Raw genomic sequence first — 57671 nt, 5'->3', positions numbered from 1 at the left:
TATCATCAGATGCATCTCATCCATCCGCGCCAGATTTTAAACAAGAAGCTTCTAGTAAAGGGGCCTCTACAAGTGCAAATCTGGATCAAAAAATATGGTTGATGTCGGGTATAGTCGCCTTAGGAATCGTGGTATGGATCATTTGGAGAAGAAAGGGGAGTCGCAGATGAAGAAAAGAAAGAAAAAGCTATATAGTAGTGGTTTATCATTTTTAACCGCATCCACGATGTTGATACAGACAGTGGGGGTGCAGGCACAGGAAACGGAATCGTCTTCTGCCAACGAAGCTAATACTTCTTCTCTTCCATCGGAAGATTCATCGAAAGTCGAAACCAATCCGGATTTGAATACAGAGAAAAAACCAGAAGAGCAGACTTTGCCGGCTGCAGAAGATGTACAACCGGTTGAAGAGTCACCGGCTACAGAGGCGGTTGGAAGTGCGAATGCTATTGATATGACACCTACGACAAACACCATTGATCATGAGATTTCTTATACATTGGATCCTGCGGGATTGAATTGGCCAAGTGCTGATAATAAGGCGGCACAATTTCAGGTTTCATTGATGGTCAAAGGATATGAGTCTTTTACGGTTTATCTGCCGGCAGGTCTATCGGAGGTGAATCATGATACACCGGATGGTTATAAGGTTGTAAAGTCGATGGATCAAAACAATGGTACCCTCTTGACATATACAAACAGTTCTCCCAATGATGCTTTGATTACTTTTAATGTGTCTTATAAGTTTGGATTGTATCCATATGGTTCTAACGGCAATTATAACAACTATCAATTTGCCCCGGGAAACACGGATTTAAAAGTGATTGTAGAGGCACCGAGTGCACATTTAGAAGGAACCATTTATGTCAACAACCCGGAAACCATGGATTTTGTGGCAGATGTAAAAAACAATGCCCGACCGGATAATACATTTACAGCCGATGGCAAATCCATTTACACTTTTACTATGGATATCGTACATGATCCTGCACGCAATGATCCTATCATGGGATTTGGTGTAGCCAACAACCCAACGATGAATGGTGTGATTCACGTACCAAAGGGATTTGTATTAAAAGGGGCCTCGATGCATAATTGGTGGGGCAATTCCAACAATATTGACTCGGATGAAAAAAAGGTACCGGGGATTCCAACAGGGGTATCTCAACCGGACGGACCTGGCGGAGATATTGTGATTACTAATATACAAGGTGCAGGTTACAGCAACTATCCCGTATCTCACCATTATTTTTATGGTTATTTTGAAAAAGGTACTCCGAAAGGTACCTATCAATTTACACCGGAACTAACCTTGTCCCCTAAATTTTTAGGTGGAGGTGAAATGACAGTACCGGTTCAAAATCGAAATCTATCGACGGTGATTCTTGGTCAGGCCAACCCTGGTGTTATGACGGGTAAATATGGTTTTGTTCTGGAAGGCTATAGTAAAAATGATGTGGATCTCGAACATGAAGGATTTTATGCGAAATCCATCAGCGATGAATATAAAGTGACAGGTTTCTTGACTGGGAAGAGTGATAAACCCGGTGTGAATGAGAAAATGCCGTATATTGGTGTGGATTTTGAAGATGAAAAAACGAACCAAACCAATACTTTGCGTACATACAAAATCACACTTCCGAAAAATTGGTGTGGAAATATTACGGATGTGATTATCAGCACGGGAGTAAGAGGAAGTGTTTCTCAATCGAACAATGAAGGAGACAATGGACCTTTTCAAATTACTTTGGATACAGGTGAAGTCATTGAAGTGAATTCTATTAAATCAAGCAATGCCCAGATTGATGCTGCTCTTTCCAATGGAGTCCACATTGTCAGCATTGAAGGAGAAGCCAACATTTTACCAGGCAACAATATTTCTGTACGATTAAAAAATGCGGTTATTGAAGATGGAACGTACCAAAGTGGTCAGCAGGTTCCCATTCAAATACATGTTCATAGTGTAACATCGGATACAGATATTGATGTCGTAGGGCATTTAAAATATTTTGATGACTATACGATTGCGGGCACGGCTTATAGTATTGCGAATAGTATGAATTATGATATGAGTGGAACCTATACCCAGGGCCAACTGATTTCAGGTAAATATGGTTGGTCTGGCTTGGGGATGGAAACAGCTGTACCAGAGGATACTGAAAATAAAATCATATTGCCTGAATCGGCCATTGACCGTCCTCATTATGTGCGCTTACCTGTCGTTCAAGTACGAAGCATTGCCCATCAAGCCATTGATGTAGATTATTCTAAATTGGGGGATTATGGATGGACACATCCGGAAAGTAAGAAAAAATACTATCCAGTGATTACTGATTTAGGCATCGATGAAAGTGGAGAACATGTGACGCAATTTGATTTTTCAATGTATGAGGTCAACGTGCCTAAAAATGCTAATATGGGTTCGTTTTTCTATCCAAATCAGATTCCATTTAAAGTCAGTGACATGGCTGTATCGGCTCAAGGAACAACGGACTGGGTCACTCGTGTGATTGATCAAAATGATCCTGCCACGCATCCTAAATATGGCGGAAAAGTATACGATGGAGGCAAAGGGAAAGCATGGAAAATTACGATTCCAACCATTGTAGGCTTTAAAAATGGGGTGTCTGGTGAAAAAACAAGTCTTACAGCCTATTATGGACAAGGAGCAGGAGCAGCCGGCTTTGATCGAGGTGTTAAAAGTGATACTAGCGATGATAAATCAAAAGGAATTCTTCGTTTAGCAATCACAAATAGTACAAACTATGACTATATCAATGGACAGGCGATTGCGATACTGCCTAGAAATGATTCGTATTCTTTGATGTTGACAGGACCAGGAAGAGTAGAAACTGTTGGCACATTGTACTATTCTACAAAATCGCTTGACCTGCCAAAGGCAAATTCCAATGTGAGGATCGAATTAAATTCTGAGGATTGGATGACAGAGGATCAAGTGAAAGATTGGTCCAGTATTCGAAGTGTGGCATTAAGCTCTTCTGCCATTCAAACCAAAGTACAGATGGTTGCCTATTTGCCAATTCAAGTTGAAAATATCAATGATCAGAGTATCGGACAAACAGCTATTATACCAACTTATAGTTATGCCCATAACGATGATCAGGGATTGGGCACTTTAAGCAATCGAACAGATTTAGAAACGAAGATTTATGGTACGCCGCAAATCCATGCTTACTACAAAGAAACCAAAGATGGGACCACTCCTACAGATGTGGATGTTGCGGATCCGAAAGTGATTACGGGCCGAAATACAGATGGTACAGGAGCCTCTTATGATTCTTTTACAACATCACCTGTTGACGTGGATGATTATACCTATATAGGATTGGCGCAAGGAAAAGAAAAAGGTACCCTAGATGATCAGGCACAGGATGTTGTTTATCTTTATAAACAAAAAGAATACAAGGTGACGGTACACTATATTGACATAACGGGGGCAAGTCCTAAGGACACATGGACACCAAGTGATGGTACTGAAGTAGATAGCTTGAAACGGGAACTTAACGGTGTCAAAAATGAAACGTACCAAAATGACGTGCAGGCACCAGCAGGGTATCAAATTGTCCAACAAGATGATGCGGCTGCACAGGGAACCTTTACAGGGGAAATGGATGCGTATGTCTATATCAAAGCGGATACCCAAAAAGTGGTTTATACGATTATCGATGACAGTACCAAGAAGACTTTAGAAGATAAAGTTGCATTCGACAGTGGTGCTTCAGAAACCAACTTACATAAAACACAAAAGGATTTCGATGTGATAATCAAAACCTATACGGACAAAAGCTATGAAGTGGTTTCACAAGATGAACTACCAGGTACCTTTGATAGCGATACTTCAAAAGATCAAGAGATTGTCGTTCATCTAAAGCATGCGACTGTTACGGTGACTCCAGACAATCCACAAACCCCTGGAGATCCAATTGATGGTAGTGAGTCAAATTGGCCGGATGGAGTGGATCAAGTTTCTCTTCAAAAATCAATCACACGAACGATTAATTATGTAGATGGTCTAACCAAGGAAAAAGTGGCCGATTCGGTTGAACAAACTGTTACATTCACTCGTCATGTGGTTGTGGATAAAGTGACTGGTGAAGTACTAGGCTATGATACCAATGGGGATGGCACGGTGGATACTACAAGTGCAGATAAAGCCTGGATGACAAACTCCAATACCTGGGCTAAAGTAACCTCACCGGATTTATCTTCGAAAGGATATGAAGCACCTGATGTTTCTAAAGTCGATGAAAAGGTTGTGACATCCAATACAAGTGATGAAACCGTTACAGTTACCTATAATCGTTCCACACAAAAGGTGGTTTATACGATTATCGATGATACGGCTAAGAAAACACTGGAAGACAATGTTCTTTTAGATACCGGACCTTCCGGAGCATCTTTGAACAAGACTCAGGAGGATTTGCAGAAGATTGCAGATGGCTATGGTACAAAAGGGTATGCGATCGTGAGAGTGGATACACTGCCGGAACACTTTGACATAGATCCATCCACTGATCAGGTTGTAATCATTCATCTGGAACATACGTATGAAACAATCACTCCTGACAATGCGAAAACACCGGGAGATCCTATCGATGGCAGTGAAAGTGTCTGGTCTAAAGAAGCAGGCAAAGAAAATCTTCAAAAATCCACTACACGAACGATTGAATATATCGATGGAATGACAAAAGAAAATGTAGCGGATTCTGTGGAGCAGACAGTTGAATTTGAACGACATGTGATCATTGATAAAGTGACAGGTGAAGTGTTAGGCTATGATACCAATGATGATAATCAAGTAGATACCGAAGACCCAGATCAGGCTTGGATGCATACAGATGGAGAATGGAGCGAGGTTGTCTCTCCAGACTTGAGTTCACAGGGATATGAAAAACCTTCCATGGAGAAAGTGGAAGCAGAAAATGTCGATCCCTCTACGGAAACCAAGACGATCCAGATCGTCTATGAAATTTCTAATCGAATCATTCTTCCTTCTACGGGAGGAATAGGTTCTCTATTCTATACGATATCAGGTCTTATATTGACAGGAATCGGTTGGAAGGGATTCCGAAAGAATAAAAAGAAATAAGACAGGCAAAATAGCCTGTCTTTTTAGAAAAGAATATGAAATTTAAAAAATATATTTATATAACATTGATTGTTTTGGGTGTTCTTTTAGTACTTTATCCAATAGTACATCATTTTGAACATGAGCAAAGTAGTATGCAAAGTACTAATGATTTTCAAGAATATGTTCAATCCATACAAGATAAAGATCGAGAACAGCTGGCAAAGGAAATAGAAAAATATAACCAATCGACTTTAAATCAAAGTGTGAGTGACCCATATTCTTCCGGTCAGGAGGTATACAAGATCAATGATCGGCTGGCCGCTCATGATGTAATTGGAGAAATCATAATACCAAAAATTCAAGTTAAAGAACCTATTTACGAAGGAACATCGGATACCACCTTACAAAAGGGGATTGGCCATTTGAGTGGTACATCGTTTCCATCTGGTGGTATAGGTACACACACTATGTTGGCAGGCCATAGAGGACTACCAGGTGCTGCATTGTTTTCTAGATTGAACGAGTTGGAAATTGGAGATACATTTTCTATTTATACAGTCAAAGGACTTCATACATATAAAGTGATTTCTATAGATACCATTTTGCCGGATGCGTTTCAAATGGAACCTTTGGACGCGAACCAGGATTTAGCCACCCTTGTGACGTGTACCCCTTATATGATCAATTCACACCGATTATTAGTGACTGGTACAAGAGTAGAAGAGAATGCAAATGTAGATATACAGAGGCCCTTGTCTATACATTGGATAGTATTGGCAAGTATTGGAGCTTTATTGGTGGCAGGTTGGATATTGTGTCGGAAAATAGGATGTCGAAGAAAGTGAAACCATGTATAATAGGGACAAAGGAGATTGCCTATGAAATTGTTTGCTTCGGATTTAGACGGAACTTTACTGAATAGAAATCATCAATCGGATCATCGAATCAATGAAGGTATTGAAAAAATATTTGAAGCGGGACATATTTTTACTGTGTGTACCGGTAGAAACTTATCGTTAACCCGTTCTGCGGGTTTGGTAGATACCTTTTTGATTGGTATGAACGGCGCTTGTATTTTAGATAAAGCGGGACATATCATTTCTTCACATCCAATGGATAAAGAAACTATCCGGCTTCTCTTATTTGAAACGCCGTATAAATTTGAATACCAGACATTCGATGAAATTTATACGACAGGGGATGAGGAAACTTTCACGAAGATATATATGCAAAATCAAAGAATGAGAAATCGGGAAGTTCAAAAAAATATGGCAAAAAACTTGAGAAAATATCATTTTCAATGTGATCCTTTTGATATTTTATCGAAAGACATTTATAAAGTGAATCTGCATTGTACGCATGAAGACATGTATCAAGAAATTGAAGAATTATCAAAACACTATGCGGATAAAATTGTCAATGCTCCGAGTGTGACTAGTTTAGCTGAAATAACAGGTTTTGGTGTGACAAAAGGAAATGCGGTCAAAGAACTTGCAGATTTTCTTCATATTCGTGATGAAGATGTGTATGTGTATGGAGATGGGTTAAATGATCTATCGATGTTAAAGCGTTTTGAACATTCCTATTGTCCATCTACAGGTACTGTGCAGGCTAAAGAAGCAGCAAGCTATCAAATTGGTCCATATGATGAATACTCTGTAATATCACATATGTTGGAGAACTTGTAAAATGTACATTCGTTCTTATAAGGAAGAAGATGCGCCAATTTTACGCGACTTATTTTGGAATACAGTGCATACGGTGAATGCAGTCGATTATACCAGGATACAATTGGATGCGTGGGCACCTGTAGAATACGATCGTAATGCGTGGAATCAGCGTTTTTTAGATCACACTACGTTTGTTGTTGAAAACGATGGTCAGATCGTTGGCTTTGGGGATATAGATGCACAAGGGTATCTGGATCGATTGTTCGTACATAAAGATCATCAAAATGAAGGAATTGGCACTATGTTATGTGATGTCTTGGAAGCTTTGGCAACGAAAAGAGTTATCACACAAGCTTCTATAACGGCAAAGCCTTTTTTTGCGCATAGAGGCTATCGATGTATACAAAAACAAATAGTGTATGTACGAGGTGTGGCGATGGAAAATTATTGGATGGAAAAAATCATTTTATAAGCAGGTTTTATGTGAGAATTTGCATAGATACCTTAAAATCTCTTATTTGCATAGTGTTTCAATGTTATAATGACAAGGTGCATATGGGAGGTTGTTATGGGGAAAAATAAGAATTGGTGGAAAGATTTAATTTTTGTAGTATTAGGCAACTTGATCATTGCTTGCGAAGTTGCGTTCATTGTATTGCCGAATCATTTACTAGATGGAGGAATTGCCGGTTTATCTGTGGCTTTACAACCATTAGTTCCAGTAGGTCCAGTTTGGATGATCAATATTTTGACTGTGGGACTCTTTATTTTAGGATTTATTTTTTTAGGAAAAGAATTTGCTTTGAAGACAGTGGTATCAGCTATTGCCTATCCAGTGCTAGTTACGCTTTTATCGGCAGTGGTAGAACAATTCCCTGCAGATACATTTGTTATGCCTGATTATTTGGCGGCAATTTATGCCGGTGTGTTGGCAGGGTTTGGCCTGGGATTGGCGTTTCGAGCCGGTGCCAGTACAGGAGGAATGGATATTCCGGCCTTGATTATACATAAGTATGCCCGGTTATCCTCTGGAAATTCTGTCATGATCGTGGATATTTTAACGATTTTATTTGGTGTGATAACCTATGGTCTTCAAAAGGCACTGGTTGGAATCATTACTGTGTTTATTTCTGGTCAGGTTATTAATAAAACAGTTCTGTTAGGTTCACAGAGTGCCAAGAACGTTATGATCATTTCATCAAAGTGGGATGAAGTTCGTGATTATTTAATGAATACGATGAGCCGTGGAGTAACGATTCTCTCTGGAAAAGGTGGTTATACACAACAGGAACGTCCTGTTGTAATGTGTGTGATTTCTCGAAAAGAATATCCTTTGGTGGAACAAGAAATCAACCGGATTGATCCAGCTGCTTTTATGGTTGTCAGTGATGTCAATGAAATTCATGGTTCTGGTTTTACTTTTGAGGATGGAACAATCAATCGTAATGTATGGTAAAAAAGTAAATGGTTTATATTTTCATATTAAGATAGAGATATTTATACGTTTTTGTGTAAATATCTCTTTTTTTTGTTGAGCGGGGAAACTGGTAAAAAAAAGAATGAAAACGATTGCATATTTATCTGTTATATGTATAATAGGTTATGTAAAGATATATAATGATATATAATCATTAAGAAAGGGAGAAAATTATGAGACAAGAACATGCAGAACAAATTAAAAATGTAATGCAGGCTTTGAAAGCCAAAGGAGAAGTGAATGAAGTTTACTTTGTAGCTTGTGGTGGTTCTCAAGCAGTTTTAATGGCAGGTCAATACATATTTGACCGCGAATCTAATGTACCTAGTCATGTATATACGGCAAATGAATTTGTATATGACACACCGAAAAATCTTTGTGCAGATTCACTGGTGATTTCCTGTTCACATTCTGGAAATACTCCGGAAACTATTGCCGCGACTAAATTGGCAAGAGAAAAAGGGGCTATGACAGTTGCCCTTTCCAATTTAGTTGGATCGGAGCTTTGGGAAGCTGCTGAATATCCTGTTCATTATGATTGGGGAAAAGATGTGAGTGATTCCGATAAGAACAAAGGTATTCTTTATGGTTTGATTTTCAATTTGTTAAAAGTATTAGCACCAAATGAGAAATGGGATGTATGTTTACAAGAATTGGAAAAATTAACAGAATTGAGTGAAGAAGCCAAAGCACAGTATGCCGAACAGGCTAAAGATTGGGCAAAGGCACAGAAACGTGATCCAATTATTTATACAATCGGAAGTGGTATCAACTACGGTGAAGCTTATTCTACAGCTATGTGCTGGTTTATGGAAATGCAATGGATCAATTCTGGATGCATTCATTCTGGAGAGTATTTCCACGGACCATTCGAAATTACCGATTATGATGTACCATTCATGTTGGTAAAGAGTATTGGAAATACGCGTCATTTGGATCAGCGTGTCGAAGATTTCGCAACAAAGTTCACAGATAAGCTGTTAGTTTTAGATCAGAAAGATTTGCATTTGGATACAGTAGCTCCAGAAGCTAAACAATATATTGCCGCCATTCTTTCGGGAGTAGTGATTCGTTTGTTTATCGAAGCAATTGCGTTTGAACGTGGACATTCTTTGGATGTTCGTCGCTATATGTGGCAGATGGAATACTAAAACGGAGACTTGTACATGCCACTGGAATTAGTTATTTTCGATGTAGATGGCCTTATATTGGATACAGAGAGAGTTTGGCAGGAAGTTTGGAGTGATGTTGCCAAGGCATATTCACTAGATGACATAGGAAATTCTTTATTCATGAAGGTTGTTGGACATAGTGGAGATACTGTGAAAGAAATTCTTGAACGAGATTTACAGGGACATTGTACACCGGATGAATTTTTAGAAACAGCTCGAGCAGAGGGATTAAAGCGATTAAAAACGCAACTGAGGGTGCAACCGGGTGTTTATGAAGTCATATCGTATTTAACAAAAAAGAAGATTCCTATGGCAGTTGCAACCTCTACTTCCCGCTGTTTGACGGAAGAAAGATTAAAAAGAGTCAATTTGTACCACAAATTCGATTACATATGTTGTGGAGATGAAGTTTCGAATAAGAAACCTTCTCCCGACATATATTTGAAAGTTTTAAGAAAGATGGATGTAAATAGTCATGATGCTCTGGTATTTGAAGATTCAAAAGTAGGGGTTACTGCTGCGTATCGTGCGCATATTCCTTGCATTATGGTTCCAGATTTGGAAGTTCCTGAACCTGATCAAGTGGAAATGACACAACAGATATTGCCAAACTTAAAACAAGCAATACATGTACTGGAAAAGATGATTGAAGCATAGAAAAGGGTGACGATTATGGGTGATGCTTTTGAAGTGTTGGTGGTGACACATGCTGCATTGTCAAAAGGATATTTTAGTGCTTTGCAGCTCATATTAGATATTGATCAAAATGATATGGATGTGTTGTCTTTTGAGACTGGAGAAGCATTGGATACTTTTTCGAATAAAATCTCAGATGTTGTAGAAAATAAATATAAAGATAAAAATATGGTCATCTTATTGGATTTACCAGGAGGAACACCGGCGAATATGGCACTCCCATTTTTATCGGATTCCAGAAAGTTGATAGCCGGTATCAATCTTCCGTTAGTTTTGGAATTGATGATTGCCAAAAAGAATGGAGTTTCTTGGGAAGAACTTGATTTAGAGACTATAATTGAGAACGCGAGAACAAGTATAATATTCTATAATAAATTGTTAAAAACGGAGGATAAAAAATGATTAAACTAGTACGAGTAGATCATCGTTTATTACATGGTCAGGTTATTTTTTCTTGGACGAAACAAATGTCTGTTAATTATATCATCATAGTAGATGATAAAGTTCCTAATGACCCTATCAGTGTAATGGCTTTAAGTATAGCTAAACCTACGGATTGTGAATTAAGCATTATTCCATTTTCACAATTAAAAAGCTTAGTAGAAGAAAAGAAAAACAAAAATATCATGATTCTTGTAAAAGGCCCTGAAGAAGCCTTAAAACTGGTAGAACAATTACCAGAAGTAACTGAGATCAACTTTGGAGGAGTTGCCAAAAAGTCAGATTCCAAACAATACGGAAAAGCTGTCTTCCTGAATTCTCAGGAATTAAAGGCTACCCAGGATTTGATTGCTTTAGGTAAAAAGGTTTATATCCAAATGGTGCCAACTTCTCAAGTAGAAAGTGCAGATTTCAGTAAATAAAATATCTCAGGAAAGTAGAAAGGGAGGGGTATTATGTTAATGAAGGCCATACTTCTAGGTCTGGTCGGTGTCGTTGGTGTTATTGACTCTCGATTAATAGGACGCCAAAATATCGGAAGACCTTTGATTTTAAGTACGTTGGCCGGCTTTGTATTAGGTGATATAACACAAGGTATCACCCTAGGTGCATCTTTAGAATTGATATCTATGGGATTTGTTTCGATTGGTGCAGCTGGTCCGCCAAATATGCAGTTTGGTAGTATTATCGCAACTGCATTTGCGATTCTTTCTGGAGCTTCGACCGAAGAAGCATTGACCATTGCGATTCCAGTTGCGGTTGCAGGTGAATTCTTAAGTATCATTATGCGAATGGTTATTGCACAATTTTCTCATGTGGCAGATCGTGCTATTGAGAATGGTAAATATAAAAAAGCAATTCATATTCATTTATGGTGGTCATTTATATTTAATGCCTTTGTATATTTCATACCAATCTTTTTAACCATTTATTATGGTGCTGATTTGGTTGCTGAACTTGTGCAGGCTATTCCGGATGTGATTACTAATGGTTTAACAGTAGCCGGAAACTTATTATCTGCACTGGGATTTGCCATGTTGTTGAGTACAATGCTGTCTAAAAAGATGTTTCCATATTTCTTACTTGGTTTTTTAACAGTAGCATATTCCGGACTGGATTTAATTGGATTAACAATGTATGCAGGTATTTTGGCATTTGTGCTTGATAGAGTATTGTATGCTAAGAAGGAGGCTTAGTCTGATGGAAGAAAAACAAAATAGTGTGATCACAAAACGAGATTTACGCCGTGTGTTTCTGAATTCTTTGACGATTATGTGTTCTTGGAACTATGAGCGACAGATGCATATGGGATTCATGTTTGGGATGGCTCCTATTATTGATAAATTATATAAAAATGATGAAAAAAGAAAAAAAGAAGCGTATCAGCGACATATGGAGTTCTTTAACTGTACACCACAAATGACCTCTTTTATCATGGGACTTGCAGCTTCTATGGAAGAACAAAACGCAAAATCCAAGGAAGGAGAATTCCAACCTGAATCAATTTCCATGATCAAGACCAGTTTGATGGGACCATTTGCAGGTATTGGAGACAGTTTCTTCCAGGGAACTCTGCGTATCATTACTTTCGGTATTGGTTTGTCTTTTGCACAACAAGGAAGTATTTTAGGGCCAATTCTCGCCGTTGTTTTATTCGCAATTCCTTCTTTACTTGCAGCATATCATGGAACTTTCTTAGGGTATCGTTCAGGGAATAAATATCTCGCAAAACTATATCAGGAAGGCTTGATGGATCGTGTCATGCATTTTGCTTCCGTTGTCGGTCTAGCAGTCATTGGTGGAATGGTCGCCAGCATGGTTGCGATTACAACACCTTTGCAATTTAATACCGGTGGAACAGAACTTGTCCTTCAAGATATGATCGATCAGATTTTCCCTAAATTATTACCTCTAGTATTTACATTAGGTATATATTGGTTGATTCAAAAGAAAGTAAATACAAATGTTCTCTTGTTGGGAATTATTGTATTTGGACTAGTATTTAGTGCTATTGGTATCCTTTAAATAGCCCCCAAGTAAACAGGCCTCGCAAAAGCGGGGCCTTGTTTTTATCTTATGATCTTTTCATCCATGACGGTCGAATTATCCGTTGAAACAACATAGCTGACTCTATCACAGCGAACGATGGAGATAGAATAATGGATGGGACAATCATTTTTTTCATAACCGATTTTTTCAATGTGGAATAAAGGATCACCAATATTACACTGAAGAAGCTCGGCATATTCTTTTGTCGCAATTACACCATTGATTTCCAGAATAGATTTATTTAAAACTATACCATAGTTATCTTGTAGAATCTGATAGAAAGATTTATCTTCAGCTATATTTTTCATAAAATTTGGGAAGTTTTCTTCAGGAAGATAAATTCTGTCTATAGCGATAGGTGCCGCATCTTCCCAAATGAGTCGTTCAAGAAAAAATATGGTAGTATCTGGAGCTATATTTAATTTTTGTGAAATATCAGAATCCGCCTTTATAATCGATACATTTAGTATTTTATGTTTGGAAGAATGTCCAAAATTGCTTAGAGAATCTTGGAAACCTCTGGCTTTATTCAATAATAATTTGTCCTTTTTATAACTGATAAAAGTTCCTTTACCCTGTACTTTTTGAATCATTCCCTCTTTTGCCAGATTGGACATAGCTTTGCGAATTGTTATTTTACTGACATTGTATTGTTGGCTAAGTTCATTTTCAGTAGGTAGCTTTTGACCGGAACGAAATTTCTTTTGAAGAATCGAATTACGAATATCAGCTTCTACTTGTAAGTATAATGGTTTGTTACTTTCTAAATTCATAAATATCACCTAATATATAATCTATCATGTATATTATTATAATCAAACATATAATCTTTTTCTATAAGATTATAAAATAAATGGCAATAATTTACTTACGACAATTCAAACATACCGGTATAAAGCTGATAATACATACCGTGCTGCTCAATCAGCTGTTCGTGATTTCCTCGTTCAATGATTTGACCATGATCTAATACAATAATGACATCCGCATTACGGACTGTGGATAAACGATGGGCAATCACAAAAACAGTTCGTCCTTCCATTAGTTGATCCATTCCTTTTTCAATCAACTGTTCTGTTCGTGTATCGATGGAAGAAGTAGCTTCATCTAAAATCAATACCGGAGGATCGGCCACGGCAGCACGGGCAATGGCTAATAACTGTCTTTGTCCGGTGGAAAGATTGCTGCCATCGTTATGAATCATAGTTTGATAGCCTTGCGGTAATCGGCGAATAAAGGAATCCGCATTGGCTAATTTGGCTGCGCGAACGCATTCATCGTCTGTGGCTTCCAGATTCCCAAAACGAATATTATCTAAGATTGTACCGGTGAACAAATGCGTATCCTGCAGTACGATACCTAAAGAGCGTCTTAGATCGGCTTTCTTGATGAGCTTGATATCGATGCCATCATAAGTAATCGAACCATTTTGAATGTCATAGAAGCGGTTGATCAAATTGGTGATGGTTGTTTTACCTGCACCGGTTGCACCGACAAACGCAACTTTTTGTCCAGGTTTGGCATATAGGGAAATATCATGCAGAATCGTTTTCTTTGTCGTGTAACCAAAGCTGACATCGTGAAAACGAACATCTCCCTGCAGTAAAACGTATTCAATTCCTTGTTCTCTGGGGTGTCGCCATGCCCATTGTCCGGTATTTTCCTTGGTTTCGATGATTTGGTCGTTTTCTTTACGAATGCTGACAAGGGTTACTTTTCCCTGGTCAACTTCCGGATCCATATCCATCAATTCAAAGATGCGTTCGGCACCGGAAAGCGATGTCAACAATAAGTTCATCTGCATCGTAAACTGGTTGATTGGCATAGCCGCCTGCCGCACGAAAATTAAATAGCTGGCCAAAGAACCGACATCCATTTGTCCTTTTAAAACCATGTACCCACCTAGTACGGATACAATCGCATAATTGACATAGGACAAGGATACGACCATCGGAACGATTGTTTGGGCATAGCCTTGTGCTTTGGCACTGCTGCGCTGCAGATTTTTATTTAACTTTTCAAAAACTTTTTGGTTTGCTTTTTCATGATTAAAAACTTTGACGACTTTTTGGCCGGAAATCATCTCTTCAGTAAAACCATTGATATCTCCGATGTTTTTTTGTTGTAAAGAGAAATAAGATTTGCTTTTTTTACTGGAAAATTGAATATAGATAAACATGATGATGTAAAAAAGTACGACGATTAAAGACAATCGCCAGCTTAATACAAAGAGCAGAATCAAAGTACCAACTACCTGGATAAAGCTTTGAATCATCATCGCAAAAGAGTTGTTTAACGCATCCGATACCGTATCTACATCGTTGGTAAAGCGTGACATTAGTTCACCGTGTGAGTGAGTGTCAAAGAAGGACAATGGCAGTTTTTGCAGTACATGAAATAAATCTTGTCGAATATCTTTGACCACTTTTTGGGCGGCGACTGCCATGATCTGTGTATAGCCTAAAGCGGATAAAACACCAATCAAAAAGATAAATGCCATGAGCAGGATTTGAAGGAAAGCTTTATCTAACCCGGTGTTCAGTACTTCGTTGACCACAGGACGAATCATATATGTACCTAGAAGATTTCCTAATGCGGAAAGGGCAACCAGAATGCCGACTAACACAAATAAAAGCGCATGATTTCCCATATAATGCATCAGTTTACGAATGGTTTGGGTGATGTTTTGTGGTTTCATAGACTGGCTCCTTTCTGTTGTGATTCATATAAACCGCGGTAGAAATCACTTGTTTGCAGGAGTTCTTCATGAGATCCTTTCGCAGCAATCTTTCCGTCTTCCAAGATCAAAATTTGATCACAATGACTGACAGAGCTGACACGCTGGGCAATGATGATCTGTGTCAATCCATGAATTTTTGAAAGTGAATTTCGAATTGCGTGATCGGTATTAGTATCAACCGCACTCGTTGAATCATCTAAAATTAAGATCTTTGGTTTCTTCAATAATGCTCTGGCAATACATAAACGTTGTTTCTGACCACCGGATACGTTATTTCCACCTTGTTCGATGTATGTATCGTATTGATCCGGCATCTTTTGAATGAATTCATCAGCACATGCGATTTTACAAGCCTCTTGAATTTCTTCATCGCTTGCGTTTGAATCGCCCCAACGCATATTTTCTTTAATCGTACCTGAGAATAAGGTATTCTTTTGTAAGACCATTCCCACTCTGTTTCTAAGATCTTCCAAATTCATATCGCGAACATCGACCTGACCAATTTTGATGGAGCCTTCACTGACATCGTATAACCGGGCAATCAATTGTACCAAACTGGATTTGGCACTGCCGGTTGCTCCCATGATCCCTACTGTGGAACCAGCCGGAATATGCCAATCAATATCATTAAGCACGTATTCTTTGGCGTTTTGTGCATATTTAAAATACACGTGATGAAAATCGATGGAACTGTCCTTTGGCGTCAATGGAAGGGCACCGGAGATCAAAGTGACTTTTTCTTCCACAACTTGAGCAATACGGTTACAGGAAGCCAAAGAACGAGTAATCAATAAAAAGACATTGGAGATCATCATCAAAGAATTCATGATCTGAAGCACGTAGCTTAAAACACCGGTTAATTCTCCCACCTGCATTTGATTTTGTACAATTAAATGAATACCTAAGGTCATTAAACCAACGATGGCCATGTACATGGTCATTTGAAAAGCCGGGGTATTTAAAGAGGCAATATGGAAAGTATCTTGAGAAATTTTGGCAAGGTCCTGGTTCACTTTCTCAAATTGTTCTTCTTCATATTCGTCGCGCACAAAGGCTTTAATAGCTCGAATCGCCGTTAGATTTTCCTGAATCAAACGATTGACGGAATCAATGACTTTTTGTAGTACAGAATACATTGGGGCTACCTTTCTGACCACAAAAAAGAGAATGACAGCCAGGATCGGGGTGGTAAACAAGAAAATCACAGAAAGTTCTTTATTGATCAGAAAAGACATCACAAGACCTAAAATTAATATAATCGGGCCACGGGCAAAAGGACGAATCCCATTGACCAGTGAATTCTGAATCACTGTCACGTCGCTTGTCAAACGTGTGATCAAAGAACTGGTTTCAAAGTGATCTAAATTGGCAAAAGAATAACTTTGAATTTTCTGATATTGTACAGATCGAAGCCTTTGACCAAATAAGGTAATGGCCTTAGCGGCATACCGAGCATACAGTAAACCAAAAATTAAAGATAAGATGGCACAGCCAATCATTTCAAGCCCCTGTTCCATAAAAACAGAAGGGTCTTTTTGTGCAATCCCCACATCGATGATCTCTGACATCAACAGTGGGATAAAAACTTCAAATGAAGTTTCAATCGCAACACATAAAATAGAAAAAACAAAATATCGTCGAATACCTTTTGTATAGGCAAATAATACTTTTAAAGATGACATATGGAATCCTTTCGTTTTCAATATTATACACCTAAATTTTAACCTGGGTCGAATCCGTGCATATTTCCTATGGTTAGGAAAAATCTTATTTTTTGATTTTAGAAAAATAGCCTATAATATATAAGTTGTCTGGAAAGGAATCTTTATGCATACATTATTTTTTGATTTTGATGGTACTTTACGTGTACCAGAAACCAATGAAGTTTCAAAAGAAACAATACAGAATTTAAGAACTTTGCGAAAAGAAGGGAATTTGATCTTTATTAATACTGGACGTTGTTTTTCTTCTTTAGAAGGACAGGCCAAAGATTTACCGCTAGATGGTGTTATTTGTGGATGTGGTACTTATATTCGATATCGAGGACAGATATTATATGAAGTACAAGCTACATCGATTCAAAAAGAGCGTGTGCTCAAGGCTTTACGCACATGTCGGCTCGATGCGTTTTTAGAAGGTCATGGTGGCCTGTTTGTCGATCAGACGTATTCAGATCAGCTGAACCAGGTGATTTCCTTTTTTAAACGAATGAATGTAAATATGTTGTCTACAGAGGATCCTTCTTTTGCGTTTTCTAAGATGAGTCTCTATTATACAGATCAAAAACAAAAAGATGAATTTGAAAATCTATTAAAGGAAGATTTTGACTTCATCAACTTCCCAAATCTTAAAGCGGAGGCTGTTTTAAAAGGGCACTCGAAAGCCAGTGGTATGCGCATGTTATTGAAAGAATTATCACTTCCATGTTCTACAAGCATTGCCTTTGGTGATAGTGATAATGACATGGAGATGTTAAAGGAAGCAAACTGCAGTGTTTTAATTGGAAAGCATGCCCCGCATTTACAAGAGTTAGCCGATCTAAAAGCTCCGTCTGCCAAAGAAGAAGGAATCAGCTGGGCGTTACGAAAATTGAATTTGATTGAAGAATGAAAGGGGAAACCCTTTCATTCTTTTTTAGGAGGAGTCATGAAACGATTATTGGATTGTGATACGTCCGATCTTAGACAAATGAATAAAGAACAGATCCTGCAGACCTTACAAGCCAGTGAAGGACGAGTGATCGTACAGGAAATATCTTTTTTCATACGGATCGACAGTTGTTGGAGCCGATCAGTGATGCCGAAGTGGCCTGCGCTTTTGGCGCTGATTTGATCTTGCTGAATGCCTTTGATTGTGAAAAAACGGTGATTACCGGTATTGATGCACCCACACAAGAGGTAGTGCATGTATTAAAAAAATATATTGGACGACTTGTGGGAATCAATTTGGAGCCATTAGGAAACTCACAGATGATTTCAGACTTTATCCCTTTGTCCCAAGGGCGTATTGCCACGTTGGATAATGCCAGAAAAGCTAAAGATCTGGGGATCGATTATATCGTATTAACAGGGAATCCGGGGTCTGGTGTAGATAATGATGCGATCGAGAGATCGATTCGGGAGATCCATCAGGATATGGAAGATATGATCATCGTAGCCGGTAAAATGCATGCTGCCGGATCTAAGACAGAAGCCGGGGAAAACATCTTGACAAAAGAATGGGTAGAACGTTTTATCCAGGCCGGTGCCGATATCATTTTAATTCCGGCTCCGGGTACTGTACCGGGTATTACACAGGAATATGTGCATGGTATGGTTACCTTTGTCCATGAACACGGTAAAATGACAATGACCGCTATCGGAACTTCTCAGGAAAGTGCAGAAGAAAGAACTATTGAACAAATTGCATTGATGTGTAAAATGACGGGAACGGATATTCATCATATTGGAGATGCCGGGCTTGGGGGCATGGTCCCTGAAAGCATTATGGCCTATAGTAAGGTCATTCGTGGAAAGCGACATACATATTTAAGAATGGCCCGTTCAGTCAATCGTTAAAAGGAGGAACACATATGTACGGAATTATCGCAACATGGCGCATGGCTTTGGAAGGGATCACAAAAGCTGATGCGATGTTAAAAGAAGGAAGCAATGCCAAGGATGCTATTGAAACTGCTATTCGAGATGTGGAAGATTTTGAATTCTATAAAAGTGTAGGCTATGGTGGGCTTCCTAATGAAGAGATGGAAGTTGAACTGGATGCAGCCTTTATGGATGGCGATACATTAGATGTTGGATGTGTGGGTGCTATCAAGGATTTTGCCAATCCGGTCAGTATCGCAAGAGCTCTATCCAAAGAGCCGGTCAATAACTTTCTGGTCGGAGCCGGTGCGGAAAAATATGCCCATCGTCATGGGTTTGAGCGCAAAAATATGTTAACGGAAAGAGCCAAGATTCATTATCATAACCGCGTTAAAGAAACAAGTGCCGACAGTGAATTGAAACCTTATTCCGGACACGATACGGTAGGTATGGTTTGTGTGGATGCCGATGCGCATATGACCAGTGCAACCAGCACCAGCGGTTTATTTATGAAGCATGCCGGACGTGTAGGGGACTCCCCGGTATCCGGTTCCGGTTTCTATGTCGATTCCAAGGTCGGTGGAGCCAGTGCGACCGGTTTAGGCGAAGATGTGATGAAAGGCTGTGTATCGTATGAAATCGTGCGGTTGATGAAGGAAGGAAAGACACCGCAGGAAGCATGTGAGATTGCGGTACAGTCTTTTGATCAAGAGTTGAAAGAAAGACGAGGAAAAGCCGGAGATATGTCTTTGATCGCCATGAATAATAAAGGGGAATGGGGCTGTGCTACCAATATTGAAGGGTTCTCTTTTGCTGTGGCCACAAGAGATTTAAAACCAACTGTTTACTTAGTAAAGTTTGATGAAAACGGAAAACAATATTTTGAAGAAGCCAGCCAGGAATGGATGGATAATTATATGAAGACACGAATCGCTCCCTTAGTTCGTAAGTAGGCTTATCATGGAAGAAAAACTATTAGAAAAAATTGATGAAATCAGTGATCAGATGATCGAAGGTATCAAACGAATCGTTCGTATCGATAGTGTGGAAGGCACACCATGCGAAGATATGCCTTTTGGAAAAGGTGTCAATGATGCCTTGGAGGAAACCTTAAAGCTGGCTCATGAATTAGGTTTTGAAACAGAAAATGTCGATCATATGGTCGGTATTGCCAAATATGGATCCGGTGATGATTACATTGGTATCATGGGGCATTTAGATGTTGTACCGGTGGGCGATGGATGGAAGAAGCCACCATTCTCAGCCTATGAAGATGAAAACGGAAGAATCTATTCTCGTGGTATTTTGGATAATAAAGGGCCGATCTTAGCCAATCTCTATGCGTTATATGCCATTAAGGAATTGCAGATTCAGCTAAAACATCCAGTATGGGTCTTATTTGGAACCAATGAAGAAACTGGATTTCATGATTTAGAACACTATTTAAAAGTAAAAAAGCCGCCGATCATGGGGTGGACACCTGACTGTAAGTATCCGGTTGTCTATGCCGAGCGTGGACGAGGTGTCTATCAGATCAAAGCCGATATGAATCATCAAAAGGAATTCAATGCCTTTGTCAATGAATACCTGTTATCCAGTGATGATCATGCCAATAAGCTGGGGCTTGCGATTCAAGATGAAGAGTTTGGTATCATGCAGTTAAGAAACAAGAAACTGGTCGATGAAGAAGGAAAACTGGTGTTTGAATTTTCCTTAAGCTATCCGGCTGTAATCACTAATGAAGAAATTTTAAAACAAATTCAGTCAAAGTTATCGGATCATCTGGAGTTGATTTGTACCAGCAATTATGATCCGGTACGCTTTGAAAAAGACTGTTTTTTATGCCAAACTTTGAAAGAAACGTATGAAAAAGTAACCGGGATGGACGGAACACCGGTAACGACAACCGGAGGTACGTATGCCAAGATCATGCTTAATATCGTACCTTTTGGACCTAGCTTTCCCGGACAGAAAGGAATCGGTCATAACCCGAATGAATGGATGGATCGAAGTGATTTGATCAAAAACGCAAAAATCTATGCCTTAAGTATTTTACGGGTAGCCGATGGTGAATAAGATGAATCAGGTAGAAATTTGTTGTGGAAGTTATCAAGATGGAATTGCCGCCTATAAAGGCGGAGCCAAACGCATCGAACTTAACAGCGCTTTAAGTGTAGGTGGATTAACACCGAGTGTAGTTGCACTAAAACGCTTGAAAAAAGAGACGGATCTAAAAATCATGTGTATGGTACGTCCTCGTGCCGGTGGTTTCTGTTATGACAAAACGGATACAGCCATCATGATGGAAGAAGCCAAAATGTTATTGGAGCAAGGTGCTGATGGAATCGTATTTGGTTTCTTAAAAGAAGATAAAACGATCGATGAAGAAAAGACACAAGATATGGTCAAGCTGATCAAGTCGTATCAAAAAGAAGCGGTTTTTCATCGTGCTATTGATGTAACGATTGATATTGATGAAGCGATGCAATGCTTGATTCGCTGTGGTGTGGATCGTATTTTGACCAGCGGACAAAGGGCAAAAGCGATGGAAGGTATCGAATGTATTGCGCATATCCAAAAAACATATGGAGACAAGATTCAAATTTTACCAGGTAGCGGAATGAATGCACAAAATGCGAAAGAAATGTTAGAAAAGGCACAAGTGCACCAGATTCATTCTTCCTGTAAAATTTATGCACAAGATCCAACAACAGTATCACAATATGTGACTTATGCCTATATGGATGCACCTCATGAATCGGATTATGATCAAGTGGATGCCACTTTGGTTAAACAACTGGTTGATGTTGTCATGCGATAAGATAAAAGGGACTGTTACAAACTCTGATCAAAGATTAGAAGTTTGCTCAGCCCTTTTTTCATTCCTTTTTTTAAGATGTTGGTTCATACGCTGAATTTCTTTTTTTTGGATTTGATATAAAATAAGCCATATACAAAGATAAAGGATAAAGAATAAAACACTATATGTTAAAACACCGAACACGGTATGAGACATCCAGTGCATGAACCATGCGATGGGAAACATAGTGATACTCACACATAAAAAGTGTATAAAGCTTTGTTTCAAAAGGCTCCAAGATTCGATTTCCCATATTAGGCTGGCTGCACTGAAAATAGCACCAATCAATGCCGAAAATAGAGTTTGTACACAAACCGCTTGCAGTGAAGATTCAAATAATGCCAGAAAAGCCGGAGCACAGGGGATATAATCTTCACTTTTTGCTAAATAAGAGATTATGATCGACAACAAATAGGATATTGTGATTCCTAAAGGTATTCCCAACAAACTACGTTTTACTATTTCTTTTTTCATACGATCTTCACACTCCTAATATTTTTTTTGATTTTTGATACATATCGACGAGATACATAGCTTTTTGAACCATCGATACAGTTTACGCAGATAGTACCGTTGAAGCTTAGATCAAAATTCATAATTTTTGATAAAGAAATGATTTCTGAATGCGAAATACGAACAAATTGTTTTTCATCTAACAACGCTTCTATCTGGTAAAGCGTTTTTCGTATCTGAAAAAGACCTTTTTTGGTTTGAATTCAAACTTTTCCATGGTCGGCATAAATACGAAAGATTTCTTCCGGCTTGATGAGAACATGTTTTTCATCCTGCATACCTGTTAATACGGATAATGGCTCTTTTTCTATACGAGATGCCAGTTCTTGAATGGATGCACTCAAAGCTTTTGTGATGATGATCACTTGTGTTTCCGTACAGTCTTTTTCAATTTGAATTTGTACTTTCATGAACTTTTCCTTTCTGAAGTCATTATAATAAGGCAAGTCCATAGATACAATAAAACAAAGATAGATGGTAGGAATTTAAGAATAGGTGGTATTAAAAAAGAATTTGATAATAATTTTCAAAAAACATGAAAGAAAATGAAAATAACGCTTGACATTTAATGCCTAGTTATATAATATGTATTCATCCATAAGAAAAGACAAAGAAGAGAAGAGTAGTTTTGTTGGATGGCGTAGAGAGCTTCTGGTTGGTGAAAAGAAGTGCAGAAGGCAGGATGAACATGGTCTTGGAGTCGGATGATCGATGAGGTCATCACGGGATTGCCCGTTATCGCAACAGAGCATGATGGTGCTTGGTGAGGTCATTATCGTAAGGTGATGATAAAATTAGGTGGTAACACGAATCAATAGACTCGTCCTAAGGGATGGGTCTTTTTTTATACACTCACAAAAACCATCCAAAAAGAAAGAGAAGGTAAATAGACATGAGTACAGAAAGAAAATTACAGTTTGAAACATTGCAGCTGCACGTAGGGCAGGAACAACCAGATCCAGCTACAGGATCCAGAGCCGTACCGATCTATCAGACAACTTCGTATGTGTTTGACAACTCACAACATGCAGCTGATCGTTTTGGGTTACGCGATGCGGGGAATATCTATGGTCGATTGACCAATTCGACACAAGGTGTATTTGAAGAGCGTATTGCGGCTTTAGAAGGTGGTGTTGCCGGACTGGCTGTTGCTTCTGGGGCGGCGGCTGTATCGTATGTGATTCAGGCATTGGCGGCACAGGGAGAACATATTGTGGCGCAGAAAACGATTTATGGCGGTACTTCCAACTTATTAGAGCATACGTATAAGCGTTTTGGTATCGATGCGACATTGGTCAACATTCATGATTTACAGGAAGTCAAAGAAGCAATTCAGGAAAACACGAAAGCCATCTATCTGGAAACTTTCGGCAATCCGCACAGTGATATTCCGGATTTTGAAGCCATTGCCAAATTGGCGCATGAACGAAACATTCCGGTCGTTGTGGATAATACCTTTGGAGCGGCTTTCTGGTTTCGACCATTAGAGCATGGAGCAGATATTGTTGTGCATTCGGCCACTAAATTTATTGGAGGTCATGGAACGAGCCTGGGTGGCGTGATCGTTGATGGAGGAAGTTTTGACTGGGCAAAAAGTCAGAAATTCCCGAACATATCCCAACCCAATCCAAGCTATCATGGTGTCCGTTTTACTGAGGCGGCCGGACCGGCTGCATTTGTAACCTATATACGTGCCATCTTGCTTCGTGATACCGGTGCTGCCATTTCTCCGTTTAATGCCTTCTTACTATTACAGGGAACGGAAACACTATCATTGCGATTGGAACGTCATTTTGAGAACACAAAAAAGGTTGTAGAATACTTACAAAAACATCCAAAGGTAGAACGTGTCAATCATCCTTTATTAAAAGAGCATCCGGATCATGAGGCCTATGTTCGCTACTTTAAGCGAGGTGGCGGCAGCATCTTTACTTTTAATATCAAAGGAGGACAAAAAGAGGCGTTTGCGTTTATTGACCATTTACAGTTATTCTCTTTATTGGCCAATGTAGCCGATGTCAAAAGTCTGGTGATTCATCCGGCTACTACAACGCATTCACAATGTACAAAAGAAGAATTAGAGGAAAGAGAAATCTATGATAATACGATTCGTTTATCGATCGGAATTGAAAATATTGAAGATATCTTATTTGATTTAGAAAATGCCTTTCATGGCGTATGATATCGGAAGTCCTGCGGGACTTCTTTTTCATATGTTAAAACGAAGTGATTTTTAGTATAATCTTAATATCACATATTTAAAAAAGGGGTGGTATTCGATGAAAATTTCGGAAATATTAAAACAAGATAAAGTGACATTATCCTTTGAGGTGTTTCCGCCAAAAAAGATCGATGATTATTCCAAGGTAGAAGCGGCCGCAAAAAAGATTGCGTCTTTACATCCGGATTTTATGTCGATCACCTATGGAGCCGGTGGAGGTACCAGTCAATATACGGTTGATCTCGCAAGAGATTTATATCAGAAATATGGAACGCAGGTCATTGCACATTTAACTTGTGTCTCCAGTACCAGAGAACATGTGTTGGATATGATTCAAAAGTGCAAGGATGCCGGTATAGAAAACATCATGGCTTTACGTGGGGACATTCCTAAAGATGGTTTGATCGCACACGATTATCAATATGCCAGTCAGTTGATTCAAGACATCAAAGCACAGGGTGATTTTTGTATTGGCGGAGCCTGTTATCCGGAAGGCCATATTGAATGTGAGCATAAAAAAGAAGATATTCTTCATTTAAAGGAAAAGGTTGATGCCGGTTGTGATTTTTTGACCACGCAGATGTTTTTTGACAATAATATCTTCTATAATTTTCTTTATCGGATTCGTGAAGCCGGTATTCAAGTACCGGTATTAGCGGGAATTATGCCGATTACAAATAAAAAGCAGTTGGCTCGAAGTGTGCAGATGTCGGGTACACAGGTGCCGGAGCGCTTTAAGGCAATTGTCGATCATTTTGGAGATGATCCTAAAGCCATGGAACAGGCGGGTATCGTTTATGCCAGTGAACAGATCATTGATCTGATTGCCAATGGAATTCGACATATCCATGTGTACTCGATGAATAAGCCGGATGTGGCAGCACGCATTCAGGCTAATCTGTCGGAAATGATCAAATGATACAGGTCAACGAAAAAGAAGTGTACCGCTATTTGGGCTATCGCAACCAGACTCCGGATGCATCGATATTAGAACAGATTCAAAGCTGTATGGAACAGATGCAGCAGTGTACACCTAAATTTGTGATGAAAGAATTTGATTTGAAACAATGCGGTGAAGATCTTTATTTTTCATCGGTCCATATTCATTCAAAGGATTTATCCAAAAATTTAAAAGGTTGTGAAAAAATCGTATGTCTGGCAACGACATTAGGTATTGTGCCGGATCGATTGATCGCCAGAGCGAATATACAAAATAAAGCGCAAAGTGTGATCTTACAGGCTTTAGGCTGTGCCATGATTGAAGCTTATACGGATCAAATCAATGAGCAGATCAAAATAGATGCCCGACAAAGAGGCTATTGCTGCCGTCCCCGGTATTCATGTGGCTATGGGGATTGTGCCTTGGCACACCAAAGAGATTTTATTCGAATCTTGGATATGCCAAAGACGATCGGTGTGACCTTGACGCAGGGTGATTTGATGGTGCCGTATAAATCCGTTACGGCCATGATCGGACTGACCAGAGAAGCTAATCAAGATTTGGCTGGTTCTTGTCAACAATGTGAAAAGACAGATTGTATGTATCGAAAGGGGTGAAGGTATGATCACAGATCGTTTAGGAAAAGAGTGGATCTATTTTGATGGTGGTTTAGGAACCATGTTGCAGGAAAGAGGATTACCGGGCGGCGAATATCCCGAAACCTGGAATCTTACCCATCCCGAAGAATTGATTGCGATACACAAGGCTTACCTGGAAGCCGGTTGTCATGTGATCAACGCCAATACGTTTGGGGCCAATGGTCTCAAGTTTGATAATGTGGAAGAAATCATTACAGCCGGGATTCAACTGGCAAAAGAAGCTAAAAAACAAGCAGGGTGCATGGATGCCTATGTTGCTCTGGATATCGGCCCGACCGGGAAGTTATTGGAGCCTATGGGGGATCTTCCTTTTGAAAAGGCTGTATCGTATTTTTCCCAAATGGTCAAAGCCGGTGTAAAGGCCGGCGCAGATCTTATCTTGATTGAAACGATGTCGGATACGTATGAGGCCAAAGCGGCGGTTTTGGCCGCGAAAGAAAACAGCAGTCTTCCGGTGATCGTAACGATGATCTTTGATGAAAACCAGCGATTATTGACCGGTGGCAGTGTAGAATCCGCTGTAGCAATGTTGGAGGGATTACGTGTTGATGCCTTGGGAATCAACTGTGGCTTAGGTCCCGAACAGATGCTTCCGGTTGTCAAAAGGATTCGGGAAGTTTCTTCTCTGCCCATCATCGTCAATCCCAATGCCGGACTCCCTGTCCAGTTGAATGGAAAGACTGTCTATGATTTAAAAGCCGATGATTTTGCCCAGGCGATGGTCAAGATTGCACAGATCGGTGTACAGGGATTAGGGGGTTGTTGTGGAACTACTCCGGAATACATACAAAAAATGATAGAAGCTGTAAAGGATATTCCCTGCCAACCGAATACGATGAAAGAACAAACGTGGGTAACTTCTTATGCATCGGCGGTGCAGATCGGAAAAAAAGCGGTTGTGATTGGGGAAAGAATCAATCCTACGGGAAAGAAACGCTTTCAACAAGCTTTACGAAACAAAGAGTTTGATTATATTCTTTCGCAGGCGTTGGAGCAGGAAGAAGCCGGTGCCCAGATCTTAGATGTGAATGTGGGATTACCGGATGTTGATGAAGCCGAGATGATGAAAGAAACGGTTGTGCGCCTTCAAAATGTCTGTGCCCTGCCATTACAGATTGATACCGGAAATTTAGAAGCTTTAGAAAACGCCTTACGTCTTTATAATGGAAAACCGATGGTTAACTCGGTGAATGGGAAACTGGATTCTATGGAATCTGTATTTCCTTTGATTCAAAAATATGGAGCGGTGGTCGTTGGGCTATGTTTAGATGAAAGTGGCATTCCTTCTACATCTAAAAAGCGTCTGGCCATTGCCCAAAAGATCGTGCAAAAGGCACAGGAATACGGTATTCAAAAAAAGGATATCGTGATCGATGGCCTTGCGATGACAATTTCTTCGCAGCCGGATGGTGCTTTGGTTACGCTGGATACACTACAAAAGGTTAAAGAAGAACTGAATGTTTCTACGATACTGGGTGTTTCCAACATTTCGTTTGGATTACCGCAACGAGAGATCATCAATTCTTATTTTTTAAGCATGGCCTTACAAAGCGGACTATCGTGTGCCATGATCAACCCGAATAATGAAATGATGAAAAAAGCATTTGATGCATCAATGGCCTTGATGAATCAAGATGCACAATGCATGCATTATATTTCCAACTACAGTAAGCAGGTGGAAGAAAAGAAAAGTGAAAATCCGGAAGTTTCTTTATCGTTTGCGATCCAGAAAGGTATGCAGGATCGTGTAAAGGAAATTACGACTTCGCTTTTAGAAACAAAAGCGCCTTTAGAGATCATTGATGAAGAATTGATTCCGGCTTTGGACCTTGTGGGAAAAGGCTTTGAACAAGGCACGGTATTTTTACCGCAGCTTTTGATGAGTGCAGAATCAGCCAAGGCCAGCTTCGAAGTCTTAAAAGAAAAAATGGCACAAAATCAGTCTTTATCCAAAGGCAAAATTATCCTTGCCACCGTACAGGGAGATATTCATGATATTGGGAAAAATATTGTGAAGGTTTTATTGGAAAACTATGGGTATGAGGTATTGGATCTGGGCAAAGATGTAGCCCCGGAAGTGATTGTTCAAACGGCTATTTCAGAAGAAGTAAAGCTGGTTGGATTAAGTGCCTTGATGACCACAACCGTCAAAAGTATGGAGGAAACCATTGAACTGCTTCATAAAGAAAAACCGGATACCTTTGTGGTGGTCGGGGGTGCAGTCTTAAATCAGGAATATGCCGATCAGATTCATGCCGATCATTACGCCAAAGATGCGATGGCAACGGTTCGTTATGCCGAGCAAATACTCAAACAGTAGGAGGATGTTATGTCTTTTTTACCAACAACACGACAGGAGATGTTAGAACAAGGATTTGAACAGGTGGATTTTGTCTATGTCTGCGGCGATGCCTATGTCGATCATCCTTCTTTTGGCTGTGCCATCATCACAAGAACTTTGCAGGTCTTTGGGTACAGCTGTGCCATCTTGGCTCAGCCGGATTGGCATAACGATGAAGAATTCTTACAATTTGGAACACCGCGGCTGGGATTTTTAGTTTCTGCCGGAAATATTGATTCTATGGTCAATCATTATTCAGTCAATAAAAGAAGAAGAGATAAGGATTCTTATACCGATCAGGGTATCATGGGCAAAAGACCGGATCGAGCTACGATTGTTTATACGCAAATCTTAAAACGACTGTTTCCTCATGTTCCCGTTTTGATTGGGGGGATTGAAGCCAGTCTTCGCCGTTTGGCCCATTATGATTATTGGGATGATAAAGTCAGACGTTCGATCTTAATGGATTCACAGGCTGATCTTTTAATGTTTGGCATGGGTGAAAATACGATCATCGAAGTAGCGGACGCCTTAAACAGTGGATTACAGGTACAGGATCTGTGTTATATACGTGGAACGGTCTGGAAGACAAAATCCATTGATACGATCGTGGATGATTATATTCTTTTACCGGATTTTAATACGGTTAAAAACGATAAAAAGGCTTATGCGAAAAGCTTTTTGATTCAATATCAGAACCAGGATGCGATTCAGTCTAAAATGTTGATTGAGCCTTATGATGGCTGGTATGTCGTATGTAATCAACCACCGCTTCCTTTGACACAGGAACAGATGGATTTTACTTATTCTTTGCCGTATGAAAGAACTTTCCATTCCAAATATACCTATGTTCCGGCTATTGAAGAGGTGCAGTTTTCCATCACCAGTAACCGAGGCTGCTTTGGATCTTGTGCTTTTTGTGCCATTACCTCGCATCAGGGACGGGTGATTTCCACAAGAAGTACCGAAAGTGTGGTAGAGGAAGCCAAAAAGATCATCGATATGCCTAATTTTAAAGGGTATATTCATGATATCGGTGGCCCCAGTGCCAATTTCTCCCGCCCGGCTTGTGATAAACAAAAGGAATATGGAGCCTGTAAGACAAAACAGTGCTTATGGCCAAAACCGTGTCCGAATTTAAAGGTGGATCATTCTCATTATGTCGAAATGTTAGATGCGGTAAGACAGTTGCCCAAGGTTAAAAAAGTCTTTATTCGATCGGGGATTCGCTACGATTATTTGATGTACGATAAAGATGAGACTTTTTTTGATCGTTTAGTGCAATACCATATCAGCGGCCAGTTAAAAGTAGCACCGGAACATGTCAGTGCTAAAGTTTTAGATAAAATGGGAAAACCAAGAAAAGAGTTGTATCTGAAATTTGTAGATAAGTATTATGAAAAGAATAAAGAATTTGGCAAAAATCAATATCTTGTGCCTTATTTAATGAGCTCGCATCCAGGTTGTGATCTCAATGATGCGATTGAACTGGCTTGTTATTTAAAGAAAATTCATCATACGCCAAAACAAGTGCAAGATTTCTATCCGACCCCGGGGACACTGGCCACTTGTATGTATTATACTGGTTTAGATCCAAGAACCATGAAACCGGTCTATGTGGCGAAGACATATGAAGAAAAGCTGGAACAAAGAGCTTTGATGCAGTATCGATATCCGAAGAATTATGATATTGTCTATCGTGCTTTAAAGAAGGCCCATCGAGAAGATTTGATCGGTTCCGGTCCGAAATGTTTAATTCCTGCTAAGCGACCAAAAGAAGTCTATGCACACAAGCAAAGGAAACGGGTTCGTGAACGTTAGACAAATGGCACACATCGCATTGATGGGAGCCATACTATATGCGGTGTTTCAAGCCTTTTCCAATATTTTATATTTGGAAATGATCACTTTTACGATTCTATGTTTTGCGCATGCCTTCACAAGAAAAGAAGTGGTCATTTCCTGTATCTTATTTGCATGTATTCAAATTTTATTAAACGGATTGACTCTTTGGAATGTCGCATATTTACTGATTTTTCCACTATATGGCTGGATTTTTTCCAAAAGCAGAGATTTTCTGAAAAAACGTCTGTGGGCCAATGCTCTATTGGCCGGCTTTTTTTCCTTCTTGACAGGCCAGCTGGTGGATCTTCCCTTTTTATTATTCAGTAAGACGATCACGATGCTTTATCTGGTGATGGGGTTAAAAACGTCGCTCATTCAAGGATGTCTAACGTTTATCGTAACACTCTTTTTATGGGAGCCGGTTATACATGTGCTGGAAAGAATACAACAGGAAAGAATTAAGTAGAAAAGAGGAGTTTTGAAAATGAAGAAAAAATTAGGATGGGCCCTGGCGGCTGTTGTTGTGATTGTTTGTGTGGTGATTGGATCACAATACTTGGCCCCAAAGGCACATGAAGGTGAAAAAGAAATAGAAATTCAGGTTTTTGATGCGACAAAAGATAAAGAAGTTTTACAGAAAACATTTTATACAGATGCCAAAACATTGACAGAGTTTTTAGAAGAAACAGAAGAACTGGATGTGAATATCGAACAAGGTGAATATGGTTCCTTATTGAATGAAATCTGTGGTTTGAAACAAGATATGGATCAAGGCCCATGGCTTGTTTTTGAATCCGAAAACAATACCGTTTGTAAAGAGGCAGGTATGTGTCCGGCTATGGATGAAGTGGTGATTGAAGATGGAGATGCCTTTACTTTTAAATTGATTTCCAGCTTTGAATAAAAGGTGAAAACTGAATATGACAGAATCAGTAGTAAACGGATAGAAGTTTTCAGTCTAGTGATCATGATGTAGCGATTCAGACGGAGGACCTTTTGTCAATCAAACCAAAAAATGCATGGAGCAAGGTATGAAAACCTTAAGGATAGTAATGGCGTAAATAAGGTATGATTTAAAAAGACAAGGACAGCTGTATTGATAACTACTTGGCTTCGAAACCATCAAGAATAGTCTCGACTTCAAATATGGCGCAAACATTGGTTGACCAATTGGGGTGAGTCACCAGATTCAGATAAACTACAGAAGGAGAAAAAAATTTGTAAAAAGAAATTTCTCAAACCCATGTAGTACATAAACTGCTGCAGAAACAAAGAAGTCATTGTGTATTGTTGTCTGTGTTTCGGTCTATTGTGATGATTATCATTGATATTCGAAATAAGAAATAGAATAAATAAGAAAATGTGAAAACGAATGAAGTATAAACCTTATTCGTTTTTTTTTGTGTAAAGGTTATTTAATTTATAAAAAAATAACTAAAATAAAGCAAAATAACAACAAATATATTGACGTTTTATTAAGGGGAGGGTTAAGATGTGATTGAAGTATAAAAAGATTTAGGAGAGGAGAATCATGAAAAGAACGAAAAAAGCTTTGGCTGCATCTATGGCGTTAGGTGTAACTCTAACCATGGGTGCAACGACAACAATTTTGGCGCAAGAGGAAACAACAGTAACTGCTGCTCCTGAAGCTTACAGCTATGGAAATTATGTTACCTCAGACAAAACAACCTATGAAGTAGGAGAAACCATTACAGTAACATGTAATTATCCGTGGCATTGGGATGGCATAAATCATCATTGTTTTATCGGTGACCAAAGTATGAACAATTATAATAGCAAATTTTCTACGGTTGCAAGTAACGCAGGTTCTATGACGATTCGCTGTACTGAGGGAATATTTGGTGGAATTACCGTAGGTAGTATTGATGTTACTGTAAATGCTAACCAAATCAATTATGTCGCAACGCAAGGTGGTAGCGTATCTGTGCCATCTGAAACATTGACATCTATGGATCAAAATCCTACAGGTTCTATCGCAACTCCAAATGAAGGATATTATTTTGTGAATTGGACAGATGCTAATAGAGAAGTGGTAAGTACAGATCCTGGCTTTGTTCCTCAAAGTCGTTTTTCCAATACATATACAGCTAATTTTGCGGAATTAAAAACGGCATCTTTAACAGTAAATTATGTAAATGGTGAAGAAGTTGTCACGACAAAAACTTATACTTCTGAAGCAGGCATACCTGGTCAGGAAGCTGCTTTTGACATTTCACTAGAAATACCGGAAGGATATGTTTCTGTAACTGGAATCGATACCATCCATACAACAGTTGCATATGGTACAAGTAGTGTTGTGGAAGTAGAAATCGAAAAAGAAAAGAGTCCGGAAAAACCGGTAGAGGACAAACCGCAGGAACCTACAACACCAGCGCAGACTGAACAATCAAAAGAAGAAACAAAGAAAGCAGATGGAACAAATACATCGGCAAATTTATCCATTGTTGGAGCACTTGGCTCTATGAGCGTTGCCCTTGTTGGTATGATTGTCTTGCTTAAAAAGCGTAAATAGTTAGTAGAATGACTAGGAAGCAATCTTCCTAGTTTTTCTATGCTCAAAAAATAGAACCTCATTATGATCAATGTTTATGATCTTGAGGTTCTATTTGTTTATTTATGATAATAATCTTTTAAAAATTGACTTCGATATTCATAGAAAGTATCATCTATCAAGGCTTGTCTGGCTTCTTCGGTCAATCGAAGAATAAAGCGAAGATTGTGTTGCGAAGATAAGTTAAAATACAAGTGACGTTTTTCTTTGTCTTGCGACTTTAACAATTCACGAAGTTGTCCTTTGGTCCATCCGGCTTTACAAACAGGGCAGTCACAGTCATCATCAAGTGGTTCCAAACTGTCTTTAAAACGAGAATTGGCAAGATTGATATTGCCATATCGTGTATAGATCTTTCCGTGACGTGCCTCTCTTGTAGGTGCCACGCAGTCAAAGGTATCCGCTCCCATTTCAATTCCAATCAAGATATCGTCTGGATGGGACAGCCCTAAAAGATGTCGTGGCTTGTTTTCCGGCAGCTCTTCACAACACCAGCGTAAAATATCTCCCAGATTTTCTTTTAAGAAGGCACCGCCTAAGCCATAGCCATCAAAATCCATCTTGGCAAATTTTTTCGAAGTGGATCGGCGTAAGTCTTCCCATCGGCCACCTTGGATGACACCATATAAAGCTTGATAATAACCTAGATCGTACTGATGCTTTCGATGTTCTTCTATGCTTCGTAGTGCCCAGCGTTCGGTTCTTGCCAAAGCTTCTACATTATAATCATAATCATCGGCTAAGGAAGTCAGTTCATCAAAGGCCATGTGGATATCGGCTCCAATACGACATTGAATCTGCATAGATTCTTCCGGACCGATAAAGTCATCCTGCCCGCTGTTAGGATCGGTAAACGCAACCCCATCTTCGGTTACTTTGGCAAAGCGATGTTCTGGTTCGGTGTTTTTTAAATCATGACCGACCTTCATGCTGACGACTTTTCCGCTGCCGGAGCCTAAAGACATGACCTGAAAGCCACCGGAATCGGTTAAGGTAGGTCCATTCCACTTTGACCAGGCGGCCAGCCCACCATTTTGGGCGATCTCAAAGGAGGCATTTCGCAAATGATATCCATTGGACAACATGGCCTGTGCCTGAATGGCTTTTAAATCCTCCATCGATAAAAAGTTGACACTGCCTCGTGTTCCTACACACATAAAAGCCGGTGTCTTGATATCGCCATGTGGAGTATGGATGATACCGGCACGGCCTAGTTTTCCTTCCAGTCTTTTTTCAATTTCAAAGGAAAAGGTATTGTTGTTTTGATAATCGGTCATGGAATCTTCCTTTCTGAAGTTACAGCCATCTGATTATAGCATAAAATAAGATTTCTTTTGAAAAAAAGATCCCATGACGGGATCAATCTAGTAAATTATGAATAAAATGCAGTATGGTTTCTACTGTTTTTTCTTCCGTAAGACGAGAGGTGTTAATGCATAAATCATAATTTGCCGCATCAGACCATTTTTGATCGGTATTAAAGTTATAATAGGCAGCACGAGATTTATCCATTTCTTTTATTTTCTTTCGTGCTTCTTTTTCAGTGATTTGATCACGTTCCATGACATGGGCAATTCGATCTTTTAAATCGGCACTGATAAAAACACGCACCAGTCGTTCTTGATCTTTGAGAATGTAATCGGCACAGCGACCTACGATTACACAATTTCCCTCCTGTGCGACTTTTAGGATCGTATCATGTTGTGCCTGATAGGCCATAGCTTCTGTGGAAATGAATTGATCGTTCCACATAAATTGTGTCGGTCCGGCTAATAGGGAATAAAAGAAAGGACTGGCTTGTCTTTCGTCCATACTTTCTAAAAAGCTGGTGGCTAAACCGCTTTCCTGGGAAGCTTTGACTAATAGCTCCTTGTCATAATACGCATATCCCAATTTTTTTGCCAATTGTTTGGCGATGCTTCGGCCATGACTTCCAAATTGTCGGCCAATGGTAATGATCGTGTGTTTCATAATAAGGCCTCCTGTATGGTTTTCTTCTTACTTCTATTTTAATGCACGAAAAACAGAATGAAAAGGATAGAGCATTAAAAATAGGATGATAAAAAGAGTCATGACTAGTGACTCTTGGGTTTCTTATTTAAGATAGGTCTGATAGAAATCGGTGATCTTATCAAATGGAATAATATCCATTTGATCATATAAATCGGTATGCACAGCTCCTGGAATGATCAACAATTCTTTATTGTCCGGTACGGGATTTCCATCCATCATCTTTTGATACGCATCTTTACTGAAATAACAAGAATGTGCTTTTTCGCCGTGAATCATCAAGACGGTACTGCGAATCTCATTGGAATACTGCAGAATCGGCATGTTTAGAAAAGACTGGCATCCGGTCACATTCCATCCTTTTCCTTCTCCCTGAGATCGAGGATGATAACCACGTTTTCGACGATAATACAAAATATAATCGGCTACATATTGAGGTGCACCATCTGGAATTTCATCCGGTAAGGCACCGGCAGAAGCATAGTTTCCATTCTTAAAATCAATCGTTCTTTGTTTGGACAGTGCTTCTTTTTTCTGAAAACGAAGTTCTTCGCTATCTTCTTCATCAAAATAACCATTGGCATTCACTCGGGTCATATCGTACATCGTTGATGTGACAGTGGCCTTGATACGTGTATCCAATGCAGCAGCATTTAAAGCCATGCCACCAAAACCGCAGATACCTAAGATTCCAATCTTATCGGGATCGACATTTTCCTGTACAGACAGAAAATCAACAGCCGCCATAAAATCTTCGGTGTTGATATCCGGGGAGGCGACATTGCGGGGAAATCCACCGCTTTCACCGGTATAGGATGGATCAAAGGCTATCGTGAAAAAGCCTCTTTTTGCCAATTGGTGTGCGTATAAGCCGGATGCTTGTTCCTTAACAGCTCCAAAAGGCCCACTGAGGGCAATAGCCGGCAGCTTTCCACTTGCTTTCTTTGGCTCATAAACATCGGCTGCCAATGTGATTCCATAACGATTGGTAAAGGTTGTTTTATGATGGCGTACTTCCTCACTTAATGGAAAAACCTTGTCCCATTCTTGGCATAAATGTAAAGTTTCATTCATTGTAACTTCCTCCTTGACAATACTATCCTGTTGGATTAAGTTTACTGTAAATCCTAAAGCTAACTTTAGGTCAAGAGAAAAATATAAATTTTTTAGGAGGATGTGTATGTATTCGATAGGACAAGTTTCAAAAATGTTTGATTTACCGATTCCAACCTTACGATATTATGATAAAGAAGGCTTATTCCAAGACTTAGAAAGAGAACCATCCGGTATTCGTAAATTTAATGAAAAATCGATTGAAGCTTTACGTGTCATTGAATGTTTAAAGAAATCCGGGATGCAGATCAAAGAGATTCGTGAATTTATGAACTGGTGCAGCCAGGGCGATCGTACTTTAGAAAAACGAAAAGAAATGTTTTATGCACGTCGTCAGGAAATTGAAAAACAGATGGAAGAGTTGCAGAGAACATTGGACATGGTCAAATTCAAGTGCTGGTACTATGAAACAGCCTGTAAAGAGGGAACGGAAGTGAATATGCCACAACATATGGAAGAGGATATGCCTGCAGACATTGTACAATGTTATGAAAATGCACATGCGGATAAATTGTAATGATGGATCATATAATTTGCATTGTGTTATAGCAAAGAAGTCACAATTATAAATTGTTAAATAGGCTATAATTACTTTGTGAAATACATTATAATTGATGTAGTAAATATTGAAGGAGTAGGAAAGTATGGAACAGTACAAGCAGGAATTTATCGACTTTATGTTAGAAAGCAAAGTTCTTAAATTTGGGGATTTTACACTAAAATCTGGAAGAAAAAGTCCGTTTTTTATGAATGCCGGTGGCTATGTAACAGGCTATCAATTAAAGAAACTGGGCGAATATTATGCCAAGGCCATTGTAGAGACTTATGGAAAAGATTTCGATGTTTTATTTGGGCCGGCCTATAAAGGTATTCCATTGGCTGTTGCTACAACGATCGCCTTGGATGAACTTTATGGAATGGAAGTTCGTTATTGTTCGGATCGTAAGGAAGAAAAAGATCATGGAGCGGATAAAGGAAGCTTTTTAGGAACAAAGCTTCAGGATGGAGATCGTGTCGTTATGATTGAAGATGTGACTACATCCGGTAAATCTATGGAAGAAACGGTACCGAAAGTAAGAGGGGCAGCCAATGTGGAAATCGTAGGTTTGATGGTTTCCTTAAATCGTAACGAAAAAGGAAAAGGCAATAAAACCGCTTTGAAGGAAGTTAGTGAGTTATATGGCTTTCCAACTGCAGCCATCGTATCTATGCCAGAGGTTGTAGAATATCTCGAAAGTAAAAACGCATTGGATGCAGACCTTAAAAATCGAATCGATGCTTATTATGCAGAATATGGAGCGACTGAATAAAGCTCCTTTTTTTATAAGCACTATGAATAAATTTGAACAAAAAAGAACAAAAATGATTGATTGTAAAAAGGCGAGGTGCTATATTGAAACTGAATAGGAGGTCTGCAGTATGGCACATATCAATATTGATGGAGCACAAAATGTAGAAGTATCCAAACCGATTCCCAGTCAGAAAAGCCCACAGGAACAGCTGGAAATCATGGAAGCTTATACCTGTGCCCATAAAAATGGGACAAATTTAGATAAAGCTTTTCAAGAAATTCATTGTTTAAAGGTTTTATTTCCGCGTTTATTTCGGACTTTGGAACCCGGTGATCAAATTGCCGGACGATTAGATTTTTTGCCGATTGGCTTTGGCAGTGTCACTTCCATTGGTGGCGTAGGGCATTATTGTGTGTTTCATAAATTACGAGCCTTTAAATCCTTGTTAAAGACGGAGGAAGAAAAGGCACGAGTGGATGCCTTATATGATTATTGGCAATATCATGATGTGAAATCTATCTATTGTCAGGATGTGCTGACTGAAGATACCACAGGCCGTTTTATCGATTGTAAATATCCATTTATGGCTACGGCAAGATTGTCTGGTATGATGTTAGATTATCAAAAGCTGATGCGTTTGGGAGTGAATGGATTGATAGAAGAGATTCAAAGACAAGATCTTACCAAGCCATTTATCCAAGCTTCGTTGGAGGCAATGAAGCTCTTTCAAACAGTCATTTCCTACCAGATAGATTTGGTTAAAGAAGCTAAAAAAGAAGCAAGTCTTGATTGGAAACAGGATTTGGATGTGATGGAAGAAGATTTAATCTGGATCAAGGAGCATAAACCGGTTACTTTCCATCAGGCGTTGCAGTTATTCTGGTTGTATGCGTTATGTGCCGGTTGTATTAATTATGGACGTATGGATATGGTTTTAGGTCCTTATTTGAAAAAAGATATGGATGCAGGAAGATTGACCGAAGAAAAGGCGCTGGAATATATTGCTTCTTTGTGGAAAATGATCGAAAATCGCAGAACTACGGTAAATGGTCGTATTATCGTCGGTGGACGAGGAAGAGAAAATGTAGAAGCTTGTGACTTGTTCACTCGATTGTGTTTAAAGGTCTGTAAAAAAGTGCGATATGTAGAACCACAGTTTACGCTTCGCTTTGATCATAATACACCAGAAGATATTTTGGATATGGCATATGAATGTATCGCTTCAGGAGCTACCTATCCGACTTTATACAATGATGATGTCAATATACCGGCTGTACAATATGCGATGCGTGTACCGGAAAAGATTGCCGAACAATATGTTCCTTTTGGTTGTGGAGAATATGTGATCCAGGGAAAAAGTGTAGGAACGCCAAATACATTATTGAATATGTTAAAGTTGTTACAGATTTCCATGAATGAAGGATTTGATCCTATGGATAAAATTTATAAGGCAGGTCCGGTACAGTGTAAACCATTAAGTGAACTAAAGACATTTGAAGATTTGATGGATCAATATCAAAGAGTGCAGGATTATTATTTTGATTTAAGTATTTATGCACAAAAACATTCGTATGAAATCATGAATCAAGAAGTTAGCTTCTTATTTACTTCGATTTTGATGGATGATTGTATTCATCGTGAAAAAGCTTTGTTGGATGGTGGAGTTGAAATTTTAGGCGGTACCAATGAAACATATGGAAATATCAATGCCAGTGATGCCTTATATGCGATCAAGAAGCTGGTGTTTGATCAGAAAAAATATACGTTGGAGCAGTTAAATGAAGCAGCTTTGCATGATTTTAAAGGCTATGAACGAATTCAGAAAGATTTATTGAAACAAGATAAATATGGAAATGATAAAAAAGAGTGTGATGAGTTGGCCAATCGCTGTTATGAATATGTGGCCAAAGGCATACGTCAACGAGGCATAGATGCCGGAATGGGTTATTATCTGATCGTCATTTCCAACAATCAAACCAATACAGACTGGGGCCATCAGACAGATGCCAGTCTGGATGGAAGAAACAAAGGTGTGTATATGAATCCGGCTAATAACCCGCAAGGTGGTGCTGCCAAATTCGGACCAACCGCTGTTTTGAATTCATTAGTGCATTTTGATGCGAAATATCATGGTGGCAGTGTGCAAAATATCAAATTTACACCACGTATGATGCATGAAGATAAAGAGAAGGTCAAAGCTTTATTCGAAACGTATTTTGAAAATGGTGGCTGCCAGTTAATGGTTACGGTTGTTGATCATGGCCAGTTGGAAGATGCACAAAAACATCCAGAGAAATACCCGGATCTGATTGTTAGAGTTGCCGGTTATTCGGCCGTGTTTGTCAATCTGACCAAAGATATACAAGATGAGTTATTAAGTAGGACTTTATATGATTAGCATATCAAATATCGAACGTTTTGCGACGCATGATGGACCGGGAATTCGTACTACGATTTTCTTAAAAGGGTGTAGCTTACATTGTCCATGGTGTGCCAATCCTGAAACTTGGGATGTACATCCTGTTTTGATGCATAAAGAAAATAAGTGTGTACGATGTCATTCGTGTTTAAAAGCTTGTACAAAACAGGCAATCTCTTTTCAACCGGAGTTTACACTAAATCGTAATGTATGTGATGGGTGCGCTCTTTGCGTGGATGCGTGTCTTTTAGAAGCATTAGAAATATCGGGTAAGTGGATGGACATAGAGGAAATTGTAGAAGAAGTACAAAAAGATGATCGATATTATCAAAAATCCAATGGTGGTGTGACACTTTCCGGAGGAGAACCTTTGTTTCAGTTTGATGAAGTTTTTTTGTTGATTTGTACACTTCATGAAAGAGGCTATCATTTAGCTTTAGAAACGACAGGTAATTATCCTTTGGAACATTTAAAAAAAGTGGAACCTTATATTGATTTGTTTTTGATGGATTGTAAACACTTGGAACCAGAAAAACTTCAAAAAATAACCGGTGCCAATCCAAAGTTTGTACAGGATAGCTTTACCTATCTTTCGCAACATTGTCCTGAAAAAGTCATTGTTCGTATGCCGGTAATTTGGAATTTTAATGAAGATCAGATTGAAAAAACGATCGATCAGGCATCTCGTTTGGGATTTTCAGAAGTGGATCTTTTACCTTTTCATTCTTTAGGAAAAAACAAATGGGAAAATTTAAATAAAGTATATCCATATGCATCCTATCCCATGATGAAAAAAGAGACTTTAAATGCTTTTGTTGCGTATGGAAAGACAAAGAACATATACGTCAAAATAGGAGGATAAGATGTTAACAGAAGAAAGAATGGTTCGAATCATGGATCTGCTTCATAAAAACTCATTTGTGTCGATTCAAGATTTAATGAAACGTTTTCAAGTATCTCGTTCATCTATTATGCGTGATTTACAAGAGTTAGAAGAACAAGGGCGCGTTTTACGTGTGCGAGGCGGTGCCAGCCTTGTAGATACAGATGTCTTGTTGTCACGATATAATGAACCGGCTGTGCAGTTTAAAGAAGATACACAAAAAGATGCGAAAAAAATAATTTGTCATAAGGCAATAGAAGAAGTACATGATGGGGATTGTATTTTTATTGACGCGGGAACTACACCAGTTTATTTATTGGAAGGCTTAAAACATAAAGATGTAGAGCTGGTTACGACAAACACCTATCTGTTAGAAAGATTGCCGTTGGATTTTAAAGGACATGTGTATTTACTAGGTGGCGAGTTTTCTAAAAAGTATGATTCTTCATTTGGATCAATGACTACACAGTTATTGAAACAGTTTCGTTTTGATCTTTGTTTTTTAACGGCCAATGGTATCAGTGTACAAGAAGATGAAGCGTATGTATTTGATATGCATATAGGCACGATCAAAAAAGAAGTACAGATGCGCAGTCGAAAAAGTATCTTGTTGATAGATCATACCAAATTAAAGACAAGAGCTTTTTATACCTGGTCTAATTTATCATCTTTTTCAAAAGTATATATGGATATATATCCAAAGAACAAAAGAATTCCGGAAAACTTTAAAATTTGTAAGGAGATAGAAAATGATTAAGATCATATTTTTTGATATTGATGGAACTTTGCTTCCGTTACGAACCAAAACTTTGACACCATCGTTGACAAAAGCTTTACAGAGACTTCAAAAAAAAGGAATTCGCTTATTTTTAGCTTCAGGACGGCCAAAATTTGTACTTCCTCATTTTGAAGGAGTTACATTTGATGGGGCGTTAACGTTTAATGGACAGTATTGTTATGACAAGGAAAGGGTGTTGTATGAAAATCCTTTAGATCCTAAAGATGTGAATCAAATTTTTGAAAATGCGCAAAATATGAAAAAAGCATTAGTCGCCTGTCATCAAGATTCGATGTATTGTAATGAACATGAAGAAATGTTAGATGAATATTTTAAGATTGCTTCGCAAAGTATTCATAAAATAGATGATTTTAAAACGTATCTGCAATCATCGATCTATCAAATGATGGCTGCTATACCAGAAACACAGGAAGAAAGTCTTCTTCAAGGCACCAAACATATTCAAATTGTACGATGGTGGCCTTATGCCTGTGACATGATACCTAAAGAAGGTGGCAAAGGAAAAGCTGTAGAAGGAATTTTAAAAGCATATGGGCTAAAGAAAGAGGAAGCTATGGCTTTTGGCGATGGCGGTAATGATATCGACATGTTACAAGCGGTAGGATGCAGCGTTGCCATGGGGAATGCTTTACAGGAAGTAAAAGATTGTAGTGACTATATTACAAAATCTGTCGAAGAAGATGGTGTAGTTTATGCATTAAAACATTTTAAATTGATTGAGGAGGATGACAAATGAAAACTACAGATCCTAAAAAAATCGAGATATTAGATTGCTTAAAAGGTGGCTTGATCGTATCTTGTCAAACTCAAAAGGATGAGCCAATCTATACACCGGATATGGTAGTGAAAATGGCTGAATGTGCTAAATGGGCAGGTGCCGTTGGTTTACGCTTAAATTCACCGGAACAAATACGACAAGTCAAAGAAGCTGATCTTGGCTTGCCGATCATCGGCTTATATAAAGTCTGGCATGATGATACGGATGTATTTATTACACCGACCATGAAAGAGGTGGATGCGATCGTTGAAGCTGGTGCTGATATTATCGCATTGGATTGCACATCACAAATCACGCACGAAAAAACTATCGCTTGGGATTTATTACCACAAGTTCGAGAGAAATATCCAAATCATTTGATCTTTGCGGATTGTTCCAATATCGAAGAAGCTATACATGCTTCTCAAAATGGTGCTGAAATCGTAGCTCCTACTTTATACGGTTATACAAAAAACACAGAAAATATTGAAGGGGCCAATTATCGCATGGTTGCGGATATGTGTCGAGCTGTTGGAGATGATGCCAAAGTCATTATGGAAGGACATTTATATACACCAGAAGATGCGATGAAATGTATTTTTATTGGCTGTCATGCGGTAGTAGTTGGGTCTGCCATTACCAGACCACATTATGTTGCCAAACGTTTTGTAGATTGTTTAAGTAAATATCAAGACGATTGGCGCCTTGCGGAAAAAGCACACCATACCAATGAATTGAAATAAAGAATGGACTGTATAGAGCATTTAAAATCTATACAGTCTTTCTATTTTTCAGGTGTATAATTTAAACTATGAAAAACAGACAAGTCGATTTCTCGAATGGAAGAATTTTGGAAAATATCGTAATGTGTGCGGCACCTATGTTGGTAGCGCAACTTTTAAATTTGATGTATAACATCGTGGATCGTATCTACATAGGTAAGATTGAAGGAATTGGTGTCGTAGCTTTAGGTGGTGTAGGACTTTGTTTTCCCATCATTTCATTGATTACGGCCTTTACGAATTTGTTTGGTGCTGGTGGTGCACCTTTATGTTCGATTGAACGAGGAAAAAGAAATATAGAAAAAGCCCAACGAATCATGAATATATCTTTTTATATGTTGATTCTAACAGCGATTGTATTAACGATTGTTGGAATCTTGGTTTCTGAGCCATTGTTGTATATATTTGGTGCCAGCGATACTACGATTCAATATGCTTTACCCTATATGCGAATTTATTTTGTAGGTACGCTTTTTTCTATGATTGCCTTAGGTATGAATCCTTTTATCAATGCACAAGGTTTTGCGAGCACCGGGATGATGACAATTTTTATCGGGGCCATTGCCAATATCATTCTGGATCCGATCTTTATTTTTGGCTTGGACATGGGTGTACAAGGCGCTGCCATCGCAACGGTCATTTCCCAGATTCTTTCTGCCATTTTTGTATTTCGGTTTTTGACAGGTAAATCTTCGGAATTAAAGCTGCAGCATTTTAAGAATGTAGAATTTCGAGGAAAAGAAATCCAAGATGTGATCAGCTTAGGCTCTTCCAGCTTTGTGATGCAGTGTACAAACAGCCTGGTGCAAATTGCCTGCAACAGCATGCTGTCACAGGTGGGGTCCGATCTTTATATTTCCTGTATGACCGTGATTAATTCGGTTCGTCAGATCTTGGAAGTTCCGGTGCTGGCCATAGGGGATGGCTCCAGTCCTATTCTTAGTTACAATTACGGTGCCGGAATTGGTAAAGGTGTTAAAAAAGCAATCCGAATCATTACATTTGCCGGTGTTGTTTATACACTGGTCGCATGGATGTTTATCATCCTATTTCCACAGTTTTTTATTCATATCTTTAATAGTGAACCAGATCTTTTACAAATTGCCGTACCGGCCATGCATGTTTATTTCTTTGCGTTTGTATTTCAGGCTTTTCAATATTGCGGACAAACTGTTTTTAAATCATTGAATAAAAAGAAACAGGCGATTTTCTTTTCACTTTTAAGAAAAGTTGTGATCGTAGTGCCTTTGACGTTTATCTTGCCACATCTTGGCTTTAAAGCTATGGGTGTCTTTATGGCAGAACCAATTTCCAACTTTGTTGGCGGATTGATTTGTTTTATCACAATGTTGGTAACGGTCTATTGTAAACTGGATGTGAAAAGGAATAAGGAATGAAATATCATAAAGAGAGATACTTTGTAGATAGAAACTAAGCTGTTGTTTGGATAAATGAATGACCAGAGCAAAAAGCTGTAAGATGATATTAAAGAATTAAATAGTATAGATTTTTGTGTAGAGAAATGATATCAGTTATGCTTATATAGGGTATAACAACTTTAAACTTCAAAAATTATTATTGCTAAAGAATAATAGAAATATGAATTCATATGTGTAATTTTGTCATCGAATGAATGAAAATCTTATCGACGAGAATAAGATGCAGGAAATCAGACTATCATGACCAATTCACATCAGTCATGATATAATGAGGTCGAAGGAAGATTGGCCATGAAAAAGAAAAGAATAATAATTGGTGCTGTATCTTCGATGTTAGTACTTACTGTCAGTGCAGGTACTTGGTATTTAAATCAACCTTGTTTAATCTATCATGATTTTAATTTTGAATATGGAAAACCAATTTCGATCACAAAGGAAGATATTTTTTCTCAGGAAGATTTGAAGCGTATAAAGGATCTTAAAATTGACTTGTCAGATATCAAAAATGAGAAGGATAAAGAATATCCGGAAGTGGGAAACTATGAATGTAAAGTGACATATTCCAAATGGTTTATACCACATACAAGTTCCATCCAAATTCAAGTGGAAGATACAACAAAACCAAAGTTTTCAAAATTTTCAGATGTTGTAGAAATTCCTTTAGGCTCTGATCAGAATTATGATTTTTCAAGCTACTTTTTGGCAGAAGATCTAAGCGAAACATCGATCCAATACAAAACAGAGGAAGTTGATTTTTTGAATCCGGGAGATTATAGAATGATGATCATTGCATCGGATACTTATGGTAACAGTATTGAAAAAGAATGTATTGTCAGAGTTCAGTATGAGAAAGAAACTTCATCAACAGAGCAGACAAATTCATCACCAAATAAATCTGCCGAAAATGAAGAAGATCAATCGGTTGTTTCATCAGATCCGTATTATGTTCAGGGAATCATGGTCGTGAATAAAAAACATGGTTTACCGGCTAATTATGCACCGCAAAAAAATGCAGAGGCAGGTGCAAAGATTCGACAGTTGATTGCGGATATGCAAAGTCAAGGCTATGCGATTAGTAGTTCGTATAGTGGATATAGGAGTTACAGTTATCAATCTTCTTTATATAATAATTACGTGAACAGTTATGGGCAGGCACAAGCCGATCGTTTTTCCGCAAGACCAGGTTATTCGGAACATCAGACAGGTCTGGCATTTGATTTAAAGCATAGTAATGGAACTCTGGTAGAGACTACGCCGGAAGTCAATTGGATTGCAGCACATGCGCATGAATACGGTTTTATAGTTCGTTATCCTTCCGGAAAAGAATCGGTCACAGGATATATGCCAGAGCCGTGGCATTTAAGGTATGTAGGCGATCAAGCTTCAGCAATTTATGCTTCTGGATTAACTCTGGAGGAATATCTGGGGATTTCTGGTGGTGGATACTAATAACAACAATCCGAATCATCTATTTATATTTATACTGAACTAAAGTTGGATTATCAAAGATTGAATTATCTGGAAACCACACGTTTCTTACTGATACCGCTTTCAAATATTGTTAAATCTGATAAAATAAAGTCAGGAGGTCTATACGATGACAAAAATCTTATTTAGTCCCGGAAAATATATTCAAGGTCCGGGAGAAATCAACAATGTTGGTAAATATGCTGCAGGTCTGGGAAAGAAGGCTTTGATTCTAATCAGCGCTGGTGGGTTTAGAAGAAATGGACAGGATATTCTGGATGGTTTTGAAACCGAAGATTGCACATGTGAATTTGAGATGTTTAATGGTGAATGTTCATATAATGAAATTAAAAGAATCAGTGCTCTTGTAGAAGAGAAACAATGTGATTTGATCATTGGTGTTGGTGGTGGAAAGATCTTTGATACAGCCAAGGCAGTTGCTTATTATGAAAAGACACCGGTTATGATCTGTCCGACTATTGCCAGTACAGATGCACCATGCAGTGCTTTATCGGTTATTTATACAGATGAAGGTGTATTTGAGGAATATCTATTCTTGCCGAGCAATCCAAATATTGTTCTTTTGGATACAGAGATCATTGCCAAGTCGCCGGTTCGTTTGACGATGGCCGGAATTGGTGATGCATTAGCGACTTATTTTGAAGCTAGAGCCTGTGTGGAAAGTGAAGCTACGACTTGTGCAAATGGAAAAGCAACGAGTGCTGCTTATGCCTTGGCAAAACTATGTTTTGATACATTGATGGAAGAAGGTTATAAGGCAAAAGTGGCTTTGGAAGCCGGAGCTCTTACGCCGGCTGTGGAAAAGATCGTAGAGGCAAATACTTTGTTGTCAGGAATCGGCTTTGAATCTTGTGGTCTTGCCGGAGCCCATGCGATCCATAATGGATTGACTGTGTTAGAAGAATGTCACTCGCTGTATCATGGAGAAAAAGTGGCATTTGGTACGATCGTACAACTCGTACTGGAAAATGTGCCTTTAGAGGAGCTGGAAGATATCATTGAATTCTGTATTTGTGTAGGATTGCCAGTTACATTAGAACAATTAGGTGTAACGGAAATCACCGAAGAAAAGATTCGTGCAGTTGCCAAAGCAGCGGCAGCTGAAACAGATACGCTTCATAATATGCCATTTGAGGTTACGGAAGAATCTACATATAATGCGATCTTGGCAGCTAATGCCTATGGACATCAGTATTTAGGAAAGTAAGAACATGAATATGTAGGATATGCAAGTTTGCATATCCTACTTTTTTCTGTGATACAATAAGGAAAAAGGAGCTTTATAATGAATAATTTTGAATTTTATTCTCCGACACGTATTCTTTTTGGTAAAGGAAGCATGAACAAGATTCATGAACATGTACCAAAAATAGGTAAACGAGTTTTATTAGTGTACGGCAAAGGGAGTATCAAACACAATGGTATTTATGATACGGTGATGCGAGAGCTATCGGACTGCAAGGTAGTCGAATTATCTGGTGTAGAGCCAAATCCGAAAATTGAATCCGTTAAGCAGGGAGTAAAGCTGTGTCGAAAACATCAAGTTGAAGTGGTGATGGCCATTGGTGGCGGTAGCTCATTTGATTGTGCTAAAGCTATCGCTGCCGCAACGTTTTATGAAGGCGATGCGTGGGATTTAGTGATTGGACAAGCAAAGGTGACGAAAGCTTTACCGGTCGTTTGTGTCGTGACGATGAGTGCTACCGGCTCAGAAATGAACAATGTTGCTGTGATTTCCAATATGAAAACGCATCAAAAAATTGGTTTGCATGATGATCTTTTATGTCCAGTGCTTTCTATTTTGGATCCAGAAAATCTATATAGTGTACCACCGATGCAAACAGCAGCCGGTACAGCGGATATCCTTTCGCATTTGTGGGAACAATTCTTTACGAATGTAGAGGATGCTTATGTCCAGGATGGTTTAGCCATCGGTGCTATGAAAGCCTGTATTCATTATGGTCCGATTGCCATCCATGAACCAACCAATTATAGCGCTAGGGCGAACTTGATGTGGGCAGCTCCTATGGCTTTAAATGGTTTGTTGAAGACGGGCTATTCCATGACTTGGTCTTGTCATGGAATGGAACATGTGTTAAGTGCTTATTATGATATTACGCATGGTGTGGGCTTAGCTATTTTAACACCACGTTGGATGCGTTATGTATTAGATGAGACAACAGTGTCTCGCTTTAAAAAGTACGGAGTTGAAGTTTGGGGCTTGGATGCTTCCAAAGATGAATTTTGGATTGCGAATAAGGCGATAGAAAAAACGGAAAACTTTTTGTACAAGACATTGGGGTTGCCTTCTACTTTACAAGAGGTTGGAATTGATGATTCGAAATTAGATGAAATGGCAGATAGTTGCATAAGAGATAAAGGTGGAAAAATTAAGGGATTTAAAACTTTATATAAAGAGGATGTCTTACAGATCTTTAAAAATAGTTTATAAAAAAAGAAGTTATTCTAAATATAGGATAACTTCTTTTTCTTGTAAGCTCTTTTTTAAATCAATGACTCTTTGGTTTTCGCTGCCACGAAAAGCTAAAGCAATATTTTTTTGTTCCTGTTTAAAAGGACCATCCACCAATACATCAATATACGAAAGCATTTCATCGGTTACTTCACAATACCTTCTTCCACCTTCTAATAAATCTTGATCCAGGATAAAGCCGGTATAAGACCAGATATCTTTATCAGGATAGGTTTCTTTTACTTTTTTTAAAAGATGAACCAGCTCTCTTTGATTTTCAGGCTCAAAGGGCTCTCCTCCTAATAAAGTTAATCCTTGAATATAGCCGGGCTTTAAAGCTTCCAGAATTTCCTGTTCTGTTTCTTTTGTGTAAGGTTTTCCATAGTTAAAATCCCATGTTTCGGGCTGAAAGCAGCCAGGACAACAATTCGTGCAGCCGGATACAAATAAGGTGACGCGAACACCTTCACCATCGGCAATGTCATAATGTTTTATATTTCCGTAGTTCATGTTTTAACCTCTTCTGTTTTTATTATATAGGGAAATGGATAAAAAAAGAGAGAAAATCTCTCTTTTTTACAAATGTAGTACGCGTTCTTTGATTTCCTGTGTACGTCCCTGATTCCAGAACTGCGTTCCGATATAACCGCAGGTACGACGGGCTACATTCATTTTTTCCTGATCGCGGTTTCCGCAGTTCGGGCATTCCCATACCAGTTTGTGATTTTCGTCTTCTACGATCTGGATTTCACCGGTATAGCCGCAGACTTGGCAATAATCGCTCTTCGTATTCAATTCGGCATACATGATGTGATTATAGATATGTTCGATTACTGACAATACAGCTGGAATGTTATTTTCCATATTTGGTACTTCTACATAGCTGATGGCGCCGCCTGGTGATAACTTCTGGAACTGTGCTTCAAAAGTTAGTTTATCAAAGGCGTTGATTTCCTCAGTTACGTGTACATGATAGCTGTTTGTGATGTAGTTTTTATCGGTTACTTTTGGAATAACGCCAAAGCGATCCTGCAGTTTTTTGGCAAACTTATAGGTTGTTGATTCCATTGGTGTTCCATATAAAGAGAAATCCATGTTGTTTTCTTTTTTCCATTTGGCGCAGGCATCGTTTAAATACTGCATTACTTTTAATCCAAAGCTAGTACCCGGCTCTTCTGTGTGAGGAACACCGGTCATATATTGTACACACTCACAAAGTCCGGCATAGCCTAAGGAGATTGTAGAGTATCCACCATATAATAACTTATCGATCGTTTCGCCTTTTTCCAGTCGAGCTAAGGCACCATTTTGCCATAAGATAGGTGCTACATCACTTGGAGTGCCCTTTAATCGGTTGTGACGACACATCAATGCTCTGTAACAAAGATCCAGTCTTTCATCCATGATCTTCCAGAAGCGTTTTTCATCGCCCTTGGAAGAGCAGGCTACATCAACAAGGTTGATTGTAACAACGCCCTGGTTAAAGCGTCCGTAATATTTTGGCTTTCCATTTTCATCCACATATGGTGTTAAGAAAGAACGGCATCCCATACATGGATAACATTGTCCGTTTCCGTTTTGATCAACTTTAAGCTGCTTCATCATCTTTTCGGAAATGTAATCCGGAACCATACGTTTGGCAGTACACTTGGCAGCTAATTCTGTCAAATAATAGTATTTACTTGTTTTATGAATGTTGTCTTCTTCTAAAACATAGATCAGTTTTGGGAAGGCCGGAGTGATCCAAACGCCTTTTTCGTTTTTTACACCCTGCATTCTTTGTTTTAGAACTTCTTCGATAATCAAAGCCAAGTCATCGCGAGTCTGTCCTTCTTCGACTTCATCCAGGTACATGAATACGGTTACGAATGGGGCTTGTCCGTTGGTTGTCATTAAAGTGATGACCTGGTACTGGATCATCTGTACTCCTTTTTCGATTTCACGAAGTACACGCATTTCGGCAATCTGATTGATTTTTTCTTCGATGACATCCATGTTCATGGCTTCAAACTCATCTTTGACTTCTTTACGAGCCTTTTCACGGCTGATTTGTACAAAAGGAGCTAAATGAGACAAGGTGATACTTTGTCCTCCGTATTGCGAGCTTGCCACCTGTGCGATAATCTGGGTTGCGATGTTACAGGCGGTTGAAAAGCTGTGTGGTTTTTCAATCATGGTTTCCGAAATTACAGTTCCATTTTGTAACATATCTTCCAGGTTAACTAAGCAACAGTTATGCATGTGCTGGGCAAAGTAGTCCGAATCATGAAAGTGAATCAATCCCTGCTCATGAGCTTCAATGATATCCTGTGGTAATAAGAAACGCTTTGTGATATCTTTAGAAACTTCGCCGGCCATGTAATCACGTTGTACACTGTTGACCAAAGGGTTTTTGTTAGAGTTTTCCTGTTTTACTTCTTCATTGTTTCTTTCTAACAAGCTTAAAATTTGCTGGTCAGTTGAGTTGGCTTTACGAACCAAGGCTCTTTCGTAACGATAGGTAATATAGTTGTGTGCCACCGAATAATATTGTTCTTTCATAATGGCGGTTTCTACCATATCCTGAATTTCTTCTACACTGGGGCTTCGTTTCATGGCCTTGCACTGGGCCTCTACCTGTTTTGAAATCTTTAAAATGGTTGCCTCACTCATCTGGGAATGAGAGGTTGCTTTGTTGGCTTTTCGGATGGCATTTTCAATCTTTTGAACATCAAAAATGACTTCTTCACCGCTTCGTTTGATGACTTTCATGATGCATTCTCCTTTATCTATTTAAAAAATAGTTGAACGTTCAACTATTTTTGTTAACTGTACTTCTAGTATATCGATTTTAGATAAAAAAACAAGGTCAAAATCGAGACCTTTTTGGACACCTCCTTTAGATAAAGGGAGTTTATACAAAAAAACTTTACTTCTTAAAAAGTGCAAACTGAAAAAGAAGGAGAATATAAAAATGTTCATAAAATGAGAACATATATTCATGAAATATTGACAAAAATGATATTTAGGTGCAAAATAAGGAAGATTTTAGGAAGGGAAACGGTATGGAAAAATATGTAGAAATCAACAGCATGGGCTATACCTTGCGCGGTATGATGCATATACCCGAAAACAGGAATGAAAAGATTCCGTTTGTGATCTTGTTTCATGGCTTTCAAGACGATCGAAATGAGATCAACTTTGTGCATACGGAACTTTCCAGGCGGTTGTGTGAAAGAGGAATCGGCTCAGTGCGGTTTGACTTTTTAGGTAGCGGAGAAAGCGATGGTTGCTTTGAAGATATTACGGTATCCCGTGAGGTACAGAATGGATTAGATATCCTGGACTATGTAGATGCATTACCTTTTGTGGACTCATCACGAATTGCTCTGCATGGTTTATCCTTGGGTGGTTGTGTTGCCGGCATGGTAGCCGGATTAAGAAAAGAAAAGGTCAAGGCGTTAAGCCTATGGTGTCCGGCGCTGGATCTTGTCTATAACATGCGTGAAAAAAATCTTTGTGGACAAGATGTATCGGATATCGAAGAAAAAGGCTATGCGGATGTGGAAGGACTTCGTTTATCCCTTGATTTTTATAAAGATTGTCTGGGTATCGATCCGTATGCGATTGCTTCACAATTTGATAAGCGGGTCAATCTGGTTCATGGCGATCAGGATATCACAGCTTCATGTGATGTTTCACGAAAGCTCAAAGACATGTATGGTGATCGAGCGGATTTGTTGATCGTTTCAGGGGCTGAGCATCGTTTCACTTCGGTGCCATATCGAAAAGCACGAATGGAGAGTGCCTTGCGATTTTTGTGTAATGAATTAAAGAAGGGATGAGAGGTATGAAAAGAGTAAGAAAAGAGCCAACGACGTTATTTGCGTTAACATCATTTTTGTTGATCATTGCGGTCTTGGTGGTTTTGATCAACCTGGGGGTAAACACGACGATTTCCATTTTTTTAGGCGCAGTCGTTGCGGTAGGCATTGCCCTGGCTTTGGGAATTTCATGGGATGAAATTGAAAAAACGATCAAAAATGTAATTGCGGACAGTACGCCAACTTTCTTAATTGTCTTAATGGTAGGTATGTTAGTGGGGATATGGATGGCTTCGGGAACAGTTCCGGCTTTAATGTATTATGGTATGGAGCTGATTTCACCGACGATCCTGGTGCCGCTTGCTTTTATTTTGAGCAGTGTCACTTCAATTTTTACTGGGACCTCTTTTGGTTCGGTGGCCACGATGGGATTGGCGATGGTCGGTATTGCCATGACAACCGATATATCGATTCCACTTGTAGTAGGTGCTATCGTATCCGGGGCCTGGTTAGGTGATAAAATGTCACCATTATCGGATACGACCAATATGGCAAGTGGTGTCAGTAAGGTTCCGTTATATGATCATATCGGATCAATGATGTACACAACACTGCCGGCGGCCTTGATTGCGATCGTTTTATTTGCGATTGCCGGATTTGCCTTTGGCGCCGGATCTATGGATGCCAGTCAGTCGCAGCTGATCATGTCCACATTGGAAGAGCATTTTAATATGTCATTGATCTTGATTCTTCCGGCCATTCTAGTTTTACTGGTTTCTGTATTTAAGATGCCGGCAATTTTGGGGATGGGCTTGACCGTTATTATCAGTGCTATTTTTGCCATGGTTTTTCAAGGCGTAGGCTTTGTCGATTTGATGAATTATGCGTTTAATGGTTTTAGTATTGAAACTGGGGTTGCGATTGTCGATCCGATGTTAAATCGTGGCGGTGTCACCAGCATGATGGAATTGTTGGGTATCTTTATGATGGCTTCTGTCATGGGTGCGGTCATCACTTCGACCGGTATCCTGGATGTCATTGCGCGTAATGTATTATTGAAGTTTATCAAAAACCGCGTTGTTTTAGTGTTTACGACATTGATTTACTGTTACGTGGTGAATTTCTTGGCTGCCGGTGGACAAATTGTGTCGATCATCGTTACCGAACAAACGTTTGAAGAAGCTTTTGATCGCATGGGAATCCATCGTAAGGTCTTATCAAGAACGTTGGAAGATGCCGGTACTTTAAGTGCACCAATCGTTCCCTGGGGCGTTGCGACTATTTATGTTATGAGCGTGCTCAATGTGGACGCTTCTTACATTCCCTATTGTTGGTTTATATTCCTGGTACCTGTCTTTTCCATTCTATGTTCTGTTACCGGAATCGGTATGTGGAATACGAAGGGAGAAAAGATGTGGGGCCGCCAAAAAGCCGGTGCCACACCTCTTGTCAAATAAGCGTCTTAGGGCGCTTTTTTTGTGGGATTTACGATATAATAAAAAGTAGAAGGAGGTATGAAAAATGCGTCTAAAAGAGAAATCAATCGTAGTAACAGGAGCCAGTTCCGGTATGGGAAAAGCCATTGTGGAGCGCTTTGTCAAAGAAGGAGCTTTGGTTGTGGCTGTCGCTCGAAGGAAGGAAAGATTGGATGCTTTAAAGGAAAGTCTGGCGCAGGAAAAGGGGCAGGTGCTGGTTTTCCAGGGCGATGTATCCAAAAAAGAAGATAATGAAAAGATGATCGAACTGGCCGTTCAACATTTTGGAAAGCTGGATGTTTTGGTCAACAATGCCGGCATCATGGATGATATGTCCGGTATAGGAGATGCCACAGATGAAAAGTATGAACAAGTGATGAAGGTTAATGTATATGGACCGATGTGTGCCATGCGAAAAGCGGTTTCTGTTTTTAAGGAACAAGGTCATGGCAATATCATCAATGTCGCCAGTGTCGGCGGTATGAGAACGGCCGCCGGTGCTATTTATTGTGCCAGTAAGGCGGCTTTGTTGGCGATGACCAGAAATACCGCATTCATGTATATTCCGGATCATATTCGATGCAATGCGATTGCACCTGGCGGTATTCAAACGGAAATTGCCAATTCCATGGGAATGCCTAATCCAAATGGGTATGCACGAGTACAAAAGGTTTTGGCCGCAGCACCACAGCCTGGAGCGCCGGAAGATATTGCGGCTGCTGCACTCTTTTTGGCCAGCGATGAATCACAGTATATCAATGGGGATACCTTAGTTGTCGATGGTGGGTGGATTGCCGGTTAGTCCAGGCATATTACATTGAATTTAGTGATGGTTAGTGGTATATTTATGTCGATAAAATGGAGGAACAAATATGAACAAAAGACCTGTAATCTTAGTGGTTATGGACGGTGTCGGAATCAATGCCAGTGAATTTGGAAATGCCGTTGCCTTAGCCAATAAACCTACTTTAGACAAATTATGGAAAGAATGCCCTCATACGCAGCTGCGCGCTCATGGTTTGGCTGTTGGTTTGCCAAGTGATGGAGATATGGGAAACTCTGAAGTTGGTCACAATGCGATCGGATGTGGACAAATCTATTCTCAGGGCGCCAAGCTTGTCAATGAAAATATCGATACAAAAGAAATGTTTGAATCTAAAACATGGAAAGAATTAGTAGAAAATGCCAAAGGCCACACGATGCATTTCATGGGTCTTTTGAGTGATGGAAACGTACATTCTCATATCAATCACTTAAAGGCTTTGATCGAACAGGCCAAAAAAGAAGGAATTCATGAAGTTCGAGTACATGCATTATTAGATGGACGTGATGTTCCGGAAACCAGCGCATTGACGTATGTGGACGATATTGAAAACTTCATGAATGGATTAAACGATGATACATTCCACGCCTGCATTGCCAGTGGTGGTGGACGTATGCAGATCACGATGGATCGTTACGAAGCTAACTGGGGTATGGTTGAAAAAGGATGGCACATCCACGTATTAGGTGATGGTCGTCAGTTTGAAAGTGCTACACAAGCCATTGAAACATATCGTGAAGAATTAGGTGTGATTGACCAGGATCTGCCGGGCTTTGTCATTGCCAAAGACGGTAAACCGGTTGGAACCATCGAAGATGGCGATAGTGTAATTTTGTTTAACTTCCGTGGTGACCGTGCTCAGGAGATTTCTTTAGCATTTGATACGGATGAAAGCTTCGATAAATTCGATCGTGTACGCAAGCCGAATGTGATGTATGCCGGTATGCTGCAATATGATGCCGATCTGGATATTCCACACAAATATCTGACAGAACCACCAAAAATCAAATACACTTTGACAGAAGAATTGTGTAAACACGGGATCAAAGAATATGCGATTTCCGAAACACAGAAATATGGACATGTAACTTACTTCTGGAATGGAAACCGTTCTGAAAAATTCGATGAAGCTTTGGAGACCTATGTGGAAATTCCTAGTGATGTCATTCCATTTGAACAACGCCCTTGGATGAAATCAGCCGAAATTACTGACCAGCTGATTGAAGCCATTGAAAGCCAACAGTATGATTTCTTACGTACCAACTATCCAAATGGAGATATGGTTGGACATACAGGAAGTCTTCCGGCTACGATCATTGGTGTAGAATCTGTCGATTTGGCTTTGGCTAGATTGATCAAAGCGGTTGATAAAGTTAACGGTATCTTGTTAGTGACAGCCGATCACGGAAATGCCGATGAAATGTATGACAAACCGAAAAAAGAAGGAGCGCCAATCAAGGCTAAAACTTCACATACATTGAATCGTGTACCATTCATTGTATATGGAGCCAATGTTGAATTAAAACAGGATGATTCTTTAGGATTGTCAAATATCGCCAGCACGGTAGCTGATTTCTTAGGTGTAGAACCAAACGAACACTGGAATGAATCTTTGTTGAAAAAGTAAAACAAACAATTAGGAAGGATCGAAGGAAAGCTTTGATCCTTTTTTTGCTTGCGAAGAAAAAATGGCAGCTTATAGAAAGGATAGGTATGAAAACAATAAAAAAAGTGTGCTTTTGTCTTCTTCTGTGTCTAGGTGGTATTGGTTGTAGTCCATCAACTTCTTTAGACTTTTGGACGATTACATACGATCAAATCGAGAGCTATTTGAATGAAAACGGTAACCTGAGCGATGATTGGTACATCGGGCTACAAGGAAAAGATTTGGCAGTTGATAAGGATTATCCGGAATTGACGATTCATCAATACGGAGATCAGCAGGAATGTGTTTTAAGCTTTCAAATGGATGCAAAAAATAAGCCGTATATCGCATATCAATATACGATGGAAACGGAAGCCGCATTAGGAAGAACTAAGCAAAAATCACTAGAGTTAACATCAACGGATGCCGGATTTACAAAGTATGATATGAAATATACAGAAACGATTTTAGAAGATGGTAATTTTATTTCACAGAATACTGCCAGTGGGATATTACAGGTACAGGAAGATCAGACCTTGCGGTTTGATTCTATTTCTTTGTTAAAGGAGTCTATGGAAAACTTAAATGTTATGATTGATAATATAGAAAAGACATTTGATATCGATTATACAAAAACCTCCTTCGTCAATGTACCGGCTTTAGCACAGAAAACAAATATTCCAGAAACAGAAGAAATTCCAGAGGAAACGGCCGATAATATTGCTTATTTCAGCAAGCCAGATATCAATGCCAAAGGCTTTTCTTTGGTGACATGTCTTGAAATTAATAAAACAAATCCTAGTAGTGCCATATTTTCAGAGTTTAATGTGGAAAGACAAAGTGATGAGTTTTCATACAATATTTCTTTAGAAAAACAATCTCAGGAAAACTGTTATGCACTTATATTTCCTTTTGATTCAGATTTTTCATATATCGCATATATTGATGAAACGCAGGCTTATTTATATGATACATCATTTACTGTGGAAAACATGGTGCAGGATCTTGCGCAAGGTGGCAGTCAGGCAGTGCTCGTTTTATCAACGGAAAATGAAAGTTATAAAGAATGATAATTTTCATAATAAGAAAACTAACATTATATAACCTAAAAAGGCACATCGTGCCTTTTTAGTGTGTAGATAGTTTTAAAACATCATCTAAGCTAAGCCTTGTGATATCGGCAATAAGATTATGATGTAAACCTTCAGATAACATGTTTAATGCGATTTCTGTTTTACTTTTTGTAATACATTCCTGTTTAAGTTTTTCTACAGCTTTGCACATATTGACTCTTCTTTTCTGACTGTGTGTTTGTATAAACTTTTGATTTAAATTCACAAATACATTGGCATGATGAAGTATATCTTCTTCAATCTCTTGCAGTAATGCATCCTTATACAGATTGTCCCATCTTTCCTGATCGGCATATTGTATGATACGAAAGAACTTCTGTAAATAAAGACACATGAAATCAATAAGATCACTATTGATATCAAACAACTTCATCTCATAATCAAGGTTTCATCTTTGTTCCAGTCGCTTTTATGTATGCACTCATACAAGGTTTTACGATGTTCCCATTTTGATTCGCCCATGTAAAG

General features: G+C 39.0%; 54 protein-coding genes and 1 other annotated feature (1 of these 55 running past the window's edge). Of the genes, 42 read left to right on the top strand and 12 right to left on the bottom strand.

What is annotated here, in order from left to right:
- The 12 genes from G413_RS0103815 to G413_RS0103760 all read left to right on the top strand — a co-directional run.
- Positions 1–170: the 3' end of a hypothetical protein gene (locus tag G413_RS0103815; protein ID WP_022789615.1), read on the top strand. Its footprint begins 448 nt before the window's first position; the window shows 170 of its 618 coding nt (coding positions 449–618); its start codon lies off the left edge, out of view; the stop codon is at positions 168–170.
- Positions 167–5110 carry a mucin-binding protein gene (locus G413_RS0103810; RefSeq protein WP_022789614.1) on the top strand — a complete coding sequence of 1648 codons (4944 nt, stop codon included), beginning with the start codon at positions 167–169 and terminating at the stop codon, positions 5108–5110. Before G413_RS0103815 ends, G413_RS0103810 begins: the two co-directional genes overlap by 4 nt.
- A gap of 35 nt (positions 5111–5145) precedes the next feature.
- Complete coding sequence (locus G413_RS10895) at positions 5146–5937, top strand: class C sortase (RefSeq protein WP_022789613.1); 792 nt, start codon at positions 5146–5148, stop codon at positions 5935–5937.
- Between the two features lie 33 nt (positions 5938–5970).
- Positions 5971–6780: an HAD-IIB family hydrolase gene (locus G413_RS0103800; protein ID WP_022789612.1), complete on the top strand. Its 810-nt coding sequence runs from the start codon at positions 5971–5973 to the stop codon at positions 6778–6780.
- Position 6781: 1 nt separating this feature from the next.
- Complete coding sequence (locus G413_RS0103795) at positions 6782–7234, top strand: GNAT family N-acetyltransferase (protein ID WP_022789611.1); 453 nt, start codon at positions 6782–6784, stop codon at positions 7232–7234.
- Between the two features lie 96 nt (positions 7235–7330).
- The gene (locus G413_RS0103790; protein ID WP_022789610.1) at positions 7331–8218 is read left to right on the top strand and encodes a YitT family protein; all 888 of its coding nucleotides are present in this window, start codon (positions 7331–7333) and stop codon (positions 8216–8218) included.
- Positions 8219–8412: 194 nt separating this feature from the next.
- Positions 8413–9390 carry an SIS domain-containing protein gene (locus G413_RS0103785; RefSeq protein WP_022789609.1) on the top strand — a complete coding sequence of 326 codons (978 nt, stop codon included), beginning with the start codon at positions 8413–8415 and terminating at the stop codon, positions 9388–9390.
- A 15-nt stretch (positions 9391–9405) separates the two neighbouring features.
- The gene (locus G413_RS0103780) at positions 9406–10068 is read left to right on the top strand and encodes an HAD family hydrolase (protein ID WP_022789608.1); all 663 of its coding nucleotides are present in this window, start codon (positions 9406–9408) and stop codon (positions 10066–10068) included.
- A gap of 15 nt (positions 10069–10083) precedes the next feature.
- The gene (locus G413_RS0103775) at positions 10084–10509 is read left to right on the top strand and encodes a PTS sugar transporter subunit IIA (RefSeq protein WP_022789607.1); all 426 of its coding nucleotides are present in this window, start codon (positions 10084–10086) and stop codon (positions 10507–10509) included.
- Positions 10506–10970 carry a PTS sugar transporter subunit IIB gene (locus tag G413_RS0103770; RefSeq protein ID WP_022789606.1) on the top strand — a complete coding sequence of 155 codons (465 nt, stop codon included), beginning with the start codon at positions 10506–10508 and terminating at the stop codon, positions 10968–10970. The genes G413_RS0103775 and G413_RS0103770 overlap by 4 nt, the downstream gene beginning before the upstream one ends.
- Before the next feature lie 33 nt (positions 10971–11003).
- On the top strand, positions 11004–11744 hold the full coding sequence (locus G413_RS0103765; RefSeq protein WP_022789605.1) for a PTS mannose/fructose/sorbose/N-acetylgalactosamine transporter subunit IIC: 741 nt from the start codon (positions 11004–11006) through the stop codon (positions 11742–11744).
- A gap of 4 nt (positions 11745–11748) precedes the next feature.
- On the top strand, positions 11749–12573 hold the full coding sequence (locus G413_RS0103760; RefSeq protein ID WP_022789604.1) for a PTS system mannose/fructose/sorbose family transporter subunit IID: 825 nt from the start codon (positions 11749–11751) through the stop codon (positions 12571–12573).
- A 44-nt stretch (positions 12574–12617) separates the two neighbouring features.
- Here the strand turns inward: G413_RS0103760 and G413_RS0103755 are convergent, their stop codons facing one another.
- The 3 genes from G413_RS0103755 to G413_RS0103745 form a co-directional block, all read right to left on the bottom strand.
- On the bottom strand, positions 12618–13370 hold the full coding sequence (locus G413_RS0103755; RefSeq protein WP_022789603.1) for a GntR family transcriptional regulator: 753 nt from the start codon (positions 13368–13370) through the stop codon (positions 12618–12620).
- Between the two features lie 95 nt (positions 13371–13465).
- Complete coding sequence (locus G413_RS0103750) at positions 13466–15295, bottom strand: ABC transporter ATP-binding protein (RefSeq protein ID WP_022789602.1); 1830 nt, start codon at positions 15293–15295, stop codon at positions 13466–13468.
- Positions 15292–17019, bottom strand: a complete 1728-nt coding sequence (locus G413_RS0103745) for an ABC transporter ATP-binding protein (protein ID WP_022789601.1) — start codon at positions 17017–17019, stop codon at positions 15292–15294. The genes G413_RS0103750 and G413_RS0103745 overlap by 4 nt, the downstream gene beginning before the upstream one ends.
- Positions 17020–17164: 145 nt before the next feature.
- Here G413_RS0103745 and G413_RS0103740 point away from each other — a divergent pair, with 145 nt between their 5' ends.
- Genes G413_RS0103740 through G413_RS0103720 form a run of 6 tightly spaced genes read left to right on the top strand, consistent with a single transcriptional unit; the run spans position 17165 to position 21739 of the window.
- Positions 17165–17947 carry an HAD-IIB family hydrolase gene (locus G413_RS0103740; RefSeq protein WP_022789600.1) on the top strand — a complete coding sequence of 261 codons (783 nt, stop codon included), beginning with the start codon at positions 17165–17167 and terminating at the stop codon, positions 17945–17947.
- A 36-nt stretch (positions 17948–17983) separates the two neighbouring features.
- Positions 17984–18169: a DUF7916 family protein gene (locus tag G413_RS12390; RefSeq protein WP_244910591.1), complete on the top strand. Its 186-nt coding sequence runs from the start codon at positions 17984–17986 to the stop codon at positions 18167–18169.
- A complete protein-coding gene (locus tag G413_RS10890) occupies positions 18115–18894 on the top strand; it encodes a DUF7916 family protein (RefSeq protein WP_244910592.1) in 780 nt (259 codons plus the stop codon). The genes G413_RS12390 and G413_RS10890 overlap by 55 nt, the downstream gene beginning before the upstream one ends.
- Before the next feature lie 14 nt (positions 18895–18908).
- Entirely contained in the window at positions 18909–19871 is a 963-nt protein-coding gene (locus G413_RS0103730) for a glycosylasparaginase (protein ID WP_022789599.1), read from the top strand.
- A 7-nt stretch (positions 19872–19878) separates the two neighbouring features.
- Entirely contained in the window at positions 19879–20994 is a 1116-nt protein-coding gene (locus G413_RS0103725) for a Sapep family Mn(2+)-dependent dipeptidase (protein ID WP_022789598.1), read from the top strand.
- A 1-nt stretch (position 20995) separates the two neighbouring features.
- Complete coding sequence (locus G413_RS0103720) at positions 20996–21739, top strand: copper homeostasis protein CutC (RefSeq protein ID WP_022789597.1); 744 nt, start codon at positions 20996–20998, stop codon at positions 21737–21739.
- Positions 21740–21766: 27 nt separating this feature from the next.
- Here G413_RS0103720 and G413_RS0103715 read toward each other — a convergent pair whose 3' ends face one another.
- The 3 genes from G413_RS0103715 to G413_RS11725 are packed head-to-tail and all read right to left on the bottom strand — an operon-like array spanning position 21767 to position 22701.
- On the bottom strand, positions 21767–22252 hold the full coding sequence (locus G413_RS0103715; protein ID WP_022789596.1) for a DUF3021 domain-containing protein: 486 nt from the start codon (positions 22250–22252) through the stop codon (positions 21767–21769).
- Positions 22249–22494: a LytTR family DNA-binding domain-containing protein gene (locus G413_RS12565; RefSeq protein ID WP_081637608.1), complete on the bottom strand. Its 246-nt coding sequence runs from the start codon at positions 22492–22494 to the stop codon at positions 22249–22251. The genes G413_RS0103715 and G413_RS12565 overlap by 4 nt, the downstream gene beginning before the upstream one ends.
- The gene (locus tag G413_RS11725; RefSeq protein ID WP_051130151.1) at positions 22495–22701 is read right to left on the bottom strand and encodes a hypothetical protein; all 207 of its coding nucleotides are present in this window, start codon (positions 22699–22701) and stop codon (positions 22495–22497) included.
- Positions 22702–22892: 191 nt separating this feature from the next.
- Positions 22893–23122 (top strand) — a binding site (T-box leader).
- Between the two features lie 61 nt (positions 23123–23183).
- Here G413_RS11725 and G413_RS0103705 point away from each other — a divergent pair.
- The 8 genes from G413_RS0103705 to G413_RS0103670 all read left to right on the top strand — a co-directional run bounded on the left by G413_RS0103705 (position 23184) and on the right by G413_RS0103670 (position 32830).
- Complete coding sequence (locus G413_RS0103705) at positions 23184–24473, top strand: O-acetylhomoserine aminocarboxypropyltransferase/cysteine synthase family protein (protein WP_022789595.1); 1290 nt, start codon at positions 23184–23186, stop codon at positions 24471–24473.
- A gap of 97 nt (positions 24474–24570) precedes the next feature.
- A complete protein-coding gene (gene metF / locus G413_RS0103700; protein ID WP_022789594.1) occupies positions 24571–25431 on the top strand; it encodes a methylenetetrahydrofolate reductase [NAD(P)H] in 861 nt (286 codons plus the stop codon).
- Entirely contained in the window at positions 25428–26069 is a 642-nt protein-coding gene (locus G413_RS0103695; protein ID WP_022789593.1) for a vitamin B12 dependent-methionine synthase activation domain-containing protein, read from the top strand. Before metF ends, G413_RS0103695 begins: the two co-directional genes overlap by 4 nt.
- A gap of 4 nt (positions 26070–26073) precedes the next feature.
- Positions 26074–28431, top strand: a complete 2358-nt coding sequence (locus G413_RS0103690) for a homocysteine S-methyltransferase family protein (RefSeq protein WP_022789592.1) — start codon at positions 26074–26076, stop codon at positions 28429–28431.
- Positions 28432–28440: 9 nt separating this feature from the next.
- Positions 28441–30273 carry a YgiQ family radical SAM protein gene (locus G413_RS0103685; protein WP_022789591.1) on the top strand — a complete coding sequence of 611 codons (1833 nt, stop codon included), beginning with the start codon at positions 28441–28443 and terminating at the stop codon, positions 30271–30273.
- Complete coding sequence (locus tag G413_RS0103680; protein WP_022789590.1) at positions 30263–30763, top strand: hypothetical protein; 501 nt, start codon at positions 30263–30265, stop codon at positions 30761–30763. Before G413_RS0103685 ends, G413_RS0103680 begins: the two co-directional genes overlap by 11 nt.
- Before the next feature lie 18 nt (positions 30764–30781).
- Entirely contained in the window at positions 30782–31201 is a 420-nt protein-coding gene (locus tag G413_RS11720; RefSeq protein ID WP_022789589.1) for a DUF4430 domain-containing protein, read from the top strand.
- A gap of 627 nt (positions 31202–31828) precedes the next feature.
- Positions 31829–32830, top strand: a complete 1002-nt coding sequence (locus G413_RS0103670; protein ID WP_022789588.1) for an InlB B-repeat-containing protein — start codon at positions 31829–31831, stop codon at positions 32828–32830.
- Between the two features lie 98 nt (positions 32831–32928).
- Here G413_RS0103670 and tgt read toward each other — a convergent pair whose 3' ends face one another.
- The 3 genes from tgt to G413_RS0103655 form a co-directional block, all read right to left on the bottom strand.
- A complete protein-coding gene (tgt, locus tag G413_RS0103665) occupies positions 32929–34146 on the bottom strand; it encodes a tRNA guanosine(34) transglycosylase Tgt (RefSeq protein ID WP_022789587.1) in 1218 nt (405 codons plus the stop codon).
- Positions 34147–34228: 82 nt separating this feature from the next.
- A complete protein-coding gene (locus tag G413_RS0103660) occupies positions 34229–34840 on the bottom strand; it encodes a cytidylate kinase-like family protein (RefSeq protein ID WP_022789586.1) in 612 nt (203 codons plus the stop codon).
- Between the two features lie 123 nt (positions 34841–34963).
- A complete protein-coding gene (locus G413_RS0103655; protein WP_022789585.1) occupies positions 34964–35953 on the bottom strand; it encodes an alpha/beta hydrolase in 990 nt (329 codons plus the stop codon).
- Between the two features lie 106 nt (positions 35954–36059).
- On the opposite strand from G413_RS0103655, the gene G413_RS0103650 reads away from it, so the two are divergent.
- From G413_RS0103650 to G413_RS0103600, 11 genes are all read left to right on the top strand, one after another.
- A complete protein-coding gene (locus tag G413_RS0103650) occupies positions 36060–36509 on the top strand; it encodes a MerR family transcriptional regulator (protein WP_022789584.1) in 450 nt (149 codons plus the stop codon).
- Positions 36510–36636: 127 nt separating this feature from the next.
- Positions 36637–37302 (top strand): orotate phosphoribosyltransferase, encoded by a 666-nt coding sequence (gene pyrE / locus G413_RS0103645; RefSeq protein WP_022789583.1) that lies wholly within the window; start codon positions 36637–36639, stop codon positions 37300–37302.
- Between the two features lie 109 nt (positions 37303–37411).
- Positions 37412–39682 (top strand): pyruvate formate lyase family protein, encoded by a 2271-nt coding sequence (locus G413_RS0103640; RefSeq protein WP_022789582.1) that lies wholly within the window; start codon positions 37412–37414, stop codon positions 39680–39682.
- Positions 39675–40565, top strand: a complete 891-nt coding sequence (locus tag G413_RS0103635; RefSeq protein ID WP_022789581.1) for a glycyl-radical enzyme activating protein — start codon at positions 39675–39677, stop codon at positions 40563–40565. The genes G413_RS0103640 and G413_RS0103635 overlap by 8 nt, the downstream gene beginning before the upstream one ends.
- Before the next feature lies 1 nt (position 40566).
- Positions 40567–41343, top strand: coding sequence for a DeoR/GlpR family DNA-binding transcription regulator (locus tag G413_RS0103630; protein ID WP_022789580.1), 777 nt, complete (start codon positions 40567–40569; stop codon positions 41341–41343).
- Positions 41336–42121, top strand: coding sequence for a Cof-type HAD-IIB family hydrolase (locus G413_RS0103625; RefSeq protein WP_022789579.1), 786 nt, complete (start codon positions 41336–41338; stop codon positions 42119–42121). Before G413_RS0103630 ends, G413_RS0103625 begins: the two co-directional genes overlap by 8 nt.
- Positions 42118–42885, top strand: a complete 768-nt coding sequence (locus G413_RS0103620; protein ID WP_022789578.1) for an N-acetylmannosamine-6-phosphate 2-epimerase — start codon at positions 42118–42120, stop codon at positions 42883–42885. Before G413_RS0103625 ends, G413_RS0103620 begins: the two co-directional genes overlap by 4 nt.
- Before the next feature lie 68 nt (positions 42886–42953).
- Positions 42954–44321 (top strand): MATE family efflux transporter, encoded by a 1368-nt coding sequence (locus tag G413_RS0103615; protein WP_022789577.1) that lies wholly within the window; start codon positions 42954–42956, stop codon positions 44319–44321.
- Between the two features lie 333 nt (positions 44322–44654).
- On the top strand, positions 44655–45812 hold the full coding sequence (locus G413_RS11715; protein ID WP_022789576.1) for a M15 family metallopeptidase: 1158 nt from the start codon (positions 44655–44657) through the stop codon (positions 45810–45812).
- Between the two features lie 148 nt (positions 45813–45960).
- Entirely contained in the window at positions 45961–47058 is a 1098-nt protein-coding gene (locus tag G413_RS0103605; RefSeq protein WP_022789575.1) for a glycerol dehydrogenase, read from the top strand.
- Positions 47059–47136: 78 nt separating this feature from the next.
- Positions 47137–48303: an iron-containing alcohol dehydrogenase gene (locus tag G413_RS0103600; protein ID WP_022789574.1), complete on the top strand. Its 1167-nt coding sequence runs from the start codon at positions 47137–47139 to the stop codon at positions 48301–48303.
- A gap of 9 nt (positions 48304–48312) precedes the next feature.
- On the opposite strand, the gene nrdG is transcribed toward G413_RS0103600, so the two are convergent.
- Together nrdG and nrdD are read right to left on the bottom strand one after the other, a co-directional pair.
- The gene (nrdG, locus tag G413_RS0103595; RefSeq protein ID WP_022789573.1) at positions 48313–48834 is read right to left on the bottom strand and encodes an anaerobic ribonucleoside-triphosphate reductase activating protein; all 522 of its coding nucleotides are present in this window, start codon (positions 48832–48834) and stop codon (positions 48313–48315) included.
- 66 nt (positions 48835–48900) lie between these two features.
- Positions 48901–51075 carry an anaerobic ribonucleoside-triphosphate reductase gene (gene nrdD, locus G413_RS0103590; RefSeq protein WP_022789572.1) on the bottom strand — a complete coding sequence of 725 codons (2175 nt, stop codon included), beginning with the start codon at positions 51073–51075 and terminating at the stop codon, positions 48901–48903.
- Positions 51076–51368: 293 nt separating this feature from the next.
- Here nrdD and G413_RS0103585 point away from each other — a divergent pair, with 293 nt between their 5' ends.
- The 5 genes from G413_RS0103585 to G413_RS0103565 all read left to right on the top strand — a co-directional run bounded on the left by G413_RS0103585 (position 51369) and on the right by G413_RS0103565 (position 57140).
- Positions 51369–52148 (top strand): alpha/beta hydrolase, encoded by a 780-nt coding sequence (locus G413_RS0103585; RefSeq protein ID WP_022789571.1) that lies wholly within the window; start codon positions 51369–51371, stop codon positions 52146–52148.
- Between the two features lie 5 nt (positions 52149–52153).
- A complete protein-coding gene (gene nhaC / locus G413_RS0103580; RefSeq protein ID WP_037614345.1) occupies positions 52154–53584 on the top strand; it encodes a Na+/H+ antiporter NhaC in 1431 nt (476 codons plus the stop codon).
- 64 nt (positions 53585–53648) lie between these two features.
- A complete protein-coding gene (locus tag G413_RS0103575) occupies positions 53649–54404 on the top strand; it encodes a glucose 1-dehydrogenase (protein WP_022789569.1) in 756 nt (251 codons plus the stop codon).
- Between the two features lie 70 nt (positions 54405–54474).
- Entirely contained in the window at positions 54475–56052 is a 1578-nt protein-coding gene (gene gpmI / locus G413_RS0103570) for a 2,3-bisphosphoglycerate-independent phosphoglycerate mutase (RefSeq protein ID WP_022789568.1), read from the top strand.
- An 86-nt stretch (positions 56053–56138) separates the two neighbouring features.
- Positions 56139–57140 carry a hypothetical protein gene (locus tag G413_RS0103565; RefSeq protein ID WP_022789567.1) on the top strand — a complete coding sequence of 334 codons (1002 nt, stop codon included), beginning with the start codon at positions 56139–56141 and terminating at the stop codon, positions 57138–57140.
- A 58-nt stretch (positions 57141–57198) separates the two neighbouring features.
- Here the strand turns inward: G413_RS0103565 and G413_RS0103560 are convergent, their stop codons facing one another.
- A complete protein-coding gene (locus tag G413_RS0103560; protein ID WP_147285020.1) occupies positions 57199–57576 on the bottom strand; it encodes a hypothetical protein in 378 nt (125 codons plus the stop codon).
- Positions 57577–57671: the final 95 nt, after the last annotated feature.

Origin of the sequence: Faecalicoccus pleomorphus DSM 20574, from assembly GCF_000420345.1 — a bacterium.
Classification (GTDB): domain Bacteria; phylum Bacillota_I; class Bacilli_A; order Erysipelotrichales; family Erysipelotrichaceae; genus Faecalicoccus; species Faecalicoccus pleomorphus.
This window is presented reverse-complemented; position numbering and strand designations above follow the sequence as displayed.

Excerpts from the sequence above, each read along its gene's own strand:
- G413_RS0103810 (WP_022789614.1), top strand. The coding sequence starts at position 167 with ATGAAGAAAAGAAAGAAAAAGCTATATAGTAGTGGTTTATCATTTTTA.
- G413_RS10895 (WP_022789613.1), top strand. The coding sequence starts at position 5,146 with ATGAAATTTAAAAAATATATTTATATAACATTGATTGTTTTGGGTGTT.
- G413_RS0103800 (WP_022789612.1), top strand. The coding sequence starts at position 5,971 with ATGAAATTGTTTGCTTCGGATTTAGACGGAACTTTACTGAATAGAAAT.
- G413_RS0103795 (WP_022789611.1), top strand. The coding sequence starts at position 6,782 with ATGTACATTCGTTCTTATAAGGAAGAAGATGCGCCAATTTTACGCGAC.
- G413_RS0103790 (WP_022789610.1), top strand. The coding sequence starts at position 7,331 with ATGGGGAAAAATAAGAATTGGTGGAAAGATTTAATTTTTGTAGTATTA.
- G413_RS0103785 (WP_022789609.1), top strand. The coding sequence starts at position 8,413 with ATGAGACAAGAACATGCAGAACAAATTAAAAATGTAATGCAGGCTTTG.
- G413_RS0103780 (WP_022789608.1), top strand. The coding sequence starts at position 9,406 with ATGCCACTGGAATTAGTTATTTTCGATGTAGATGGCCTTATATTGGAT.
- G413_RS0103775 (WP_022789607.1), top strand. The coding sequence starts at position 10,084 with ATGGGTGATGCTTTTGAAGTGTTGGTGGTGACACATGCTGCATTGTCA.
- G413_RS0103770 (WP_022789606.1), top strand. The coding sequence starts at position 10,506 with ATGATTAAACTAGTACGAGTAGATCATCGTTTATTACATGGTCAGGTT.
- G413_RS0103765 (WP_022789605.1), top strand. The coding sequence starts at position 11,004 with ATGTTAATGAAGGCCATACTTCTAGGTCTGGTCGGTGTCGTTGGTGTT.
- G413_RS0103760 (WP_022789604.1), top strand. The coding sequence starts at position 11,749 with ATGGAAGAAAAACAAAATAGTGTGATCACAAAACGAGATTTACGCCGT.
- G413_RS0103755 (WP_022789603.1), bottom strand. The coding sequence starts at position 13,370 with ATGAATTTAGAAAGTAACAAACCATTATACTTACAAGTAGAAGCTGAT.
- G413_RS0103750 (WP_022789602.1), bottom strand. The coding sequence starts at position 15,295 with ATGAAACCACAAAACATCACCCAAACCATTCGTAAACTGATGCATTAT.
- G413_RS0103745 (WP_022789601.1), bottom strand. The coding sequence starts at position 17,019 with ATGTCATCTTTAAAAGTATTATTTGCCTATACAAAAGGTATTCGACGA.
- G413_RS0103740 (WP_022789600.1), top strand. The coding sequence starts at position 17,165 with ATGCATACATTATTTTTTGATTTTGATGGTACTTTACGTGTACCAGAA.
- G413_RS12390 (WP_244910591.1), top strand. The coding sequence starts at position 17,984 with ATGAAACGATTATTGGATTGTGATACGTCCGATCTTAGACAAATGAAT.
- G413_RS0103730 (WP_022789599.1), top strand. The coding sequence starts at position 18,909 with ATGTACGGAATTATCGCAACATGGCGCATGGCTTTGGAAGGGATCACA.
- G413_RS0103725 (WP_022789598.1), top strand. The coding sequence starts at position 19,879 with ATGGAAGAAAAACTATTAGAAAAAATTGATGAAATCAGTGATCAGATG.
- G413_RS0103720 (WP_022789597.1), top strand. The coding sequence starts at position 20,996 with ATGAATCAGGTAGAAATTTGTTGTGGAAGTTATCAAGATGGAATTGCC.
- G413_RS0103715 (WP_022789596.1), bottom strand. The coding sequence starts at position 22,252 with ATGAAAAAAGAAATAGTAAAACGTAGTTTGTTGGGAATACCTTTAGGA.
- G413_RS11725 (WP_051130151.1), bottom strand. The coding sequence starts at position 22,701 with ATGAAAGTACAAATTCAAATTGAAAAAGACTGTACGGAAACACAAGTG.
- G413_RS0103705 (WP_022789595.1), top strand. The coding sequence starts at position 23,184 with ATGAGTACAGAAAGAAAATTACAGTTTGAAACATTGCAGCTGCACGTA.
- metF (WP_022789594.1), top strand. The coding sequence starts at position 24,571 with ATGAAAATTTCGGAAATATTAAAACAAGATAAAGTGACATTATCCTTT.
- G413_RS0103695 (WP_022789593.1), top strand. The coding sequence starts at position 25,428 with ATGATACAGGTCAACGAAAAAGAAGTGTACCGCTATTTGGGCTATCGC.
- G413_RS0103690 (WP_022789592.1), top strand. The coding sequence starts at position 26,074 with ATGATCACAGATCGTTTAGGAAAAGAGTGGATCTATTTTGATGGTGGT.
- G413_RS0103685 (WP_022789591.1), top strand. The coding sequence starts at position 28,441 with ATGTCTTTTTTACCAACAACACGACAGGAGATGTTAGAACAAGGATTT.
- G413_RS11720 (WP_022789589.1), top strand. The coding sequence starts at position 30,782 with ATGAAGAAAAAATTAGGATGGGCCCTGGCGGCTGTTGTTGTGATTGTT.
- G413_RS0103670 (WP_022789588.1), top strand. The coding sequence starts at position 31,829 with ATGAAAAGAACGAAAAAAGCTTTGGCTGCATCTATGGCGTTAGGTGTA.
- tgt (WP_022789587.1), bottom strand. The coding sequence starts at position 34,146 with ATGACCGATTATCAAAACAACAATACCTTTTCCTTTGAAATTGAAAAA.
- G413_RS0103660 (WP_022789586.1), bottom strand. The coding sequence starts at position 34,840 with ATGAAACACACGATCATTACCATTGGCCGACAATTTGGAAGTCATGGC.
- G413_RS0103655 (WP_022789585.1), bottom strand. The coding sequence starts at position 35,953 with ATGAATGAAACTTTACATTTATGCCAAGAATGGGACAAGGTTTTTCCA.
- G413_RS0103650 (WP_022789584.1), top strand. The coding sequence starts at position 36,060 with ATGTATTCGATAGGACAAGTTTCAAAAATGTTTGATTTACCGATTCCA.
- pyrE (WP_022789583.1), top strand. The coding sequence starts at position 36,637 with ATGGAACAGTACAAGCAGGAATTTATCGACTTTATGTTAGAAAGCAAA.
- G413_RS0103640 (WP_022789582.1), top strand. The coding sequence starts at position 37,412 with ATGGCACATATCAATATTGATGGAGCACAAAATGTAGAAGTATCCAAA.
- G413_RS0103635 (WP_022789581.1), top strand. The coding sequence starts at position 39,675 with ATGATTAGCATATCAAATATCGAACGTTTTGCGACGCATGATGGACCG.
- G413_RS0103630 (WP_022789580.1), top strand. The coding sequence starts at position 40,567 with ATGTTAACAGAAGAAAGAATGGTTCGAATCATGGATCTGCTTCATAAA.
- G413_RS0103625 (WP_022789579.1), top strand. The coding sequence starts at position 41,336 with ATGATTAAGATCATATTTTTTGATATTGATGGAACTTTGCTTCCGTTA.
- G413_RS0103620 (WP_022789578.1), top strand. The coding sequence starts at position 42,118 with ATGAAAACTACAGATCCTAAAAAAATCGAGATATTAGATTGCTTAAAA.
- G413_RS0103615 (WP_022789577.1), top strand. The coding sequence starts at position 42,954 with ATGAAAAACAGACAAGTCGATTTCTCGAATGGAAGAATTTTGGAAAAT.
- G413_RS11715 (WP_022789576.1), top strand. The coding sequence starts at position 44,655 with ATGAAAAAGAAAAGAATAATAATTGGTGCTGTATCTTCGATGTTAGTA.
- G413_RS0103605 (WP_022789575.1), top strand. The coding sequence starts at position 45,961 with ATGACAAAAATCTTATTTAGTCCCGGAAAATATATTCAAGGTCCGGGA.
- G413_RS0103600 (WP_022789574.1), top strand. The coding sequence starts at position 47,137 with ATGAATAATTTTGAATTTTATTCTCCGACACGTATTCTTTTTGGTAAA.
- nrdG (WP_022789573.1), bottom strand. The coding sequence starts at position 48,834 with ATGAACTACGGAAATATAAAACATTATGACATTGCCGATGGTGAAGGT.
- nrdD (WP_022789572.1), bottom strand. The coding sequence starts at position 51,075 with ATGAAAGTCATCAAACGAAGCGGTGAAGAAGTCATTTTTGATGTTCAA.
- G413_RS0103585 (WP_022789571.1), top strand. The coding sequence starts at position 51,369 with ATGGAAAAATATGTAGAAATCAACAGCATGGGCTATACCTTGCGCGGT.
- nhaC (WP_037614345.1), top strand. The coding sequence starts at position 52,154 with ATGAAAAGAGTAAGAAAAGAGCCAACGACGTTATTTGCGTTAACATCA.
- G413_RS0103575 (WP_022789569.1), top strand. The coding sequence starts at position 53,649 with ATGCGTCTAAAAGAGAAATCAATCGTAGTAACAGGAGCCAGTTCCGGT.
- gpmI (WP_022789568.1), top strand. The coding sequence starts at position 54,475 with ATGAACAAAAGACCTGTAATCTTAGTGGTTATGGACGGTGTCGGAATC.
- G413_RS0103565 (WP_022789567.1), top strand. The coding sequence starts at position 56,139 with ATGAAAACAATAAAAAAAGTGTGCTTTTGTCTTCTTCTGTGTCTAGGT.
- G413_RS0103560 (WP_147285020.1), bottom strand. The coding sequence starts at position 57,576 with ATGAAGTTGTTTGATATCAATAGTGATCTTATTGATTTCATGTGTCTT.